This window comes from Paenibacillus sp. OK076 (assembly GCF_900110055.1).
Lineage (GTDB): Bacteria > Bacillota > Bacilli > Paenibacillales > Paenibacillaceae > Paenibacillus.
Window position 1 is genome coordinate 230,687 of sequence record NZ_FOCH01000005.1, and the last position, 57,671, is coordinate 288,357.

The following is a 57,671-nucleotide window of genomic DNA, read 5'->3' on the forward strand; positions in this document are numbered from 1 at the left end:
TCTCTTGTCGTGAACGGAAGTCTAAATGCGGACAATTTCCTTCGTCTGTACAAGACGGATCTGTCGATCAACGCCCAATCCAAACTGGAACTCACCTATAACAAACCGTCTGTCAACGACGCTTCCTCCATGTATATCGGACTGATCTTCGAGGATGAACCGACCAAAGTGGTCAAAGTCAAAGTGCCCAATTCAGGTCAGCACACGTCAGGCTGGAAGACCACCTCACTCGATCTGAGTGCATACCAAGGGAAGACTGTTGCAGCTTTTGGTCTATCCTTCGACCCTAACGGCACTACGATTGAAAAATATCAGATGAACATTGGTGAGATTCGTATATCCGACGGTTCTGCCGCCAAACCGAATGCTCCAACGGGATTCCATATTACCAAAGCACTGACCAACACCGATGAGTTGGTTGTCGAATGGGATATCGAGGACTATTCGAAGGTTAAGCAATATAATCTGTATGAGAACGGCGCTTATGTCGGCGGCGTGTATGACTCCACATTTTATATTAAAACGCTCAAACATCCCGCTGGCGAACTGTCCATTCGTGCTGTAGGCTCAGATGGTACCGAGAGTGAAGCAACCGTCCTGTCCTATGATCTGAATGCAGCTGTTCAGGACATTGATGTGAAATTCAAGAACAATGGCGATGCTATTGTCCGTTGGAAAAACCCGAAGAAGAACCAAGGTAAAGATCCGATTCAGCTTACACTCCAAACGGAGTACACGAAGGAACCTTTCACCAAGACACTTCAGGTCAAAAAAGGAAAACAGTCTGCCATTCTGACAGGCCTTCCGACCAATGGTGAACATTACGTCCTGGATATTGCCATTGGCAAACAGAATCCAGTCACAACGACCGGACAACTGGCAGATACTCAGATTACACCATATGCCAAGGAAAAGGTGACGGTAAAGGATGGAAAGTACACCCTCGCATTGCCTGATTTGGAGGATTGGTACAAAATCTATGTCTATGAAAATGAGGTGGCACGCGAATTCGGAGTAACTTACGTTTCACAGAAGTTCCCTTATATCATTCGGGGCAGAACGAAGCTGAGCGAACTGACATTCACGCCTGCGTCCAGCACCAGCTCCCTGAAGCTCGTTATCGAAGATTATGCCGGCAATAAAGCAACGACGATTCTGCGATAAAAGGTCACAAGGTTAACCGACTTCTAGGCGCCGAGAAAACAATAGAAAAATCCAGCCCTTTCGCTTCCCTACAGGAAGTCGGAAGGGCCTAATTTATGTTTGGCACTTTTAATTAAAGTCTACAATACGCCATTCATCCCACCAAATATTCGACCTAAAACATTAAAATAGATCATAATAAATGACAATATAAGTGCTATCGATAGAATGGGTAAAAATTGTTTTTTATTTATGGGTATGATCAGCACCAACACAACAATCATGATTAGATATATTATCATAAGGACTGGAATTAAATAGTAATGAGTGTGAATGGGTAAGTAAGCGTGACGTAATTGAAACCCTTCTGACAGTAATAATGTAATGGGGAGAGCTGTAACAACATTAGATAACATCCCACTCCCACGTGCATACCACATAATATAAGCACAGATCGGAGATACCACCGCGCATATCCCCCAAAAAACCATAGCCCTTTCTGGAGAAAAATGTAGAAATAACAAGGTGTAAACATAATACACGGTCAGCATCGATCCGAAAAAGATGAATATTTTTACTGCCGCCAAATGGGGAGAATAGCTAAAAACCGATAGAAGCACTGCAACAAATACCCATACACCTAGACGTCCCCCTACACTGTCAAATATAGGGTTGATCCCCGGAACATCAACAAGTTTGGCTGCCACCCCCATGATAACTCCGATCAGCATGGCATACCCTATCGATACAACTTTTTGTTTTGTGGTCGACTCGCTCTTCACTCTTATCCGATTCATTTTACCCTTGAACTTTCTGCTGTTCCAACAAATAAAATATATAATCGGTTGGCACACCGCTATAACCTTGCTGTCTCAACATCGCGGTCACATTGCCCCGGTGATACGTCCCGTGGTTGACAACATGCTGTAGAATGTCGGAAAAACGTGTTTCCATTTTACCGTATTTCGGATGCTCGATTGTCATTTTTTTGTCCGGGTCAGGCGTATGCCGCAGTAAATCGCGGAAACGTTCGGCAACGCTGCCAAACAGTTCCCGCATCTCATTCATGGCTTTACCCTGCGCTTCCTCTGTCCAGCCCGAGATTTTCGGGAAGATCTCCTCGTTCGGAACTTCCGCGAGCACGAGCATATAGAGCTGTTCGAACAAGTACATATGTGCACATGTTTGTGATACGGATGGGAACACGCTCGTTACTTCCGCATGGAATACCTCCTTCGGGAGTTGCTCCAGGTGTGCAAACAATCGATCGTTTGCCCAAACATGATAGTCATACAGTCGGTATGATTGTTGAAGCATCAATGAATTCACCTTTCCCTTCTTCGCATGGTTTGGCTGCCTTAGCCTTGACTCAATCGTATAATAAGTTCGCTGACAGCTGTTGTCAGCGAACTTCCATCCAGAAATTCAATCCGCATCGTTTTCATAATGTTTGGCGATACCGTATGCCATTTCCTGAATCCGCTGCTTCAACTCCAGTGGTTCGCGGATGCGAATGCCCGTGCCGAAGGTCATGAGATATGTCGGAAGGTACTTGTTCATCGTCGGAGCATCGATCAGAAACCGTGCCTCCCGATCGGTTCGTTCCGTCAAATAGTGGCGCAGATGCCAGTGGTTGCAAACCGCATTAAGCGTGTCAGGCTGTCCCTCAATACGGATTACCGTCAACGGTCCATCTGCCTCCCGTCTCTGGTTGGACTGCTCACAGAAAAACGCGGACGCAGAGAAAGTCTCCGGCTTGTCAAACCTTGCTTCGGTTGTCTCCAGTCGTTCGATTCGTTCGACGCGAAACGTCCGCATTGCCTGCGACCGATGGCAGAACGCGACAGCGTACCATTCGTTTCGGTCATACGCTAGCCCATATGGATCGACTTCACGTTCGTAAGCCTGCTCCGCATTCGCTTTCCGATAGAAGATACGGACCGTTCGCCCGTCATTCGTCGCTTGTTCCAACTCCCGCAACAACGGAACGACTGAAGGCGGACGCGCTGAAGAGACCACGTCCAAGCTGCTCTGCTTGCGTGACAGATCGTGGCGCTGCTCCTCGTGCAGTCCATTCTCCACCTTCTTCAGCGCGTACTCCAGCTCTTGCACATAAGGATAGCCAGCACCTTGGGCAAATTTAAACGCATCCACAAGCGCCTTCAACTCTACAGCGTTAAAGAACAATGGCGTTTCCTTGAAATTTTCCAGAATATGAATACCACCATCATGGCCCGATTCCGCAACGACCGGCACGCCACTTGCGCATAATGCGTCGATATATCGATACACAGTGCGGACGCTAATCTCCAAACTGTCCGCGATCTGAGCGGCGGTGAGCTTTCTTCCGGATCTCAGCATCCAAAGCATGGACAGCATGTTATCCCATTTTGCCATCGGGAGTCCCTCTTTTCTTTGAAAGAATAAAAGGCAAGTCTCCTTTGATTTAGGTGACTCGCCTTTTAGGTGTATATTATGAATTGTTATGAAGTTCCCTTTTGTTTGCTTGCTTGCATCTGCTGGGCAAACCTCATCATCTCTTCGAACTCTTCTTCGGATACGGCATCGCCGTCGGCACCTATGTCTTGTACAATCGGAATTTCGGGTTTGGCTTTGGTTCCTTTGCCGTATGTACGGGAACGGGTTCCAGCTGCACCAGCAGCCTGTTTGCCTTTGACCTTGGCTTGGTCTCGAATGTATTGTACCGCCTTCTCATAGGAATTCACCTGCTTGAGCAGCATGTTGGAGGCAATAGCCTCAACGAAGTTACGGTTAATTCTTTGCTCGCCGCCGGATACAAGCAATGCCATCAAGTAATGAATCAGTACATTGATTACTTCACCTGGCAGCTTGTAGCTGAGGTCGATCTTCTCAAAAATGTCCACCAGGTTGTCCGGCACGGCACCAGGGAAGAACGTCTGAAGCAATCGTGTGTAGGGCTCATTACGCAGCATCATATTATATTGATGAATATCACACTTGGTCGAAAATTGCGGAGGCACTTCGACGTAATATTCCATCTGTACCACATGTTCAACAGGCGGTTCACCGGAATCCTCTTTCCGTTCAGGCTCCTCCATATGCTGTCTGAGAGCAACAACCTTCGCTGCCTGTACCGTCTGCTGCTCATGTCGCTTCTTGGTCTGTCTGAACTGCAGGCTTGCCTTGTGTTGAAGGTCATCCAGCACAAGCTGGCCTTGTGAGTTAAAGATATCATCTTCATCCAGCAAACGACATACATCCTGTACGCTGAGATTGAATTTGTTCACGACATAATTCACAATGCCGAGCTGTTCGTGATCGAACCGCAATTGCTCCACATGACGGCGATTGACCGACTCACGCGGAAAACGCAATATAATGTCGGCATAATTCAGACTGTTCTCTTCAACTGCTCCATTGATCCCGCTGCGCTGAGCCGAAGTCGACACTTCCGACAACGCCTGCTCCAGTTCATAATCGATGACATGCGTATTCAATTCAAATATATCGTAAAAAGGAACGGAAATATTCTCTTTATTCGCTGCCGGGTAAGGCGCATCACCGCTCTCTATCGCCGAAAAACCGGAACGCAGTGAGAGTACGGCGAACTTGCCGATTTTGTCACGAAGCAGCAGTGTCAAATGCTGTGTACGGAAAAATTCTGCCGGAGAGAGCGGAGGCTGCAGCTCATATTCATAAATGTAGTCGTCATTTTCCGGAATATACAGCCGTGAAGTCTGAAGCAAACCAACGGCTTCAAGCTTGGATGCCTGCTCCACCAAATACTTGCGCCCTTTCTCGCTGGGCTCAAGTCCCAGCGTCATGAACAGCCTCCGTTGCTGTTCAAGCGGCGAGTAACCGACCTGTTCACCGGGAAGATGCTGAAACAGCAATCGATACAAGCCTATCGCAAAGGCACCTACCATTGGCTGATACGCTCCGGTGAGCATGCGGTCATCCAGGGCACTAAGTCCAAACTCCCTGTATACGCAATAGCGATGATGTTCAGTATAATGGTGCAAATTCTTCATGCGCATAGCTTGATCTCCTTCTCCCCAAAAGTATGTTTATCTATTCTATCATAAATGTCCGATCCTCAAATGCTCAAAAACAGGTAAAAAACGGACCTGTTCTCGCTCCGTTTCGTCCTAGGTCGACAGCATTCACGTTTTCGTAGAGTTGCTAGATTACTATAAAAGCTACAGCCATAGAACACAAGTGAACATATGGAGAAAATGTTATACACATATATATGAGACATGTCCGAATGATCATGCACATTTTTGGGATGCATGCCAAAAAGCCTTCCCTTTGCACTCGTAAGCGTTTACGACAAAGGCAAGACCTTTATGGAAAATGCAGTACAGCGTTTGCTGCCATTTGGGTAGCTGATTAAAACATTTTGTACCCACCCAGGCGAAGTTTGCGAATGGCCCAGCCACTGATGACCGCTCCAGCAAGTCCAGCTACGCCCGTCATATAGTCTACAATATGGAAAGAACCCAGATGCGACATCAGCGATGCCGTATGATCCCATAAGGAATACACGACGACAGGCAGAATGACAATAATGAACAGATAGGAAGGAAACCAGGTTGTCTTCATCAGCATATTCAGAATGAAACCGATACCAAACATCATAACGAAAAATAACACCATCAATACCAGCACAGGTATAAACTGCATCGGGTGACGTTCACCTCTTCTTTCACTGAATCGGTTTCTCTTACTACGGATAGTAGATAGTGTACCGCAAAAAATGTGGCGAAGCAACGAACTTTCTGGACAAATTTCCCTATATTCACCTTCTCTTCATTTGCCCTTCTGCTTCCTGTTGGGATACAATGAAGACGATAAAGTACTCAACCGTCCCTTACCGGGATTTGGAAATATAACCTGCAGGAGGAATCAATTCAATGAACGAAGCCGCATCAACATTGGAGGGCTGGTACGCCCTGCATGACTTCCGCTCGATTAACTGGGCCGCCTGGAAAGCAGCCGATGATGAGGAACGCGCCGTAGCCCTGGACGAGCTTCAGGCGTTCTGGAAGGAATGGAAAGCAGTAGAGGATTCATCCAAAGGAAGCACTGTCGTATATACCGTTGTGGGACAGAAGGCTGACCTTGTCATGATGCACTTGCGTGAAACGCTGGAAGATCTGAAGGCTGTTGAGAACGCGTTCAACAAAACGATGTTTGCCCAATACACCACCAAATCATATTCTTATGTCAGTGTAGTGGAACTGAGCAATTATCTTGGCAAAGAGGGCGAAGACCCTATGCAGAACCCGGAAATCATCGCTCGTCTCAAACCGGTCCTGCCACAGCGACAATATATCTGCTTCTACCCAATGAACAAAAAACGTGAACTGAACGATAACTGGTACATGCTGTCGATGGACGAACGCCGTACGATGATGCGCAGCCACGGCATGATTGGCCGCAGTTACGCTGGCAAAGTGAAACAAATCATTACCGGTTCCGTTGGTTTCGATGACTGGGAATGGGGCGTTACGTTGTTTGCGGATGATGCACTTCAGTTCAAGAAGCTCGTTTACGAGATGCGCTTTGACGAAGTCAGTGCCCGTTATGGCGAATTCGGCTCGTTCTATGTGGGAAGTCTGCTGAACGAAGCAACATTGGAAGATATGCTCAAGCTGTAAATTGGATAAATCACAAAAAGCACCGCGACACCTCCATTAAGGATAGGGTCAGTGGTGCTTTTACTTTTTCGAATGAATATGAAATGTTCAATCATAAATGGATGACTCGGGTTCTTTTGAATAAACGTGATTGCTTAATCCTGATCCTCTTCATCAACCGCTTTCAGAGACTCCAAAAACTCAGCTGTTGCCCGGTCACGGTCACGTCCCTTCTCCTTAAGCCGCTCAATAGCAGGCAAAATGAGAATATCCACTTCCTTCTGAACGATATAAGCCAGATCATACTGATCCTGTTCCTCCAGATAACCGCCAACCTGCATCAGGGCGTTGTACCGATCCAGTTCTTCGCGTGTGAGTAGTCCTCTGACCTGAACACTGCAATGTCTCATCCAAAAAACCGCCCTTTCTTCAGTACCAAGGGAATGCCACCGATGATAAACAAGTACCGGAGATCCACCAGCTTTTTCAGCTGAGCCGCCTTCCATCCCTTGTATTTCTTGCCGCCTACGACAGCGATAGCTTCGCCTTTCCCCAGTGACGCAACTGTACCTTTACTTGTAAACACAAAAGGCTGTGGCTGCTTTTTACGGATGGCAGCGACAACGTTTTTGGCGCAGTTAACACCTTGCTGCATCGCGATCTGAGCTGTAGGTGGATATGGGCGCCCTTCGTTGTTGAACACCAGTGAATTGTCACCGATGACATAGACATGCTCATGCCCTGGGGCACGAAGGAATTCATCAACCTTCACCCGCCCACGCATCACTTCAAGGCCTGCCTGCTCAAGCAGAGCATTCCCCCGAATACCGCCGGTCCATACGACCGTTGCTGCATCGATTTTTTCTCCTTCGCCCACAATGACTCCGTCTGGCAGACATTGCTTGATCGGAACACCGATTTTGAAAGTAACACCTTTTTTCTTCAGCACGTTCATTGCATGCTCAACCAGTTCCGGATCAAAGCCCGGCAGAGCTGAAGGCGCTGCTTCCACATTATAGATGTGCACATTTTTGGGATTCACGTCGAATTCCTTGCATAGCTGAGGAATGCGATCCGCAAGTTCAGCCACGAATTCGACACCACTGAAGCCAGCCCCACCCACAACAAAACGAATTCGGTTACGTTTATTATCGTTTTTGTACATGGCAAACTGATATTCGATATGCTCGCGAATCATTCTGACCGAGTTAATGCTGCGAATGGTCATGGCATGATCGAGCATGCCTGGAATACCGAAGGTCTCCGGTTCTCCACCCAATCCAATAATCAGATAATCATAAGATAACGTGCCATCCTCCAGAATAATCTTCCGATCCTGCAGGCGGATCTCCTTCACCGAAGATTTGACCAGATCAATCTTGAACTCGTCAATCAGCTTCGAAATCGGGACCCTTGCATGTTCAATGGTATCTGTGCCGGCAGCCGGCATATGTAGATGTGTAGTGATATAATGATAATCATGCCGGTTCACCAATGTGACATCGGCCTCGTTATAGTTCAATTCCTTCTGCAGCCGCTGGGCTGTCAGAATCCCGCCATAGCCCGCGCCGAGGATGACGATTTTGGGAATACTGCTCATGTCTATACCCCTTCCGGTTTCATTGCATCAGCCATTCGATAGTTTTGTTGTAAAAAGGCTCTTACTTACCCATATTGATGAGGTCTTATCCATTATGACGACAAATGTTAACTTCGCGAATTTATTTGAACTTTTTGCATGCAAGTTATCGATTAAAATTGTGAAATTATACACAAGATTCAACAAAACGCGGGTATTGTCTTCACATTACAAATTGAGGCTAAATTAGACAAAAAAACACATAGTACAGGTCAAGGATATCTGTATTTCTGGCAAAGATCAAGGTTTTTTTTGTTATTTTTCATAACCTTTCATTTCCAATTTCATCCTATTCTCACCTGATCTTCATCTATTGTTCCCAGATTCATCAAACTGCCAACTTTGCAACCCAGTTTACACCGTTTATAATGAGAAAGACAGTTCAGCAACAAACGCTGGTTACCATACGTACCCGGCTTTATTATTTCTGTTACCTACCTATTAAAAATAAGAAAGGTGTTGTTGATTCTTGACTGCACAAACTGCCGGTCATGACATGACCGATTTACTTATTATTGGTGGCGGCCCTGCGGGTCTGTTCGCCGCGTTTTACGGAGGGATGCGTCAGGCATCTGTTACGCTGGTTGAAAGTATGCCACAACTTGGTGGACAACTTGCCGCCCTCTATCCCGAAAAATTCATCTATGATGTAGCCGGGTTCCCAAAAGTTACTGCTCAGGAGCTGGTGAATAATCTGGTGGAGCAAATGAGCCATTTTAACCCGAACATCCGTCTTGAGGAAAAGGTTGTATCGGTTGAGAAATTAGAAGAACGTCACTTCGTCGTTAAAACTGATGTGAATGAATATCACGCCAAAGCCGTAATTATCACTGCAGGTGTGGGTGCATTTGAACCCCGTCGTCTGGAGCTTGAGGGTGCGGCCAAATTCGAAAAAACCAATCTGCACTACTTCATCAGTGACCTGAACGCCTTTGCCGGCAAAAAAGTACTGATCAGCGGTGGCGGTGACTCCGCTGTAGACTGGGCGCTTATGCTCGAGCCGATCGCTGAGCAAGTAACCCTGATCCATCGCCGCGACAAATTCCGCGCGCATGAGCACAGTGTCGAAAACCTGATGAATTCCAAGGTAAACATCGTTACACCTACCGAAATTACGGAACTTCACGGTGAAGACAGCATTACCAAGGTTACTTTGGCTCACGTCAAAACGAAGGAAACACAGGAAATTGAAGTCGATGATGTAATCGTCAATTTCGGCTTTGTCTCTTCCCTGGGACCTATCGCAGAATGGGGCATCGAAATTGATAGCAATTCCATCGTAGTCGATTCCCGCATGGAAACTTCCATTCCGGGTATCTATGCTGCCGGAGATATTACAACTTATCCAGGCAAGCTGAAGCTGATTGCTGTCGGATTTGGTGAAGCACCAACCGCAGTTAACAATGCCAAGGTTTACTTCGACCCAGACGCCAAGTTGTCCCCGGGACACAGCAGTAACATGAAGCGCTAATTCCTTATGGAATGATATAGAACATAAAAGACACAAAAAAGGGTATCTTACTCCTGAATGAATTCAATATCAGGAGGGATACCCTTGTCTTATATATGCCCGCTGTGTAACGGTCTGGTTGTACCGGAGCAGGCTTGTCCCCACTGCCTTCAGGGACTGTCAGAATGCGGCAAATTGGACGATTACACCGGACCGTACAGCCCCTACGTCATTCACACTTCCTCTGACATGGCAGACGAAGCCGAAAACGTTTGCAATCATATGATGTACTGTCACCAATGTCAGACAAGCACGCTATGGCCTGTCAATCTATGGGACATGTCCGGAAACCTGTAACATTGCCTGCAATGAGGATCTCTAGTGAAGAATGGCAGATACGTCGGTACCCAGTTTGCGCTTATGGATTTCTGCCAACAGCAGTGCGATGAAATCTCGTTCGAGATTCAACTCAATCGCCTTATGGTAGGAATCCAACAACATCTCATCGGATAACATAGCCATTTCCCGCCACAACCTTTCCTTTTTTTTCCTCAAAACTATCATATCAGAGATTTATAAAGAGAACAAGCGTTCTTGTTATCCACAATGTCATGTGGAAATCCTGTGTATAGTTTGTTGATAAATGGTAAAAATGTTGATTGATCAACGTGGATAGTGTGGACAGTATTTATACACAGGACCGCAGCCTATCGAACAGAACGATTATCAGAGCATTTTTTTTAGAATAAATTCATAGTTTCAAGAGTTGATGCGAGTAAATTACCCTTAATTGTTAAAATTCAAACGTTTTTCATTCTAGTTTCCTACTATATTAGTATCGGATTTTCTTTGGATTTTTTTAGATTTTTGAACCATTTTCATTGCGGTCTGGTGTTCACTTCCAAAATCCATATTTTCCCTGAATAATCCAGTCCATAATCGAAACCAAGCTGCCCCACACCCGGGAACTGACGTTCCATGATATTCGTACAGGTGAGTGTCAGTGAACGCATCTCGCGACGTTTATGTTTTCCTGAAATATGAGGTAGGGACAGAGCGAGCGCTCTCCTACCGGACAGCATCGTTCCTCCTTTGCTAAGATTGGTCACGACCAGCCCTGGACGAGCGAGCCGTCCCACCATAGAACGGAATACCCAGCCTCTTTCCGTCTTGACGACTTTGACTCTGTAATCGACAGGTCTGCCTTGAATGGTCGCCAAATGAATGCCTTGCTGAATCAGGTATCTCCGTCTGGCTTTTACACGGATTAGGGAGCGGTACATCTGATTAAACTGAGTAAAAGAACGGGTTATTTTCATATGGGTGTACCGATAGGTTCCTCCGCTTGCTGATACTCTAATGACACCGTAACCACCACCACCGACAACAGGTTTGATATACACCATTCCATGATGACTAAGCATGTTTAGCAGATTCCCCGAGTTGAACGCCTTCGTCTGTGGAATGTGGACAGCAGCTACCGGGTATTTCAACAGCGCCGCTGTCTTCAGCCATTTGCTTGCAAGCTGTCTCGACATGGGTTGATCTCCTTTCGTGAACAATAGTCCTTCCTTATACATACTCAACAGAAGCCGTGCTTTCTTGGATGTCTGTCCAAGGCTGGGGCCCCTTTTCCGTTGATATAGTCCATCAGCTTGGTTCAAGGCCGGAACAGGCGCCTGGTTTGCTTTTCAAACGCATCAATCTATCGTATGCTACTAAGGAATGGTTTGGAGAGGCTTAAATATGAGGATCTAAGGAGCGTTCAGAAGACATGGAATCATTTTTTAAATCACTGTACGGCGTAGCCTATTTTGCAATTTCTATCGTTCTGGTAGCCATTACGGTACTTCTATTCGTTACAGGTATTCGACTGTTTATGAAGAAAAGCAATCGCGGTTTTGCTGTAAGTTGTATTCTGTTTGCTTGTTTTATCGTCTTCATCATTGTGGTCATGCTGACCACGCCCTTCTCCTCGACGCCTCCGGGTTCACCGGAAGCCATGGCTGCCTTGCTGAAAATCGGGTAGATTAACCTCTGTAGAAGGAGATTCTTATGACACATAACGAAATACTCGGAATTATCGATATCGGCTCCAATTCCATTCGTCTGGTTATTTATGAACTCGATCAGGATGGAGCCTACCGTATCATTCATGAAGACAAATATGCCGCTCGTCTAAGCAATGTGGTTGAACAAGACGGAACCATCCTGCGACATTCACTGGACAAGGCCATTACGATTTTGCGACAATTCAGGGCTACTTGCGAAGCTTATCAAACCAAGCTTATCCGCGCTGCAGCGACGGCTGCCATTCGGAATGCAGGCAATGCTCCAGAAATTATAGGTTGGTTGGAAGCTGAAACGGGACTTACTATCGAATGTGTATCCGGTGATCAGGAAGCCTATTACGGTTTCCTTGGTGTCACCCAATCGATTGATCTCGCGGATGGTTATGTCGTGGATATTGGCGGCGGCAGTACCGAGATCACTGTATTCCGTAATCGAACAAGACTGCACAGCATCTCTCTGCCTATCGGTGCGGTTAACTCACATGCCCGTTATGGTGGGGAAGATCAGTGGACTGAAGCAAATGCGGCTGCGCTATGTAATGAAGTTATACAGGCATTGAGCGGTCTGGATTGGATCAGACAACATCCCGGACTACCTCTTATTGGACTTGGGGGCACCATGCGTACACTGGCCAAAATTGAGCAGAAGAGAACGCAATACTCATTACCGGTTACGCATCATTATGAAATCGGTGCAGAAGAGATGGAAAATATTGCTCGTTCTTTGCCACATCTAACCTCGGCACAGCGCAAGAAAGTACCCGGACTGGCTAAGGATCGTGCCGACATTATTGTTCCAGGTGTACTCATATTGCGGACGGTCTTCCGAATCATCCAGGGGGATCGTTATGTCGTGAGCGGAGCGGGATTACGGGATGGTTTGCTAAGGGATCTCCTGGCTGAAGGTAAGCCGGTCGTGCCAGATGCGCTGCGGGACAGCATTCGCAACTTCATTCATTTTGGCCCACCCATTCCGGAGAAACGCCTGAATCGGATTCACCATGATGCGCTCACCCTGTATACTGCCCTGCAAGGTAGTGCTCCCGATCCAGCAGATGCCCGGATTCTGTACACGGTCTCCATGCTGCACATGGCTGGAAAACAGATTAACTACTTCCGGTATCCCCAGCACTCGGCCTATTGGATCATGAATGCAAGCATCTACGGACTATCTCACCGGGAGACCATCCTGAGTGCCATTGCAGCCGATTATCATCCCAAAAAAAGAACGCCCCAGCTGCTGCATAAGCACAGGGACATTCTCAAGGATTCGGACGAACGGCATGCCCATCGCTTAGGCTCTCTGCTGCGCGTGACTGAAGCGATTAATCGTTCTGAAAGTATTACCGCTATAAAGGCAACAAAAGAAAACGACTCGCTGCAGATGCAATTCATCTGTACAGCCGAGCCGTTACTGGAACTCAGTGGCCTTGACGATGCCGTCAAGGATTTACAGGAAGCTTGGGGAGTTACGTTAACGCACTCCATTCAGCAGGCTTCCAAGGGATAATGCCCATCGCCTCCGTCTGACTTCTCAGCGGGGGCTTTTCATTTTGTACAAAAACATAATTGCCGCCAGGCATGAGCTCTCTGGCCTTCACATTATCCATGAGCGACAGATTCAATATGTCGACCAGCATCTTTTTCAGCTCCGGATCAAACACGGGACACATCAGTTCTATTCTTCGCTTCAAATTCCGGGTCATCCAGTCTGCGCTGGACAGATACACATCCGGGTTCCCGCTATTTTCAAAATAAAACAGTCTGGAGTGTTCCAGAAACCGATCCACGATGCTGATCACCCGAATATTCTCACTAAGTCCCTCTACCCCCGGACGCAAGCAGCATACACCGCGCACGATCAGATCGATCTGCACTCCAGCTTGAGATGCCAGATACAATTCATCAATGATATCCTGATGGGATAAGGAATTGATTTTGGCAATAATTCTGGACGGTCTTCCCTTGAAGGCATGTTCCCTTTCCCGACGAATGAGCGCGAACAGTTCATCCTTCATGCCGTCAGGGGCGACGCGGAATGCCTGCAACGCTTTGGGTCCTGAATATCCGGTAATCTCATTAAACAATTCCGATGCGTCCTCACCAATGATGGGATTGGAGGTAAACAGTCCTACATCGGTGTACACTTTGGCTGTACTTTCATTATAGTTACCTGTTCCAACATGCACGTACCTTCTCAGACCACTCTGTTCCCTGCGTACGACGAGAATAATCTTGGCATGGGTCTTTAAGCCGACCAATCCATATACGACATGACAACCTGCCTTCTCCAGCGTGCGGGCCCATGCAATATTCCGCTCTTCATCAAATCTGGCTTTTAATTCAACAACAACCGTTACCTGTTTGCCGCTCTCGGCTGCATGAGCCAGTGCAGGGATCAGACGGGAATCCCCATTCACCCGATATAACGTCATTTTGATCGCCATCACGCGTGGATCTTCCGAAGCTTCCACAATAAAGTCCGTTACCGGTTCGAACGATTCGTATGGATGATGCACGAGCACGTCCCGTTTACGCAGCAGTTCGAAGTGACTTTCCCGAGGAAGAAACTCCAGTGGATACACAGGCTGCACCGGACTATATTTCAGATGAGAGAAGCCATCCAAACTATCTACAAACCCGGCCAGAAAGCTCAAATCCAGCGGTCCATCGATCTCGTACACAGGGTCTTGAATATCGAACTCTTCCTGCAGCTCCAGCAACGCATCCGGGCGAAAATCCTTGCAAATTTCCAGTCGTACTGGTGCTCCCCGGCGTCTGCGCCGCAGCTCCTTCTCGATCGCCTCAAGTAAATCCTCGGCTTCTTCTTCATTAATGGAAAGATCCGCATTGCGGGTCACCCTGAATTCCTGAACAGCCAGCGGCACATATCCGCTGAATAAGGTATGAATATGATGTTTGATGAGATCTTCGATCAAAATGAACGTTTTCTTTTTACTATTCGCCCTTAAAGGCACCTGAACCACGCGCGGCAGATTAGAGGGAACCTGAACAATAGCCAAAAATGGCTCGCCCTCCTGCTCTTCTTCCTTCTGCAGCATCACGGAAAGATATACAGACTTATTGTGTACCAGTGGGAATGGCCGGCTCGAATCGATCGCCATCGGTGTTAATACCGGAAAAATGATATCATGAAAATACTGGTCCATTGCTCGCTGTTGCGTCATATTCAGATCGGTATATTCCTGAAAATGCACGCCTTTCTTGGCGAGAAGACGAATGAGCTCCCGATAGGTTTTATATTGCTCGGCGACCATGGTCCCCGTTCGTTTAATCAATCTGCGGTACAACCCGGAAGGGGTGTAGCCCGTAAAATCCTTTTGCGTAAATCCAGCCTTGATCTTCTCTTTCGTCTCCGCTACCCTTACACTTACGAACTCGTCCAGATTACTGGCAACAATACCAAGAAACCTCATGCGTTCCAGCAGAGGTGTCGTTGGATCTTGAGCCTCCTGGAGCACACGACGATTGAATTCCACCCAACTTAAATCACGGTTAACGTAGTTACCTGTTTTGACATCTCTATGCATGTATGGCCTCCGAATTTGTTACATATCTATTCTTGGTTAGATAAATTGAACTAAAGAGTATTTACACTTTCCACTCCGATGACAGAACAACCTTCCGATCGCTGTTATCCCCAGATTTTTTTATTTCCTTTTTCAATGGAGAAAATCCGGGGATAAAGGCGAACGCTTTGCTTCTACAGGTTTTTTCTGTCCTCTCCGTTCTCGTGTAAATGTTTAGTTCAATTTTTTATAGATGCTAATATAATTGTACTATTCGTGATTGGCTACAAGCGTCAGCGTAGTGTAAACGCTATGTAAAATTTATGTAAATGATACCTCATGCCGATAACTTTTTCCATCCCTTTACAAAGAGCAGGAGACAGAGTAAAGTGATCTACAGTGTAAAATGTCCGGTTACTGTCCACATTCTAAAATTGTTTTTGTTAAAGGAGTATATAATGAAATCGAACAAACCTAGAACGTTACAAAAAAATATAGAGTTTTTCACAGCTGCACTATCCCAATGCACAGTAACTGCATGGCAGGAAGATCCGGCTGGCGTATATTGTGAAGTGGGTCGTGGCATCGTAGAGCAGATCAGCGAAGACAGCGTGAGAATTCGCAACGATAACGGTACGAAGAGCCATTATGACCGGGATATCACGATGTTCCAAACCGAAAAATAATTTTGCGTAAATATAAAAAAAAGACTAGCTTTCCGGAAAAGAGTGTTGTATACTCTTGCCACAAGGAAAGGAGGTGCGTCAACATATCTAATCACATGTTGAACGTGTCCCTTACCCGATCCACTAGCTCAAAATAAACTGATTCTGGTGGAGGCGCGGGATACGGATCAAGGTTTCAAAAAGCGCCACGGGTAGAAAAGCCGTCTTCGGACGGCTTTTTGTTTTGTCTTTTTTCGGGAGAGGTTGAAAAAACAACCAAAATATTGGAAATGAACCCTGTAGCTGTGCAAACAATACTCGCTATAATTAGGTTGCAACTCAACCCATATTCGAGGAGGCATATTGTAATGTTCAAAAATGTAAGGGGTTTCAAAACATCCATCGCTCTGGTCTTTGTTTTGTTATTCACCTCCATTATGCTGCCCGCAGGTCAGCATGCCAGTGCAGCACCGAGCTTCGCCAAAGGAGCCGATATCAGTTGGGTGCCCGGGATGGAAGCGCAAGGCTACAAATGGAAAGACAAAAACGGCGTGCAGCGTGATATTATTGATATTTTGAAAAATGATTACCAGATCAATTCCGTTCGTATTCGTGTCTTTGTTAATCCTTCGAATGATTATGGAAACGGTTACATGAACAAAGATCGTGCAGCTGCTCTGGCCCTGCGTGCCAAAAATGCAGGCATGAGTGTCATGCTGACCCTGCACTACAGCGATTCCTGGGCTGACCCGGGTCAACAAACGAAACCTGCGGCCTGGAAAAACTACACGTTCCAGCAGCTGATGGACGCTGTATGGAATCACACGCGTGAAGTTATGATGGCCATGCAGAGCAAAGGTGTAACCCCGGACTGGGTACAAATCGGTAACGAAACAAGCAACGGTATGTTATGGGAAGACGGAAAAGCATCCACCAACATGAAAAATTATGCATGGCTGGTGAACACGGGCCACAATGCCGTGAAGTCCATCAGCACCAACACCAAAACAATCGTTCACTTGGCGGGCGGAGATGATAATGCCCTCTTTGTATGGAATATCGGTGGACTGATCAATAACGGTGCCAACTTTGACATGATTGCCATGTCCCTCTATCCTTCCGCTTCCGGCTGGAACACCGCTGTCACCAATGCTGTGAACAACGCCAAGGATCTGATCAACCGGTATGGTAAGGAAATTATCGTTTCTGAAATAGGCATGGATAATAATCAGGCAGCGGCAGGCAAAAGCTTCGTTGCGTCGATGAAAAACCAAATCCGCAACCTGCCTAATGGCAAAGGTAAAGGTGTATTCTACTGGGAGCCTCAGGCTACACCAGGTTATAACGGCGGGTACGGCAAAGGCGCATGGCAGTCGAATATGATGCCAACGGCAGTAATGGAAGGATTTATCGACTAAACACGGGAATAAGTGACTGGTGAGCAGCAGGTGGCCGTTACGGTTACGGATCGTTCTTTCGATCACTGTTATCCCCCGATTTTTTGAATGTCCTATTCCATAGGACAAAATCCGGGGATAAAGGCGAACGCTACCGCTTCTTCAGAATCGATTCCGTTCCCTTCACTACGTTGGCTGCTTATGAGACACTTCTAAAATGTGTTAAGTAGGAATTTGGGGTAGTAAAAAGAAAAAGCGCTACTTCCGTTGGGGAGTAGCGCCTTTTTTTGATAGTTGTAGTGAGTTTGTATGGGTAGTTGCGTTAAGCTAGTTCAGTTCGGCTAGATAGGTTAGATCGAATTCGTTGGATTGGTTTCTGTTAACTAGGAACGCTTGATGAATCTGAACGTAAATAGTCTTATCGCTCATATACTTATATAATTAAGATAAAAGATTCAGACAGCACATGTGCAACCTTATTTCAAAGGTGGGGAATATATGGGATTTTTAAAAGAATTGGGTCAGTTTGCTGGAGAAGTTACCGGAAAAGTACTTGGCGGCACCGTACGAGTGGCCGGAGAACTTACTGGGAGTCCATTCATTAAAAAAATTGGTAATGGTGTAGAAAAAGCTACGATTAATACAGGGAAAACGGTAGGACAACTTGCTAGCGGTACATATGATATGGCGAGTGGTGTGATCAGAAAAGACAATACAACGTTAGATGCGGGACTTGCCGATATTGGAGGAGCTGTTTCTAATACAGCTAAAGGCGTAGTTTTATCAGCTAAGTATGTGTATAACGGTGGCAAAGATGTGGTTGTTGGCATGAAAGATGAGGATATGGAGAGAGTAAAGCTCGGGGCCAAGAATCTAATTGCCGCTGCCGCAGTCACTACATTGGCTGTAGGACTCGTTGAGGTTGTAGAAGGTGTTGAAAGTATCGAGTCGGCAGAGTCCGTAGAATTGATAGCAAATCCAAATATAGATGATGTTACACCTCACTAGCTTCGAAAATTATTGAACTACAACTTCATAAGAAAAAATGGACGCTAATCATCATTATGATTGGCGTCCATTTTTCATCTTTCAGTTCAATTCAATTACTTCACTTCGCCTACAACCGTAAAGCGTTCGTTCTGATGCTGCGGGTTCTCGATCTCATCAATCAAAGCGATGGCATAGTCAGCATAGCTGATGTAGCTGTTGCCTTCACTGTTCATCAGAATCTGATCTTTACCCGATTGATATTTGCCTGTGCGTACACCCTCTGGATTAAAAAATCCCGCCGGGCTAAGGAACGTCCACTGGATACCTGAAGAAGCTTGCAGATCCTGCAAGTTTTTACCCTGGTTGGTTGCTGTTGCTTTGTATGCATCAGGGAATCCTGGAGAATCGACTACTCGCAATGTTTTTGTTTCATCCGTGAACAGACTGCCTGCACCACCAACAACGATCAGACGAGTATTCGGCGCCTCTTTCAGAATGTTAATCAAGGCTTGTCCTGCCTCTACATGCAGATTCTCTTTCCCGGCAGGTGCACCGAATGCATTAACGATCACGTCGAATGATTTGGCATCCTCTGCCGTGAGGTCGAATACATCCTTTTCAAGTACATTCAGACTTTTATCTTCTACCTTAGATGCATTACGAACGATTGCTGTCACTTCATGCCCTCTATCCAACGCTTCTTTCAAAATCAAATTACCTGCTTTGCCTGTCGCGCCAATGATTCCAATCTTCATCATAATCTCTCCTTTGTGATTAGGCTCTGTTAAATTTCATAATGTAACTATATTAGTTACAACATAAATTGTCAACTTCACCTCTCTATAAAAAGCGTCCAGGTTCCCCCTTAATATGAACAACCAAAGTACATACCAAACCACCACGCAAAAAAAGACCTCCATAACGTAATTAGTACAAGACTAATCCGCTATAGAGGTCGCGATTCACAACTATTAACAATCTTTATCCGGTACGCCTGCTTCTTCTCTCGTACGGAAGGATGAACCACAGCCGCATGTTGCTACTGCGTTCGGGTTATGAATGGTGAAACCGCCGGACATACCGGATTCTTCAAAATCAATTTCCAGTCCATTCAAATACTTCAGGTTTTCCTTCTCTACAACAACCTTCATATTCTGAATATCCATATAGAGGTCCTCATCGGACTCTTTATCGTCAAAGCCCATGGCGTACGAAAATCCGGTACAACCGCCCGGTGCTACGCCCAGACGCAAGAACATACCAGGTGTCTCTTGCTGTGCAAGCATTTCTTTCAATCTGTCTGCAGCTGTTTCGCTGATGCTAATCATGCCAGGTCACTCTCCTTTTTCATATAAAATCATGTTCAAAAAGGGCGCTTTTCAGTACCAAGAAGATGGGATGAAGATAGAAATGGAGTAGCGGAGCGTAGGCAAAACTACGTGAGCAACGGACATTTCGGCTGAATCCCATATTCGACGCTGAGATGCCGCTAGGCATCCTTCGTAATCAAAAGCGTATTTTTGAACAACCTTTCGTTAACTCTTCTTTAAATTATACTCCACCCCGTCAAGGGGCTCAAGTCATCTTTGCCTGTTTCCGCGTTCCCCCTTAACTCCTTTTTCTTCCCAGTGTATTGAACCCCCGGGACACGAGGTTTATAATGAGTAGGTGATCGCTTTGAAATGTCGATATTTTGTCATGACTTATTCGAGTGTTGATCATATATAGAGTTGTAATTTTTTTCACATTTCGAGACTGTTCGCAGTCCCCAATGCATATAGAGTCACAAGACTCATTTTGATGAAAAATTTGCTTTACGTACGCAGCGAAGGCTGCACCGGGTAAATAAGAGTTAGTCCATAATAAGAAGCGGCAGATGACCGCATCTTTTCTATGTAGTTCTGTAAGTAAGTCCTACACACAACTCGATTCCGGTTAAGAATAGGAGGATACAACATGTCTACATTGGTAACACCGTTCACAGACAAAAGAATGGCTGAAATCATTGAGAAAGTGCAGAACGGCGTAAGGCTGACCGTAGAAGACGGCGTTTATCTGTATGAATCGGATGATCTGCTGACTTTGGGCCAACTGGCCAATGAGGCCAACCTGCGTAAGAATGGCAAGAAAGTTTATTTTATTGAAAACATGAGCCTTTATTTTACTAACGTATGTGAAGCTCACTGCGCTTTCTGTAACTTCCGCAAAGATCAGGGCGAAGAAGGCTCTTACACGTTGTCCGGTCAGGAAATGATTGATTACGTAGAACAGCATATTCACCCAGGTGTACGCGAGTTCCATATTGTAGGCGGACATAACAACCATGTTCCTTTTCAATATTATGTCGATTCCTTGCGTGCTTTAAACGAGAAATATCCGGACGTTACGCTGAAAGCCTACACAGCGGCCGAGATTGATTTCTTCACTCGCATCAGCGGACTGAGCATCAAGGAAGTACTACAAGAACTGCAAAAAGCAGGTCTGAAATCACTGACTGGTGGCGGCGCTGAGATCCTGTCCGATGAATACCGCAAAAAAATGCGCGTAAACAAAGCGAACGTTGACCGTTATCTGGAAGTGCACCGTACTGCTCATCATCTGGGCATGCGCACCCATACCACGATGCTTTATGGATCCATTGAGTCCTATGAAGATCGTGTCAACCATATGGTACAGATTCGTGAATTGCAAGATGAAACCAACGGATTTATGGTCTTTATCCCGCTTTCCATGCAGCCGAAAAGCAAAAACGCCAGCATCATGCGTCGTAACTCTGCATACGAGGATCTCAAAACGATTGCGATCAGCCGTCTGATGCTGGATAACATTGATCATATCAAAGCCTACTTCATCAACATTGGTCCACAGCTGACTCAAGTCGCTCTGGGATTCGGCGCTTCGGATGCACACGGCACAATCGTTCGCGAACGGATTAGTCATGCAGCAGGTGCACTAACGCCTGAAGGACTTACCCGCAAAGAGCTTATTTGGTTAATTAAGGGTGCTGGACGCATTCCGGTAGAACGTGATACGTTCTACAATGAAATTCAAGTGTACGAATAACATGTAGCATGAGCATCATTCCCATAAGCGACTTTCATTCTACCCGGGAGCGTTTGGCATGGAGTGGTGCAGATTGCTGAAGCATATCTGTAATTTTAAATGCCTATTTTCAATTATTTCAAATCCAGATTAAAAAAACAGGAGCAGCTATGTTATTGCATAGCTGCTCCACAGGTTACAGCCCCGTTCACACGGGACTGATGCAGAAAGGAAGCCGAGTCATGAAAAATTTCGTCATTCTCGGAGGCGGCTACGGTGGCCTCACGATCATCAAGGAACTTCTGGAAGGCAAGATCCCGTCAGATACACAAATCGTGTTGGTGGACCGCAGTCCCTTCCAAGGATTGAAAACTGAATATTACGCACTCGCCGCAGGGACCGTATCCGATTATGACCTGCGTATCCAATTTCCAGTTAGTGACAAAGTCACTTATCGTTACGGAGAAGTAACTTCGATCGACTTGGAACAGCGTCAGATTGAATTTGAAGGCCAGGACCCGTTGGAGTATGACAAGCTCGTAATTGGACTTGGATGTACAGACCGATTCCACAATACGCCGGGAGCCGAGGAATATAGCTGTACAATTCAAAGCTTCAGCAAAACACGGGAAACCTACCTTCGTCTTAACGAAGTTAAAGCTTATGGTAATGTGCATATCGTCGGCGGTGGATTGAGCGGCGTCGAGATGGCTGCCGAGCTTCGTGAGAGCAGACCGGACCTGAACATCAGCATCCTGGACCGTGGTGAACGTGTATTATCCGCTTTTCCGCAGCGCTTGTCTGCTTATGTTCATGAATGGTTCGGCGAACATCAGGTCGAGACACGTGGGCATATTGCCATTTCCCGACTTGAACCAAACGCCATTTTCAACCGAGATGAAGAAATTCTAACGGATGCGGTAGTCTGGACTGCCGGAATTCAGCCCGTAAAAGTCGTACAGGATCTCGATGTGACCAAGGATCCACAAGGTCGTGTCGTACTGAACGAATATTATCAAATTCCGGAATATACCGATGTCTATGTAGTAGGTGATTGCGCCAGCGTGCCTTATGCACCAAGCGGTCAGGCTGCCGAAGTACAGGGTGAACAAATCGCCCATATTCAGCATGCCCTCTGGAAAGGCGAAAAGCCCAATCCGCAGCCGCTCAAGCTTCGTGGCACACTCGGTGCACTCGGCAAGAAGGCTGGATTTGGGCTGATGGGCAAGACGTCCATGATGGGACGTGTGCCACGTATTTTAAAAAGCGGCGTGCTCTGGATGTCCAAGCGTCATCTCGGTTAATCGAGATCCAACTCATCCCAGGCATCGGCTTCGGCAATTTTGGCCAAAATGGCGTTATATAAATCCTCCACTTTATCAGTGATGACTAACTCGCCATTCACCAGTGCAAATGGAGTCATGTAACATTGGCCGCAATTGCTGAGGCAGCCGTATTCTATCACATCATAGTCTGGATTTTCTTCCAGTTGATCCATGACTTCATCTGTGCCAAAATGCATATTATTGGCACAAAATTCAATAATCGGTCTCATGTAGGTTCACCTGCTTTGTTTGACCATTTTAATTTATGGCCATTTGTAATATAATATAGTGAGGAAAGGAGTTGAAAAAAAATGAGCGAAAACGCACAAAGCACCATGTATGATGAGGTATCTGACGTGCTTGACAAACTTCGTCCGTTCCTGCAACGCGATGGCGGTGACGTGGAACTGGTCGACGTAGAGGATGGCATCGTTAAGCTGAAACTGGTCGGTGCCTGCGGCAGCTGCCCAAGCTCCACCATTACCTTAAAAGCCGGGATTGAACGTGCCCTTCTTGAAGAAGTTGACGGTGTCGAAGAAGTCGTACAAGTATTCTAATCAATCCTTCACGAAATAAACCTCAAGAGCCTTTCGCTTCACCTGAAGCGGAGGGCTCTTTTTTTGTGCTATGCATCCTCACGCTGTATGTTAGGACGAATCGGATCAAGTCCTCCAGATACATCCATAATGTTACCGGTTATAAAATCGGAATGATCCAGACACAGATAAGTAATCACCCGCGCAATATCTTCACCGCTTCCAGGACGTCCTCTCGGCGTTTCCTCGTCGGTTATACCTGCCATCTCATCAATCGTTTTCTCTTTGTTAGCACCGCGAATATCACCTGGACAGACCATATTAACCGTAATGCCGTAGGGAGCTTCCTCCACAGCAAGTGTCTTTGTAAATGAAACCAGACCTACCTTCGCAGCTGCATAAACCGCCCGATGAGGCCATGACCTCGCTTCTCCCGCATGACTGAAGCCAAAGTGGATAATTCGTCCCCACTGCTTGCGCCGCATCTCCGGCAATACACGCTGATCCAGCAACATCGGTCCAAGCAGGTTTCCTTGCACAAGCATCTGAACCTCATCTACGGAATACTCGGCAAACAGTCGACGTTCACGGACAAAAGGACCCGCGTTGTTCACGAGAATATCAATGCTGCCCAGTTTCTCTTCAACCGTTGCAACCAGCATGGTGATCTCTTCTGTCTTGGAAATATCGGCCTGGACGGCAATACACCGCACACCCTTGGCTACGATCTGAGCCTCTAACGCCTCAGCTTCCGTACGACTATGTACGTAATTCAGCGCAATATGGCAACCCTGATCCGCCAGACTGAGGGCCGTCATTTTACCAAGACCTTTGGCACTTCCCGTTATGAGGGCAATCTTTCCCTTCACGTTCATCCCCCTCTTCAAAGAGCAGTCACTCATCCAGTATAAAAGATTTATCATCCCCCCACAACTCGCGTTTCCCACCAATCTGTACCATTTGCAAAAGAGTGTAAATTAAGGACTAAATACTCAGCTTTCAAACAACTAAAATAAAATGAATTAGGTCTTTCGGAGTAAAATTTACCCTTTATCTCCAGAATTCCCTTGTCTGGTCCGGATGCCTATGTTAATGTCGATAAGTCCTTATTTTCTTATGAATATAACGACACAATACATATGTTCATGTAAATGACAACATTGCATGACACCTTCGAAAGGAATATAGCGTAAATGAAAAGATGGTTAGCCTCTCTACTCACAATTTTGCTTATCGCCTCATTTCAAGGTCCATTCTCGACCACAGTATCTGCAGAAAGTGAAAGCAATAGCTCCACCGAAGATTATCAATGGATTGACGGGCCTTCAAACGTAGTACTTGATAACAAAGCAACATTAACCGTAGCCGAAAACCTATCCTATCTCGATGCAGCTAACACCCAAAGGTTTCTGGAGGACACCGACTCCTTCCCCAATGGAACGGAAATTGGAAGTATCTATGGCGCCGGCGAAAACTCTAACTGGTATGTGATCTTTGAATATAACGATACCGGTCATGTCGACGACAGTGAGAAAGACGATCTGGACGCCGATGAACTGCTCGATAGCTACAAAAGAGGAACAGAAGAACAAAATGAGAAAACATCACCCGAAAATCAGCTGTTTATCACTGGGTGGGAGATTGAGCCCGCCTATGACAGCACCAAACATCAATTGATCTATTCTCTTGGCCTTGAGGATGCAGAGCGGGAAAAACTCGTCAATTACAATGTGAATGTACTCACCCGCGAGGGATACATCGGTGTTATCCTTGTTACGGATAGTGCCAATTTTGAAGAAAACCGTAAACAGTTTGAAAGCTCCGTGCTTAACCAACTCAACGTGACCAAAGGAAACACCTATGAAGAGTTTGATGCATCGATAGACAAAAAATCAGAACTCGGCCTGACCAGTCTGATTCTCGGTGGTGCTGGTGTAGCTGTAGCTAAGAAAGTTGGATTATTGCTTTTGCTCAAAAAAGGATGGTTTGTCATCGTGGCCGCTATTGTTGGTGCATTCGGATGGATTCGTCGCAAGCTGACCGGCCGCAAAAAGGATGCTGACCCAGAAGATCAGAGTTCGCTTTCTCCTGCTGAAGAAGCTTACCAACAGCATGCTGCTGGACAGGAGTCCACACATTCTGATAGCCAACAGACAGATGGACGTTCGGATACTGATCCGAATCCGAATAAACATTAAAGCTTATAAGTAACGTACTTAAAGTGCTCTTACATCGAAGCACTCTTTAATATGATGTACACAACAAAAAGCCCCGTATTCTCCATAAAGAGAATGCAGGGCTTTCTTTAGTAGTTCCATAACATGTGGAGCCGAGTATACAATGTATTTTCAGCTTAATCGTTCAGCTTAAAACGCAGGTTCTACAGCACCTTGATAACGATCTTTGATGAATGTTTTAACTTCTTCGGAATGCAGAGCTGCAGCCAGTTTTTGGATAGCATCTGCATCTTTGTTATCTTCACGAGATACGAGGATGTTTGCATAAGGGTTACCTTGCAGGTCCTCAATCAACAGCGCATCCTTCTCTGGGTTCAGATTGGCTTCCAGCGCGTAGTTGGCGTTGATGAATACCAGGTCTGCTTCATCCAGTTGACGAGGCATCATGGCTGCATCCAGCTCGATGATATTCAGGTTTTTCGGATTAGCTGTAATATCCTGAATCGTAGAAGTGATATTTGTGTTGTCTTTCAGCGTGATAAGTCCTTCTTTTGCAAGCAACAACAGTCCACGACCGCCGTTTGATGGGTCATTAGGAATGGCTACTTTTGCGCCGTCTTTCAACTCATCCAATGATTTAATTTTTTTGGAATAGCCAGCAAATGGCTCAACATGCACAGGTGTTACAGCAACGAGGTGGAAACCACGTTCTTTGTTCTCTGTATCCAGGTAAGGCTGGTGTTGGAAAAAGTTCGCATCCAGTTGTTTATCTTCAAGCTGTTGGTTAGGTTGAACATAATCATTGAAAGTCACGATTTGCAAGCGAATGCCTTCAGCTTCAAGTTCAGGCTTGATGCTTTCCAAAATTTCAGCATGTGGTGTTGGTGATGCTCCCACTTTCAATTCTACGGTGCGCGGTGCGCCTCCAGCATTGTCAGCGCCGCTGTCGGAATCCTTGTTGTTTCCGCAAGCCGCAAGAACCGCGATCAGCATAATGCTAAGTAGAGCAAAAGACCATTTTTTCATGTGTAAAACCCCTTCTCCAATAAATTTTTTTGCATTTTGCACCAAGTCGATACCGAATCAGGCAAATGCTATATATGTGTTATTTCCTGGTGAACCATTTAACCAAACGATCGCCAGCCATCTGAAGCACTTGCACCAGAATGACCATAAATACAACGGATATAATCATAATTTCATACTGATAACGGAAGTATCCATAGTTGATTGCCAATGTTCCCAGACCTCCACCACCAACCATTCCCGCCATCGCCGTGTAGGAAACAAGGGTAACGATTGTAATGGTGATCCCGGCTAACAGACCCGGCAATGCCTCTGGCAGAAGTACGCGCCGTACAATCTGTCCGGTTGAAGCGCCCATCGCCTGTGCCGCTTCAATGACGCCACGATCCACTTCACGCAGTGTAGTTTCCACCAATCGGGCAAAGTATGGAGCTGCGGCAATGACGAGCGGTGGTATGACACCCAGCACTCCTGTAGCTGTGCCGACCAGTGAACGCGTAAACGGAATGAGTGCAACAATCAAAATGATAAATGGCACTGAGCGCAGAATGTTTACAATGAACGATAATATCGTGTACACCACTTGGGACTGGATCGAAGCCGACCTTGCCGTCATAAACAGCAATACGCCTAGCGGCAGACCAATGATGATCGTGAACAAGCCCGATGCTCCCAGGATTTGCAGTGTTTCAATCGAAGCCTTACCGATTTCTTCCCAACGTACCGTTGAAAAATCCATTTAACGAAGCACCTCCACATCAAGTCCCTGATCCACTAACTCTTTAATGGTGAGATTAATCTCATCTGACTGTCCCTCGAACCGAACGGTCAGCTGTCCATAGGGAACTTGTTTGATGGTTGAAATGGTGCCTTGCAAAATGGCGAAATCCACTCCTGTTTTACGAACCGTTCTGGACAAAATCGCCTCATAGGTTTTATTGCCCAGGAAGGATATTTTCACAAGCTTAGAAGCTCCGTTCGTCTGTAATGAGACATCTGCACTCGCCAGAGCGGTCTCTTCCAATGCAATTCCAACCTCATGGTCCCGCATCATAAAGTCACGCGTAATGGCATGCTGTGGCTTGAGGAATACTTCCGTTACCGGCCCTTGCTCCACGATGCCTCCCTGATGGATAACCGCCACCTGATCACAGATATTCTGGATCACGTGCATCTCATGGGTGATTAGCACAATCGTGAGGTTGTACTTTTCATTGATATCCAGCAATAACTTCAGAATCGAATCGGTTGTCTGGGGATCAAGTGCCGATGTGGCCTCATCACACAACAGCACGTTCGGATCACTCGCGAGTGCTCTCGCAATACCGACCCTTTGCTTCTGTCCGCCTGACAGCTGGGCCGGATATTTATTGCTGTGGTCCTCCAGCCCAACCAATGCGAGCATTTCCTTCACTTTCCGATCAATGGCAGCCTTGGGCGTATTAACGAGCTTCAAAGGAAAAGCCACATTATCATATACCGTAGCTGAGGATAACAGATTAAAGTGTTGAAAAATCATGCCGATCTTACGCCGTTGTTGTTGCAAATCGGACTTATTGAGATCGGTTAGGTTGATACCATCAACCCAAACCTCGCCTGCCGTGGGGCGTTCGAGCAAATTGATACAACGGATCAATGTACTCTTGCCTGCACCGGAATGACCGATAACTCCAAATATTTCACCCTTGCGGATATTCAAATTTAGTTCCGATAAGGCCGTCGTACTTTTTGAACCTTTACCGTACGTCTTGGTTAAACCTTTTAATTCAATCAAAATTACTGCTCCTTCCCACTGCCTACATGTATCTTTACCCGAATGAAAGGAAAACTCCCCTTCATCGTACAAAAAAAGAGCCCCTTTTGCAGAAACAAAAAGGGCTCTTCACGTGAAAGATTATACCTTCTCATCTGCCAAAATCGTGCCCTGCACCATTTTGTAGGAATTAGCACCTAACATCTATAAAGTATGACACAGCTGTCATGCCGTTATAAATCGGTTGCCGGGCTTCATCGGGCCTGTCCCTCCGCCGCTCTCGATAAGAAATATTTAATTTATAAGTTCAGTAGTAGTTATAATGTTAATGTCATAAATGTTAATTCCATCTAACTGTCAATCAGGAACTCAGTATAATCCAAGTATTCCGATTTGTCAAAGGCAAATATTACAATTCAAATCACTTTGGCGGTTGAGCCACTCCCTGCTTATGCCACTTCTTGTTGATGTAGCCGTACGCTGCTTTTAACGTCTTACATACCATGTCTACGCCCTCGCGGAGTTCCAAAAGATGCTGATCCAGGTCCTCCAGCTTCACTTTCCCCTGCAAAGTTTGGTGTAGCTGCCACAGATCATCCTGCATTTCGGAATTCATGTAATGAATCTCCATGTTTCGTAGTTTACGTAATTTGCTCATTGGCTCACGGTAGGAATCTTTAATCTGGATGAGTTCGTTGGCAAGAACATAATGCTGCTTGTCATATCCGAACTGTCTTAATACGGTAAAGTAAGAATAATGTGTTTTAACATTGGTTGTGTTCAGCTCAAACATTTCATTCAACACTGTACCTAACTTATCCAGAATGGCAAAACATCGGATGAAGCCATCCTTATAGAAATAGACGTAACGGGCATACTCCGCTTTTTCTGGTAACGTCATATCATCCGTAGAGCCCGCTTTGACTTTCTGACGGAAATGGGAAGCTGCAAAACAACTTTGCTCCAGTTCATCCAGCGAAGAGATCAATCCCTGGGTCCATATATACAGTTTACGAAAATCATGGGTAGGATCATGGTCCACATGCATCTGTCGCTGAAATAGCTCAAGTGTATCCGCCATCGCTTCCATCGCGTCCTTTAGTATGCCTTCGTTCTTACGTGGCTTTTCACCCAGCAACGTTCGCAGCATATATAGCCTCCTCTTTCCACTCTGCAGATCATCAAATTAATAATAATTCATCATATTAAACAAAATCGGAGTCAGAGTAAACGTATGACCGCTGCTTACAATAGGGTGCCCTGACACGCCTGACATCAAACAAAGTTCACCTGTCCAATGATGTACATCATCGGATGGTGAACTTCACTGGATTCATCCCCTGAACTACAATAATTCGGATATAGATTAGAACCGGTTAACGGGCCGATGCAGCTTGTACACCAGGAAACTCATATAAGTTAATACGCCGAACAAAATGGCAATATCCAGCATATGCGCCAGCGCCACGAACATATACACTTCCGGACGGTTCATCGTGAGCATCAGTCCAAAACCAATGACCACTTGCAATAAAACCAGTACAACAGAAATGACGCCGAGCGCTCTTAATTCCGTGTTATCCGGATGTTTGCGATACGCAAAATGGCCGAGAATTGCAATGACGATTACTAATGAAACAGCCGCCACCCGGTGAGCAAAAGCAACAGCTACGCCTCCCGAGAGCTCAGGAATAATCTGCCCGTTACAGAGCGGAAAGCCTGAACAGCCTCCAGCAGAATCCGTATGGCTCACAAATGCTCCAGTATATACCACGAGGTACGTATAGATCGTGGAAAACCATACCAGATTTCGGAACCCTTTGCTGACTCGCGGATATCGATTCAGTCGTTCCAATCCACCATGGCGAGCCTCCTGCCGAATACCAAGCGCCATCATCAAGGAGCTGGCAAAAGCGATTAAGGCAAACCCGAAATGCAGTGCCATGACTGCGGAAGATTGGGAGAATACGACGGCAAAAGCCCCCATGATTCCCTGGACAATCACAAATATCAGCGTTAACAATGAAAACAACTGCAGATCACGGCGTGATTTGCCAAACCGCAAAAATGCTACAAAAGAGGCTATGGACAACAGTCCTGCCAGTGCGCTAACGGCGCGATGGGAAAATTCAATAAGTGAGGCAACAGTGTGTGCAGGCACAAGTTTTCCGTTACATAAAGGCCATTCTGCACCGCAGCCGAGGCCCGATTCCGTTCGGGTTACAACGCCTCCGCCAAATGTGGCCAGAAACATGACAAGACAGGTTAATACGGTTAACCATTTAAACAAGGTTAAGTGCTTCAATTTTTTTCTCACCCGCTGTTGGTTTAAGATGGCGAAGAACTACATCCTCCGCTTGATTCGGTACTTTGACACTTATTTCACAACTAAATTCATTATACCGGATAAATGTGTCATTGACGCCCGCGCTTTGTGACAAAATGTTAACGTCTGTCGAAAAGTTGACCCTCCATTGATCAAGGCTATGTACGTCATTAGCTTCCCCGAAAAATGTTAAAAATACAAACGCCACTTCCCTATTTCAAGAGAAATGGCGTTCCTTTAATTATAACCTTTAACATGGTGAACCTGTCATGCTTTATTTATGAATCGTGTTATACACCTCAACTGCACGCTGCAGGAATTGCTCAATCTCTTCTCTCGACTTGCGCAGTTTGTTCACATAACGAACGAGTTCCCGGCCATCCGTGTAAGCTACAAAGCTGGGGATACCCAGAATATTTTGCTCTTCGCTCACTGTACCCACCTGATCTACGTCGACCTCAATCAACTTCAGCTCACGAGCAAACTTCTCTTCAACTTCAGGCATAAACGGATCGATGTACTTGCAATCACCACACCAATCTGCCTTAAATACAGCTACAGTCAAACGCGGAGATTGGATTGCCACATCAAATTCCGGTTTCGATGTAATCTTTTCCATCACAACATCTTCCTTTCTATACCTTGTCTTATCCTCTTAGTGAAGCAAATTGCGGAGTGGAAGTCAAATATTCGGCGCATACTGATATCAACAGCTTGTTAAACTAAAACAATAATCAGATTATCAGGAAAGGAGGTCATGTCATGACTTCCGTTAAAACGGATTCCTCCGAATCTGCCCATCACGGATCGATATTACAGATGGTCCGGTCCATCCCAGGTGCCGCCCGTGAAGTATGGAGGGGTAAACAGGCGGCTTGGCAGGCCTCTGCACAGCTTCGTCATCCTTTGCGTGATATGGCTTGGGACTCTGACATGGCTGCTAGCTTACAAGCTGATGTGGAGCGCCTATTGCCTGGAAACGAAAGTTCTTTTGCCCGAAATACGCTCAGTGCACTGGTCTGTGAAGAGGACTGCATTATTCTGGAAGAGATCAAAACATTAACGCAGGAAAACAACCGGAGTAACATCACTCGCACAGCAGCATACCTGGAATGTTACGAACAGTATCCAGAGCTGCATTGGGCCCTGCTGGCGCATATGGTATCCCGCAACGGCGGATATCACATGACCGATCTTCAGAGTGACCTTATGCATAATCTGCAAAATCAAACAGACCGTGAGCACATGTATCGACTACTGGAGCGATGCAATGCCCTCATTTTCCAGGATGCTTATCCCCAGCTTCTGTTATATATGAATAGCCGGCGGATCGGCCGGAGCTGTTTCCATTTGTTGTCCCATTTTCATGTATCGGCGTTCATGACGCCATTTTGGGAACGATTTTGGCTGGAGCGATGCAGCTCGCTGCTTAGTGTGGCCTTAATTATTAATGAGCAGAACTATATTGAGAGCCGGGTCGTGCAGCATCCCTATTTTCAAAAACAAGTGCTGTCCAAACCCGCATTTCATCTGCATAATCTGGCTGGGCTGAATCATATCGTATTTCCACTCGGACGGGAAAAAGGTCTTGCAGGCCGGGTTATTGAACATTTTGGCAAGCTGGATGAGCGGATAATGTTTGGCAAGGGCTTATATGCGATGCTGTTTGGCGTGGAACAAGTGTACACACAAGTATTGGAGTTTGCACGCTCGGTTCCCCACCGTGGCTCACGTGCTGAATACTGGCCTGGTCTGTTCACCGCACATAAAGATGAAGCCGGAGAAGCTGAGCTCTACAGCCAGGAGCTGCTGGATCAAGAATGGTTAGCGGAAGGACAACGGTTATATAGTCCTGAATTGCTGGCTGTATGGGGTGATACGCCGTATGAACCAATTACAAGGCAGGACTGGCTGCAAAATCGCGATTGCCTCGGTCATCTCACGATCCCGCGCCGCCCCTGGCTGTTCGAAATGAGTCATGAACATCGGTATGGCATGCTGAAAACTGCATTGGCCCATGATGCCAAAACCTTAACGCATTAAGGATAGAGCCTTACCAGGGAATGTCTAGAAGTCTATAATGGACTACCTTTATATAGATTTTACAAAAAAGCCCTGTCCGCTATGAAAGCAGACAGAGCTTGTACTTATTTTTCAACAAATATAACGAAGTGTGTATTGTGTGTTAAATCGATTATCCACGTTGCCCGGCTCCACGTTGTAGACGCATAAGTGGGCGGAGTATTTTTTGCAAAATACGAGGGTAACTGCCCAGCTCGTCTTGTCGAAGTACACGTAGAACAACCATGAGCACCAGGTACACGACAACCACAAGCGCCCCCACAAACAGACAGGTCACAAGGTAAGATACACGTGCTGGCAGGAATAGATCAAAGATGGAGTTGCCAGCCCAGTTCGCCGCAAAACCAACACCTGCTGCAAGCAGTACGGTAATGATAAATCCTTTCCAGCGATCACCCATGATCGAGAAATCAACAATTTTTCGAAGTACCCGCAGATTGAGGTACGTAATAACCAGGAAACACAATGCTGTCGCAATAATGATGCCGTAGATGCCAAAAATCGGAGCCAGGATTAAACTCGCTATGAGTTTGACCACAATACCCGCAGCTACACTGATCATTGTAATCCGTGGTTTACCTACCCCAAGCAAAATGGAGTTGGTGGTCATCATTGTAATTTGGAAAATGGTACCAAACGTCAGCAATGTAATGATCGGTGTTCCGTCTGGGCTGGTAAACAGCAAACCATTAACGGAATATGCCGCCGCACATAGAGCGATAACGATTGGCATTCCTGTCAGAATCGAAATGCGCAAAGCAAGCGTCACCTGATTTTTCAGATGAACTTCATCCTTGCGTGCAAAAGCTGCCGAAATGACGGGCACAAGCGACTGACTCAGTGCGATAGCCAGAATCGGAGGAATGCCTGCAATACTTTGGGCCTTGGCACCGAGAATGGCAAGTACTCCTGTCGCTTCTTCCAGTCCGATTCGTCCACTAAGCAGCGGAACTACCAGCGATGAATCGATAAAGTTAATCGCCGGAACAGCGAGTGAAGATAATACGATTGGAATCGAAAGTTTAAATATATCACTGTAGATGCCCCGCATGGGCAATTGCTCCGCACGCTCGTAATTCAATTGCGCCGCACGGTCATTTTTGCGAAGCTTCAAGGTGAAGTACAACATGACAGCAAAAGCGCCAATACTTCCGAATACGCCCCCAAATGAAGCCCCTGCCGCAATGGTTTGATCATCATAATTCCATTGCAGCATCACAAACGCCACGATAATCGCTGTACCTACACGTGCAAACTGCTCCACAATCTGTGAAATGCCGCCTGCTGTCATATTGCCGCGACCCTGGAAATATCCACGCATCATTGCGATGGCTGGGAAGAGCAGCAGCGCTGGTGCCAAGGCCCGAATGGCGCTCACCGATTCCGGTACTTTGGATACGTACGTCGCATAATAAGGTGCTGCGAACCACAATAAAGCAGACATGATTACCCCGGCTACAGCCGCAAAGATCAGGGCTGCACGGTAGATTTGTTGTGCTTCACCTGCGCGCCCCAGCGCATATCGTTCTGACACCATTTTACTCAGTGTACTTGGTATGCCTGCTGTAGCTACAGTTAATAGCATTAAATATACCGTATTGGAGATGGTAAACGATGCGTTACCGATATCGCCGAGGATATGCTCCAGCGGCACCCGTTGAACCAATCCGAGTACCCTCGCAATCAGCGCAGCTGCCGCCAAGATGAGCGTACCCCTAATGAATGTTTCCTTCTTAGACAAGCCAATTCCCCTTCTTTCCCCCACACCGACGTGCATCCAGATGAAGCCGTTCCCTAACGTCTATGCGAATCTTACCACCCAGATAATAAACAGAACAATCATGACGATTTGCAAAATAATTTTCATAACGGTGCTAGTAAATAGCCCCACCACGGAACCAAATCCGACTTTAGAAGCTTTCGCAGGTGAAGACCCTCCGATCAGTTCCCCGATAAACGCACCGATAAATGGCCCCAGTACGAGTCCGAAGGCCGGAATGACGAATGGGCCAATGATGACACCAATTGTACTGAGAGTCGTCGATAATTTGGAACCGCCGAATTTTTTCACACCCCAGGCACTGACGACATAATCAGCCACAAACAGCACCACTACGATCAAAATCTGAATAATCCAGAACCATACACCAAACGGATCAAAGCTGAAGAACCAGCCATAGACCAGAAACGCGAAGAAAATCGCTATAGCACCAGGCAGTATGGGATATACCGTTCCAGCCATCCCCACCGCAAACAGCAGTACAATTAAAATCCAGCCAACGGTTGCGAGCAAAGGTTATTCCCCCTTCAAAATATAATCACGGATGACTTCGACAATGCCATCTTCGTTGTTGCTCGCTACGATCAGGTCAGCCGCTTCCTTCACCTGCTCCTGCGCGTTGCCCATGGCAACACCAAGACCCACAGCTTCAATAACAGCCAGATCATTCAAGCTGTCTCCAACAGCAACCACTTCGGACATCTCTATGCCCAGCAGCTTGCAGACTTCAGCTACACCGCTAGCTTTGGATACTCCACCAGGGTTAATCTCAATATTAACAGGTGAGGAGTTCGTCATTTGCAAGCCGCCCATTTGCTGCAGCTCCATCATAATCTGGTGACGCACTTCATCCACTTCAGTATTGAATCCGAATTTCAGCCATTCCAGACCTTCAATATTGTCCGTCCAGCGATCACGGTTGAACAGCTCTTCCACGGAGTATGCCCAGTACCAGCTATTATATTTTTCGCCAATCTCCTGCATTTTGCGGATCAATGCCGGGTCCATCAGATGACGCATGTGCAGATCATGCGGAGCTTTCCAGACTTCACTGCCATTGACCGTTATCATCGGGGTCTCAAGCCCAAGCTGTACCGCATAAGGCATCGCATGAAAAACAGCTCTTCCTGTCGAAAGGCACACATGCACTCCTCGACGAATGGCAATCTGAATCCATTTGGCGGTTTCCTGTGTGATTTCATGATTATCGTTAAGCAGCGTTCCATCCATATCCAATGCAAGCAATTTGTATTTTAGTTCACTCATGCCGTATTTCCTCCTCAGTTGTCTCTCTCCAAGTTGAACTCATGGATATACATCTAGACACTAAGTGGCCAGAAAACCTTTCGATCGCTGTTATCTTTGATTTTATATATTTCCTTTATAGCTACAACATTGGTATTCCTAAGGGTCTGCAGGGTGAACGTTACGGGGACGGATCGTCTTCCGATCGCTGTTGTATCCAAATTTTCTTGAACCAACTTTCTAATAGTTGTAATTTGGATACAAAGGCGAACGCTTCGCTTCTTCAGATCGATTCCGTTCCCTCCACTACGCCTGTTATTTATAAAACCCAATATACCTGTTTGGAAAAACAAAATTTATAAAACCAAGTAATCGCTTCTTCAGGTCCCTTCTGTCCACTCCGTTTTCCAATGTATCTCCAGTTCAACTTATATGCTCTTTATATCTATTCAACATACTCTCACAAAAAGATCGCCCGGCATCCGCGTAGGCGGATGCTCCGGACGTCACAGCTAACGACATTTTACCACAGATCGTCTGCCTGCAACAAAGTAACCCGCGAAGCGGGCGAACCTTTGCAACATAGTAACAGGCGACTGTCCCAATTCGTGTAAAAGTCTGGTATAAGATAAAACTTACCTGTATCCATGAAAAAACCGCCTGCAATGCAGGCGGCTGCTACTTTTTTATCCATTAACGTGCCGCGAATTTGCGACGAGCATAACGGAAGACAATACCATGCTTTGGAGACAGCAGCAGGGCCAGAACAAACAGAATTCCTGCTACGGCTACCATGCAACCTGCAATGGAAGCATCCAGCGCATAAGCCATGATGTAACCTCCAACCGAGGAAGCCGCTCCTACGAGCACGCTGTACAGAATCATTTTGCCCAATCGATCCGTGAGTAAGTACGCCGTCGCTGCAGGTACAATCAGCATGCCTACCACGAGGATGGACCCTACACTTTCAAATGAAGCCACCGATGTCATGGAAACGAGCCCCATAAGCAGATAGTGGAACAGTACCACCGGAATGCCACAAGCCGCAGCCAACGCCGGATCAAAAGCACACAACTTGAACTGCTTGTAGAACAAACCGATGACAAGGAGGATGACCAGCAAGGTGATGCCCAGCATCCAGACCGCCCTTGGGCCTACATCCGTCCCTCCAAGCGTTAGGGTATCCCACTGGACATAGGCGATCTCACCGAACAGCACGCAGTCCAGATCCAGATCGATATGCTGTGCATTCAGACTGATCAGAATGACACCCACTGCGAAGAGTGCCGTAAACACTATTCCGATGGAAGCATCCGATGATAGTCCACCAGCCTGCAAGCTTTGAATGAAGAACACCGTCAGTAATCCAAATACCGTTGCGCCGAGCAGCATCCATAACGAATCACGTGAGCCGCTCCACAGGAAAGCAATCGCAATACCCGGAAGAACGGCATGACTTATCGCATCACCAACCAGAGCCATCCGCCTTAATATGAGAAAACAGCCAAGAATGGCGCAGGCGGAGGATACCAAAATGGCCGTTAATATAATCCAAAACGTTGCCATTATAACTCACCCCGTTCCTGCTGTGCCCGCTGTGCAGAGAGTGTCTGGAGCGTGGCATGCTCTTCTCTCAAATAAGCGGATTTAGCCTGTATACTTCGCAAGCGCCGTGCCAGCAGTCCACGTCGTGGAGCAAGCAATGCGGAACCCGCAAATAGCACTGTCGCTGCCAGTACCGTTACAGGCCCTGTCGGCAGATTAGGCACCAAGGTACTGAAGATTGTACCTGTCGCACCGCTCAGTGCTCCAAATATGCCGGCCAACAGTACCATAAGCGAGAGCGAGTCCGTCCAGCAGCGAGCTGCTGCCGCAGGGGTCACCAGCAAAGCGGCGACAAGCACCACACCTACCGCCTGAATTCCTGCAACAACCGCAATAACGGTCAACAGCAGAATCAGTTGTTCCAGCATGCCAACGGGCAGTCCCATGCCGCGTGCGAATCCCGGGTCAAAACTCACCAGCTTGAATTCCTTGAACCATGCCAGACAAGCGATCAATAATACAACACAGACACCGCCCATAACATACACATCCGTCATCACCATGGATGCGGCCTGACCAAACAAATATTTATCCAGTCCACTCTGACTTCCGCTTGCACCATGCTGAATCCGGGTAAGCATCACTACGCCAATACCGAAAAATACAGTCAGCACAATCCCCATCGCCGCATCCTGCTTGATCCGGGAATACCGTGTGATCCACGAAATACCGAAGGTTGCAATGATTCCAGCCACGAGCGCACCGAACAGAAATAATCCTACTGATTTGGTTTCAGTCAACATAAACGCGATACAAATTCCTGGCAGAGCTGCATGAGCCAGCGTATCTCCCATGAGACTCTGACGACGCAAAAATGTGAAAGAGCCAATAATTCCACTACTGAATCCGAGTAACAAGCAGCCAAGCAATATCCAGCGTGTATTGGGATCGGACAAGATGGCTACTATCCAGTTCCACATGCACTACACCTGGCCTTTCTCCGACCGGCTTCCAATCATCGCGATCCGGCCTCCGTACGTTTCTTGCAAAGTATCTGGTACAAATACTTCATTCGTGGGTCCACCTGCAACCAGCCGTCCATTAAGCAGTAACACATGGTCGAAATATTCCTCCACTGTCGCCAGATCATGGTGAACAACCAGTACGGTCTTTCCTTGCTTCTTCAACTGTTCCAACAGTGAAATGATAGCTTTTTCCGTTGTGGCATCCACACCTGCAAACGGCTCATCCATAAAGTACAATTCCGCATCCTGTACCAGTGCCCGTGCCAGAAAGACACGCTGCTGCTGTCCGCCGGACAGCTGACTGATCTGGCGGTACATATAATCACCCATGCCCACTTGCTCCAGGCAGTGAGCTGCCAGATCCCGTTCTTTTTTGCCTGGACGGCGGAACCAGCCCAGATGTCCATAACGCCCCATCATGACAACATCAAGTGCGTGAGTCGGGAAATCCCAATCAACAGATTCACGCTGTGGTACGTAGCCGATGCGGCGACGCTGTTCTCGGTAGGACTGGCCAAAAATTTTAACCTCGCCGTGCATTTTGGGCACTAGTCCCAGAACGGCTTTAATCAAGGTGGATTTCCCAGCCCCGTTTGGACCAAGGATACCAATCAGCTGACCTTCCGGGATATCAAAAGATACCCCACTGAGCACCGGCTTTTTATGGTAAGCCACCGCCAGATCCCGCACACTAAGCGGAGCTGATGTAGGCTGTGTTCCCTTCAGATGGTTGGCATTGGGCTGTAGTTGAGATTTTTCGGATAAAATGGCATCGCTCATGCTCTTTCCACTCCTCTCTTTTATATCGTTTATCATTTTAATGCTTCTACAATTGTCTGAGTGTTATGGCGGATCATACCGATATACGTTCCTTCTTCTGTTCCCTCAGCACCCATCGCATCCGAGAACAGTTCGCCACCAATGCTTACGGTATGTCCTTTTTCGGCTGCCCCGGCAATAATCGCTTCCATCGCTTTTGCCGGTACGCTGGATTCTACAAATACCGCTTTGATATTGTTTTCTACAAGGTAATCCCGCAACTCACTGACATCCCTCGCACCATACTCTGCTGCTGTACTGATTCCTTGAAGCCCCATTACTTTCATGTCATAAGCTTGGCCGAAGTATCCAAAGGCATCATGCGCCGTGACCAATACACGGCTGGCTTCCGGAATCTCCTGGATTTTTTCCCGCACCTCGGAATCCAATGCCTCCAGTTTCATTAAATATTGCTCTGCCTGGGTCTTGTACTCTTCTGCATGTTCCGGGTCTGCTTCCACGAGTGTATCGCGCACCGCCTCTGCGGCATGCATCCAGTGGCTGACGTCAAACCAGACATGTGGATCGTATTCCGTTCCGCCTGTATCTTTTCCTGAACGCAATTCCTCCACCGGAATGTTCTCCGAGACAGCCGTTACTATTTTGCTCTTGGACATTTTCTCCAAGATGTCTGTCATTTTGCCTTCAAGATGCAATCCGTTATAGAAAATGACCTTTGCTTGCTCCAGCTTCCGAATATCTCCCTGCGAAGCCTTGTACAAGTGAGGATCAACCCCTGGGCCCATCAGCCCGGTCACATCAACATATGCCCCGCCGACCTCACGTGCTACATCCGCAATCATGCCTGTTGTGGCCGTGACTTGTACCTTCCCTTCACTGCCTCCTGTTTCCGCTGCACCTGAGCATGCTGTTAGCACGATAACCAAAACAACAGCTGCCAGCGTCATTAATCCTCTCTGTATGCTCCTCATCTTCACCATCAACAATTCCAATCGCCCCTTTCCCTCTCCTAACATAATTGTCCACGCCTAATTTTGTTGTACAAGGCATCAAAACTTATACTCGTCTAATAATGTTTCCCTTGTGCAAATTTTAGCCGATGAAAAATAAAAAGGCAAGGGATAATTTCCCCTGCCTGTCCAAATGAGTATAAGGTGATTTAATTAGCCTGTTTTCTTTTCCGCTTTCTTCTGTCCTTTTTTCTTTGAGCTGCTTCATCGCTACTCCGTATCTTTCCCCTGATCTTTCTTCCCTTTTGGAGTCCCATCGAGGCCATACACTTCATCGTAAGCATCGAAAATTTTACGTGCAATCGGAGACGCACTGACCGAGCCAAAGCCACCTTCGGGTACAACAACAGCTATAGCCAGCTTGGGATTATCCCGTGGTGCAAATGCGATAAATACACCGTTTTCCTTTTTATTCGGCCCTGTCCCCTGCTCCGAGGTTCCTGTTTTTCTCGCATAATCATAGGGGAAACCGTCAAACGAACTTACTTTGGTGACCATACCCTTATGCACTTCATTCCAGTATGCATCAGCAAAATCAACCTCGTTTAACACTTTTGGTTTGATTTTCTTGACCACATTGCCCTCGGCGTCACGGATTTCCTTCACTAAATGAGGTTCGATCCGTTTGCCCTTATTGGCAAGCATCGTGGTATATTGTGCGAGTTGAAGCGTTGTATACTTTGCTTGCTGTCCAAATGAAGCAAACGCTAACCTCGTCAAGCCTGATTCGTCATTATCACTATTGTATTCTAGTGTACCTAGATACTCTTTCGGCAAATCCACTCCTGTAGACACGCCCAAACCGAACTTTTTCATGTATTTGTCCCACACTTCCACGCCCTCGGTCGCCCCATATTTGTTATAGAGGCCCTTTCCCACCATATCAATCATAAAGGCATTGGAAGATTTCTCAATAGCCCGTCTCGCTGTAATAGAGCCGTTAAATGCCGAGTGTGAATTTCTAACCTTTCTCCCATCTTTCCCTAAAGTAGCATACCCTTGGTCATAGTAGGTTTGCCCTGTACTGAACAGACCCTCTTTCAATCCAATTAGTACACTAAGTGGCTTAATAACGGAACCCAACAAAACAACGGATTCCGTATGTTTTTTCGAATCGTCCGGTGGGAAGGAAGCCATTGTTCCGTTGCGATAAACGTACTTGATCTTGTCATAATCCCAGTCATTCGGATCATAATCAGGCATACTCGCCATAGCCACTACATTGCCTGTATCCACTTCCATGGCTACCGCATATCCCGTAACGGCGTTCGGAAGTTTACGCAATTCATCCGTTATTGCCTGCTGCGCTGCCATCTGAATTTCCTTATTGATTGTGGAGACCAGACTGTATCCCTTCTCCGGCGGAGTCTGTTGCATCGTACCCTCTGGCAAATTACGCAAATTAATATCGATCGATTGGTAGCCGCTACGCCCACGAAGCTCCTCCTGATATTGAAATTCAAGGCCATCAACTCCAACTTTTTCCTGCTGGGTATAGCGCAATCCTGGATCGCGTTCTGTTGCTTCCGATTTGCTGATTTCTCTATACTTGTCCAAGTTGTCCTGTTGGCCCTTGAACTCTCTTGTATATCCGATCACCTGAACTGCGACCCTATCGGGATCATACTTTCTTACATTTTCCTCAAGTACCATAGCACCTGGATATTCAGACTTTTTCTCCATAAAATAAGCAATTTCTTTCATGTTGAGATCCGATTTCACCAGACGAGGAGTATACCCATGTGCCTTCTGAGATTCCAGATCCAGTCGCTTCATAATTTCTTCTGCATCGGGTTGTTCTTTGTCCCCCGGATTAAACTGCTTAAACACAGCCGCCAGTTCATCAGCAAGTTCCTGCGCTTCCTGTTTGCGGTCATCATTTCGATAATCCTCATACAACAATACATAGAGAGACTGCACAGGCTCCGAATAGGCCAGTGCGACTTTACCTGTCGCATCATATATCGGCCCCCGAACAGGGGCTAGCGGAATATCTTTGGTATTACGGCTGGTTTCCATATACGCAAGTTCAGGTCCCTCGACAAATTGAACAAAGGCCAACCTGAAAATGAGGATACTGAATATCACAAACGCAGCGAAAAAAAACATATTCATTCTTACACTAGACGGCTTGTTGTTGACTGGTGTATCTTCATTGGACATTTTCTTTTTCCTCAATCGGTTAAACATGGGATAAGCCTCTCCGTTCTTATGTAAAAGTAGATTCATCTATCACGCATATTGCATCATTCGGTTCAAATAACATACCTTTCCTTCTACAAGTCTATCAAAGGTCAACTGCCATGTCCTCCAGATTTTGGTTACATTTTCGTAAACAGAAAAGATATATGGCGATTCTTTCGAAACGATGTCAATACAGACATATCGTTAATCTCTATACTTTTAAAATAAATTTTCACTCTCTTATATAAACGTGACATGCACAATGTTTGTTACATACAGATTTGCAGCAGTTTGTGGGAAAGTGGCCTCTTAGTCCTGGGCAAACGTAAAAAGGACCCTCGAAAGGGTCCCCTCTTTGAATCAAAGACTCACATTACTGTGTATCTGATTCTTTATTTTTATCTTTTTTCGGTATACCGTCCAGACCAAACTCCTCATCATACGCGTCGAAGATCGCACGTGCTACGGGAGCCGCACTGTTCGAGCCAAAGCCCCCTTCCGGGATGACCACAGCTACAGCCAGCTTCGGATTGTTACGTGGAGCGTAAGCAATAAATACCCCGTTATCCACCAACTTACCTCCGACTAACTGTGTGGATGTACCTGTTTTTCTAGCAAAGTCATAAGGGAATCCACTAAACGCCGTTACTTCGGTTGCCATGCCTCGCTGTACTTCATTCCAGTAAGCATCATTAAAATCGACTGTGCTGAGCACCTTCGGTTTCATTTTCTCAACCACATTGCCCTCTGAATCACGGAACTCACTGACTAATTGTGGCTGCATTCGTTTTCCTTTATTCGCTAGCATCGTAGCATACTGTGCCAGCTGCATCGTTGTATATTTCCCTTGTTGTCCAAAGGATGCATATACGAGCTTAGTAAGTGAGCTCTCTTCACTCTTAATGTATTCCAAGTAACCGGAATATTCATTAGGCAAATCTACTTCAGTAGGTACACCAAGTCCAAACTGCTTCATGTATTCATCCCATACGCCAATTCCCTTGGCGCCATACTTGGAGTACAGCTTCTTGCCGATTTCATCAATCATGAACACGTTGGAAGAATGACGAATCGCATCATGAGGAGTCAGCAGACCGTATACGTGACCGGAAGAGTTCTGTACTCTGCGGTTGTCGCCCCCAAATGTCGTAGATCCTCTGTCCGAATAAACGGAATTGGTCGTGAAGAAACCTTCCTTCAAACCAATTAATACACTAAGCGGTTTGATTGTGGAACCAAGCAATACAACCGATTCCGCTCGTTTATTAGAATCGTCTGGCGGGAATCCACGAATGGTACCATTTTGATAAATATATTTTATTTTATCGTAATCTTCAGTACTTATACCACCAGTTCTCCACACATTCGTGTCGTAATCCGGCATACTGGCAGCAGCAACAATCTTCCCTGTATCCACTTCCATTGCGACTGCAAAACCTGTTTTTGCATTGGGATGCAGCTTACCAGAGACCTGATGTGTATGCAGCCAGCTTAGTTGATCCAGTATCGCTTGTTCCGTTTTCACCTGAACATTTTTGTTAATGGTTGAAATCAGGTCATACCCTTTTTCGGGTGGGGTAGAGCCTGCTACACCTTCAGGCAAGTTCCGTAAATCAACGTCCACGGAGTTATAACCGCTTTTTCCCCGCAGAACATCCTGATATTGCAGTTCCAGTCCATCAAAGCCAACAAACTCATTCTCGGTATATACAAGACCTGGGTCCGTTTGCTTTTTATTGGCCTCATCAATCTCTTTGTATTTATTAAGTGTTTTGGAGCTTTTGAACTTTTTGAGATAACCAATCGTCTGAACGGCTACCGTATCCGGATCATAATAACGCACACTTTCCTCTACAATCTGAATTCCCTTGAATTCATCCTTATGCTGCAAGAAATACGCCACTTCCTCATCGGACAGATCACTCTTGATCAGACGTGGCATGAACCCGTTCGCTTTACGCGAATTGAGGTCCATGGCTTCTAAGATGTTATCGACCGTAAGGGCCTCGGAATCCTTTTTCTTATACTGCTCAAAAACATCATGCAGCCGAGTGGCGATGTCCTCCACTTCCGCTATATTCGGATTAGGATTGCCATCCACATCTCCATAATTTTTGTATAAGGTCAGGTACAAGGATTGAATCGGCTTGGAGTAAGCCAGCTTCACCTCACCCGTGGAATCATAGATGGTTCCTCTCACGGGAGCGAGCGGTACATCTTTGGTAATATTGCTCGCTTCCTCCTGACTGAGCTCAGGCCCTTCCACGAATTGCAAAAACGCCAAGCGTACAATAATAACGCTAAAAATAACAAAGGAAGCGAAGAAAAATACGTTCATCCGGTAACTGAAGCGCCGCTTGTCCGTAAGTTCGTCCTTCTCTTTTGAATGATTGTTCATTCATCCTACCTCTTTCATGACTTGATGCATACCGTCCAGACTTTACAGCCTCGGCATGATAACCTGGCAACGTCGTCATCTCCCGGACCCATGTCCGGCGTAATGTTAAGCTGATTGATCTTTCAGATGGGTATCGGCAAAGTTAGGAGGATTGAACCAATCGCCACTGATTGCCCAAGTAGGGTCAAGCGGAACCCAGCTTTCCGAATCACTCAAATATATTTCATTCCAGGCATGCGGACCATATCCACCCTGCCCGTTATAACCAAGACCTGTAACCACTTTGACTTCCAGCCCCTGTGAACGAGCCATAACCGCATATAGACGAGCGTAATCGATACATACGCCTTGACGTGTATCAAATGTATTCTGTGGCGTCTGCTCGTGCCATATGCCCTTTTGCTCATAGTCATCCACTTTGCCATAGTCATATTGAATGCGAGAACCTACCCAGTCATATAATGCCCTGGCTTTGGCTTCATCTGTCGTTTGACCTTTCACAATTTCTTTTGCCGCAGATTCAATATCCGCCGGAATGTTATGGTCAATGACTTCATATTTGCGTTGCAGGATCGCGCCAAGTTCCTTTTGCACGGCTTGCGTAAATACAGGCAGCTTGTCTTTGATGAAAGTACCTGATAATGGCTCTATAACCGATTTGGCCCCTTGCATATAAATGGGCGAAGCCTCTACATAGCGACTAAACATGCTGCCCGGATAGAGACTGACAATCATGAACAACACGGCAATCACAATCATCCCGCGGACGGAGCCAATAACTGTACCAATCACAGCACCCGTAAAGCGGCTGAAAAATCCTTTTGGTCTGCTCTCTTGCTCTGCTGCACTGTATCTTCTGCTGAAAATAAGGGAAGAGAGCAATCCGAGAACCAATCGGATGAAGCCATAACTAATTACAAACAACACGGCAAACCGCATCAGCGGAAAATCAGCAATGGCCGTAATCAGTGTATAATACATCTGCTCCCATCGGTTCAATTCACGGTTCGGCATGTCTGCCGCATGCACAGACAACCATTGCTGAACATATGGCGCAAGCCATAAGGTTAAACCGATGGATAACAGAATACCAATGACCGCCATAATGCCATCCATGAGGAATCCAAAGAGTCTTCCTGCCGAACGCGAAGCACCTCTGGACCACCCTTGAAGCAATGAAGCGGCCACAATCAGCAGCAGCATAATCGTTATGCCGTTGAATTCTTTCAGACTATCCAGCCAACTTTGCAGCACGTATCTATTCCTCCTTTACTACGAAGACGGTGCTGTTCCGTTCTCCTGTGCCTGTTTGACAAAAGTTCGTATCGTTTCATTGTCGACCTTCCATTCACCCACTGAGATCCCCCGGAATGTAACATCGACTTTATCCGAATTCGTTCTACCCTTAATCTCCACATTGGGGCTTGTGATGGTAAATGCTCCATCCTGTCCCTTGGTGTATGTTGCTTTGGAAGCTTCTTTGAGCATCATACTGGTCGCTTCCTTCTTCAATGTGTCCATCGTACTCGATTGAACGTCTGTAACTGTCTGTTTGATCTGATCAATGGAGATGCCGCTGTATATCAGTAGAGCCGCAATAATGATGATGGCAATCGCCCATTTCAATACGGTTTTGACCACGTTCAGAACAAAGAACAAAATGATCAACGCAACCACAATCACCAGCCAGTTCTGCATCACAAACTCTTTAATTACTTCTATGTTCATGACTACACCTTCCGTATTAGAGTTGATTATTAACACTTCCCGAATATTATACATGATTTCCGAAGCTGCTGTCAGCTAAGCCCTCCTATGTAAAAATAAACGGTCTAAGTTCGTCCCGCCGGGCGTACAAGTAGTACCATGAGGTTCTGTCCAAGGAACGGGGAACACATCATGACCAGTTATTGAACATGCATCGCTTAACAAGGAGGGGCTTATGTGAAAACGGCCATCTGGCTATATCTATTTTTGTTCCTTGCTGTTTTTGATCTGCACGCGCAGTATCCAATCTTGACCCCTTTCGCTATCTCGCTCGGGGCGGCCCCGACCTTCATCGGCTGGATGATGGGCATCTATTCCTTGACTCATCTCCCAGGCAATCTGATTGCCGGAACCCAGATCGACAAACATGGCAGTCGTCGTTACATTGTATTCAGTTTGCTGGGTGCAGGCATCATTTTGCTAATCCAGGCTCAAATCCATACGCCATGGCAGCTGCTCGCCCTGCGCTCCATCAGCGGGTTTGTACTTGCTTTTCTGTCTCCGGCCTGTCTCGCACTGCTTGCGCAATTATCAAATGATCCGATCAAGCAAGGCAAGTATATGTCAGGTCATGGCGTCGTACATACACTGGCATCCGTGGTGTCCCCCGCCGCAGGCGCATTGATCGTCGGAGCTTTAGGGTTTTCCGCCACCTTTGCGAGTCTCGGTTATCTGCTCATTCTGTCAGGTGTTATCGCATGGTTATCCATGCCCAAAGGCCTCGCTGAGGTTCAGCACGAAAAAGTGACCGAGCCCGCCATGCCTAGCAACCTGGTTGGAGAAAAAAGAAAATTCCTGCCCGTATCCTGGCGATACTTTGCTCTGCCCCTTGTCATTGCTTGTGCTCAAGGAATTCTTTTTTTTGAACTACCACTGCGTGGAGGCGGACATTCGTCCATGATGTCTACCGGACTTTTGTTTTCCATTATCAGTGTTGGAGCACTATTTACCCTGAGCATGCTATTTCTCAACCGTTATTCCCCCAAACTGCGGTTGATTGCAGGCGTGCTGCTGATGTCTTTATGTTTCTTTGTTATGGCGGCGATACCACAAATTCCGTTGTCTTCCGTGCTTTTCGTTCTGGGGATGTCCAAAGGCATTATTTTCCCAGCCATGGCAACACTCTTTATTCATTTAAGCGGCGGTAACAAGCTGGGTCGTATCTTCTCATTACAATCCATTGCTACCTCCATCGGTTCTTTCATCGGCCCAATCACAGCAGGACAGCTTCGTGTGGGTTTATCGCCGTATTTCATTGCCTTTGTATTATTGATGATCGGTATTATGCTGCTCCCTTACTTCACAGCCAGACGGGAAGCTTCCCTATCTGATCCCAAAAGCATACTGGGTTAACCGTATCAGAATGATCTACTATCCGTACTCTTTGACAACAGAAAGGCTTGTATTTTTCTTGGCTTTGCATCATTCCCCCATTTACAGCTAAACTATATAAAATGGACTGATGTTTTACACACGAACGAAGTGACTTCTTCATCTACGGATTTCTTCTTAACTATCCTCATTAGGAATGGACGATCCGTAATCGGAACGGCCACTGTTGCTGAAAGTTAGAAATCAAAGATGTTTCTGTCAGTGTAGTCGCTCGTGTCAAAATTAGAAGGTCCATTTTATATAATCCAGTCGATTTTCGCTGCAACATTTCCCGGGGAATGTCGACATAAGCTCTCGATCAAGAGGTGAATATGATGCCTATTCATGTCATTGTGGAAGGTAAAAATGACCGCAGTAAACTCAAACGACTTGTAGGACCCGAAATCAACATTTTGTGCACGTTTGGAACACTGAATTCCCTCAAGCTTGAGTCGCTGCGCAAACAGGTTGGTTACGATGAGGTCTACTTATTTATGGATAATGACAGTTCGGGCAAAAAAATCAGGGGTGTGCTGCGAGATGCCTTCCCGGATGCAGTACAGATGTATACACGACGCGGTTATGCGGGTGTAGAGGGAACTCCCGATGAATACATCATCGCCCAGCTGGAGAAAGCCGGATTGGAATCGTATATCCAATATCCTGAACTCCCATCGTTTTAAACCGTAAGAGGCTGCTCGCCGGGGTATTCATCCAACCCAGGAAGCAGCCTCTTTATTTGGCGAAAATTATTATGAACGCATTTTTATTCCTTGATCAGATTGCGAATGTCTTCTGCAATGACTGCTGGTTCAACATCCTCTGTATTAAACGCATTGTATACCTTACGCAATTGATTATTCCGATCCACCAATCCAATCATGTTCATATGGGCAAAATCGTCCTTGTTCTCACCCTCAATAAGGATCTGGAATGATTCCTTGGCGAGCTGCTTCGTTTGATCCATATCCCCCCGCAGGAAGTACCAGCCATCATAATCCGCGTGGAATCGATCTGCAAATTCCTTAATCTTCTCCTTGGTATCCACTTTCGGATCAAACGAGATGGACACAAACGAGACATCCTTGCCAAAGGTATCGTCCTCTTTCAACAGATCCTGCACCTGGGATAGCGTAAACGTCGTAATTGGGCACACATCCGGACAACTGGTGAAATAAAAGTAGAACAAACGTACCTTGCCTTTGGTATCATCCAGTGATACTGTGCTTCCATCCACATTTTCCATCGAAAAGGATTGAATCTCCCGAATTTCGGGTAACTTTTCCTTGCTGGCAAAAACGGTGCCCCACATTAAATACACCGCCATGATCAGCGCAAGCCCCAGCAGCATCCATGTCCATTTATACTTTTTCAGCATCATTATCGTCCCTTCCGATATCAGATCATATGAATACGCATACATTAAGGTTTTAACGATTTTCGATAAAATTCATGACTCTGAATCGTGTTTTTAATGACATTTCCTCATTCCCATACCACTGTGATGCATATGTATACGTAGAACCCAACCTGTAATGGGCTGCCTTGTTATTGTAGCCGTTCCATGGACCCGTGCCTATCTAATGTTTATTACAGCATTTCATGCTGCTTACTTGTGTACTGTATCCAGAATCATCAATATAAAACTCAAGGATAGATAGTTAATGGAGTAAAGGAATACCTTTTTAGCCCAGGCATCTGTATCTTGTGCACGAAAGCCTTTCAGTGCGTAGTACAGCCACAGTACGGAAAGTATCAGTGAAACGGTAAGATAGAAAATTCCTGCGTACCCGTAAGAATACATGAGGACCGGGACAAAGATTTGCAAAACCAGATAAGGAATCATCTGAAGCTTGGTCCGTTCAATGCCCTTCACAACCGGTAATAGCGGAAATCCGCCAGCCCGATAATCTTCAACCCTGCGGATTGCGAGCGCCCAGAAGTGTGGAGGCTGCCATAGAAACAACATGGCCAGAAGCAGCCATGCACCAAGATCCATACGTCCGGTTACTGCGACATACCCGATGACTGGCGGCATTGCACCAGACAGACCGCCAATGGAGGTGCTCCATGTCGACGAACGCTTTAACCAAAGGGTGTACATAATCACATAGACAAACATGCCAAAAATGCCGCATAATCCGGAAAGTACTCCGGAGAAGGAAAAGAGTATGAATAATCCAAGCACACCCAAAATAATGGCATAGGATAGAACAACTTTGGGTGTTAAACGTCCTGTAGGTAAGGACCTGTTGCGGGTACGTTCCATTTTGAGATCAAGTTCACGGTCAAAGTAATTGTTAAATACACAAGAAGAAGCCATAATCAGTACCGTTCCAAGCAGGGTCAGCAGCATTTTGCCATAGTTGACGTCCCACTGGGATGCAAGCCAAAAGCCACCAAAAACCGCAATAAGATTAGTTCGAAGAATGCCCGGTTTCGTAATATGGATAAAATCTTTCCACGTCCCTGATTTCATCGGAGGCGCAGATCGTGTTGCCGATTCGGAAGAAGCCTGGTATCTCAATGGATTGTCCACGCTTGCGAATCCCCCTTCTTCTTGATCTCATGGAGTTTTCTCTCTCTGCCTCCGATATAAAGTTTATCACAGGAAAAGGAAAAAGAGTTTGACAATGCTCGTACAATTGCTGTCAATTGAGCAGGTTCTTGTCATATCTTTGGAATTTAGGGTGTTTTGCTTCTCGCTAGACGGATAATATACACTATATATGGGTATCACCTAGATAGAGAAGCAACTCGCATTAACGATACACCACACAAAGGAGACGTTTATGGATACTTCTACACATTTTGTCATGGGGATTGGTTTGGCCGGTCTGGCTTATGTCGATCCTGTTGTCGCGACGAGTCCCATGATCGCAGCTGCGGTCATGGTTGGCACCATTGCAGGCTCGCAGGCTCCTGACATCGATACTGCGTTACGTCTCAAAAGTAACTCGCTTTACATCCGGAATCACCGGGGCATGTCCCACTCACTGCCATTTCTTCTGTTATGGGTTCTCCTCATTACTGGAGTCATTGCATTGATCTTCCCAGGTGTCGCTATTGGACACGTGGCAGCCTGGACTGCTGTCGCCGTAGGCGTTCACGTTTTTACCGATTTGTTCAATACCTATGGAACCCAGGCAGCACGACCTTTTACAGAACGCTGGATTGCCTGGAACATCATTCATATTTTTGATCCGTTTCTGTTTACCACACATGTGCTGGCCATTTTGTTATGGGCTTTCGATCTGATCGCTCCTGCTCCACTCTTTGTTACACTGTATATTTTGATTGGCTTGTATTATGTATGGCGGACCATAGCACGTGCTATGGCTGTTAGACAGGTGAAGCGACTGGACAAAAATAATTCTGAGGCTCATTACATGGTGATCCCCACGATATCCTGGAATCGATGGCATGTGGTGAAAAGACATGAAGATGGCAGTTATGAAATTGGCAAAATGGATCATTCCGTCCTAACCTGGAATCTCCATGCTTCATCGTCCACTCACGCGGCTGTTGCCGCCTCGCGCAAATCTCCTGAAGTCACTGCATTTCTGTACTTCACCTCCTATGCTGTCGCTGAGGTCGAAGAACTACCAGCAGGGTACAAGGTTCGCTGGGCCGATGTACGTTATCGACACCGCAAACAGTATCCATTTGTCGCTGTAGTTGTTATGGATCGAAATTTTGAAACGATTGATACCTATGTCGGCTGGTTGAGCGATGAGAAAATGGATAAAAAACTTTTATCCGCACGCTCTTGACGAAAGGTGCATGGAAGGGCACAATCAGACATAGGAACGCATGCGCGAGAAAGCCCGGAGCGTTTCCGCTCCGGGCTTTCTGCTTGTTGCTCTTTGGTTATGATAAATTATTTGCCAGACCCAGCCAGAGACTGCTCAGCGATTTGTACCAGACGTTTGGTGATGTACCCACCCAGAGATCCTGTCTCACGGGAAGTGTAGTTACCGTAGTAACCGTCTTGTGGGATAGTTACACCCAGTTCTTGTGCAGCTTCAATTTTCAGTTGTTGCAATGCTGAGTTTGCTTGAGGTACCACCAAGTTGTTAGAACGAGATCCTTGAGCCATATTTAAAATCTCCCTTCAATCTGTGTCTGTAATGTAATTGCAAGCTTGCAAGATTATTATGGCTCGTGCGCTTCAGGTTATACGGAATTTTATCTAATTTCTATATGGAGGTTTTTCCCAATGAGCAAAGGTTTATCGCTATGGTTTGCATTCTCTTCGATTATGTTGTTAGCGGTTACGGCGATCATGATCTCATACTCCGGCTGGTTGGCCACGCTGCTGTTTGTCGTGTCCATTGCCAACATCGGCTGGGGATTTGTTATTCGCGCAAAGAAAGAGCGTCGTGAAGCACGTACCACCTCGGAAACAGCCTCTTGACCCGGTAAACTTTACTTCATAGGTAGTACGAAATAAAGAGGAGCCACAGGGCTCCTCTTTATGATGTGAACAATTCATCTACTTTAAGCTATTTGCCTCGCCCTATTTCAACGTACGTCTAGGAACAAACCCCATACGTTCTTTAACCGCATTAAGGGTCTGGGAAGCCACCGCTTCTGCCCGACGAGCTGAAGTTTCCAGGATGTCAGCTAATTCGCCAGACTCACGAATCTCACGATACCGTTCCTGTAAAGGTTCAATAACGGATACGACCACTTCAGCCAGTTCTTTTTTGAACGGACCGTACATTTTGCCTTCATAACGTTCCGCGACTTCGTTCAATGTCAGACCTGCACATTCAGCGTAGATACTCATCAGGTTGCTGACTTCAGGTTTGTTTGCCGGATCATATACAACTTCACGACCGGAGTCGGTTGTGGCACGGCTGATTTTTTTGCGGATGACATCTGGCGGATCAAGCAAGGCAATGTAGCTGCCCGCATTGGGATTACTTTTGCTCATTTTGGAAGATGCATCGTCCAGTGACATTACACGAGCACCCACCTGTGGAATATAAGGGTCTGGAATCGTGAAATACTCACCGTAACGGTGGTTAAAGCGTCCTGCCAGATCGCGTGTGAGTTCCAGATGCTGCTTTTGGTCCTCGCCTACAGGCACAAGATCAGCATTATACAGCAAAATATCAGCAGCCATTAATGAAGGATAGACAAACAGTCCGGCGCCAACGGAATCTTTACCGGATGATTTGTCCTTGAACTGAGTCATGCGTTCGAGCTCACCCATCGAAGTCAGTGTAGTCATCAACCAGCCCAATTCAGCATGCTGCGGTACATGGGATTGCAGAAACACATTGGATTTCGTAGGATCGATTCCAGCTGCGATGAACAATGCAGCTACCGCTTCAGACTGCTCACGCAGCGCAGCTGGCTCTTGAGCTACCGTTACAGCGTGAAGATCAACCACCATGAAGTGACATTGGTAGTCATGCTGCAATTTCACAAAGTTTTTAATTGCTCCGATGTAGTTGCCCAATGTGAGCTTGCCACTCGGCTGAATTCCCGAAAGTACTGTTTTCATCTTACATAACGCCTCCCTATTGGTTTGTTCCTATTCTCAGCGAACGCAAAAAGGCCCCACATCCGCAAGGGACGTGAGACCGTGGTGCCACCCTTATTCGCATTTCTTCATTCCTGTCGACCTCATTAGATCATGTAGAAGAAATGCCTTCATTTCTCCGTAACGTGGAGTATACGTCCGATTCTACTAAGGGTTGCCCAAGCTTCAGACACCGCCCGTTCAAATCAGCACTCAAGGGTCCATTCGGTAAAGAGTTCACACCGGTTCACATCACCCACCGGCTTTCTGGGGAGAGTTCTCTTGGCTTACTTGTCCCTGTCATCGCTTTGATTATCATTCAGTGGATAAAACCATCGTTCAGAATACCATCTTAATCCGCATGGAGCAGAATGTCAAAATGGGAATAGCTTTTTTTACCCACTTCACAGAAATCTGTTATGATGGAATTGCTTATCCTAATCAACAGCATTCATTCAGCATGTTAATGGGATAAGTGGCATGTACACAATGACACGCCTGCAACGGCAGATAGGAATGGCCGTTTGCAGACAGATTTCAAGTGGGAAAAGGAGCATCGATATGAAACAAGTGACCAAAGGCCAATGGAATGGTTACGACACGTATATCCTACATAGCCGTGAATTGGAGATTACCCTGCTGCCGCGTCTTGGAAATAACATTATCTCGATTCGCGATCTGGTGCAGGGCCGCGATGTCGTTCGCAGTCCGGAAGAAGATGAACTTGCCTTTTATTTGCAGAAGCCGTATCACTTCGGCGTTCCGCTTCTTGTTCCGCCAGGCCGCATTCATCGAGGACAATTCGAATATGAGGGAGTTCATTACCAATTCGATCAGAATACGGCCAATGACAACCATATTCACGGCCTCCACCGCAGCCAGTCCTGGTGTGTCAGCGACATCGAAGAAGATGAAGATGGCTGTGCAATTACAACGGAATTATTAACTGAAAATGAAGAGCATTGGATGGCTCAATTTCCAATTCCTTTGAAGCTTGAGATGACGTTCAGATTACAAAACGCGGTGTTAAGCCAGCGTCTGCGTGTGACCAATCTGAGCTCCACTCCTGCTCCTTTTGGAATGGGATATCATACATGGTTTCTGCTTGACGGCAAACCTGCCGAATGGACGCTTCAACTTCCTGTGTCCGGGATCTACGCTCAGAACGAGGAACAACTGCCTACAGGTGAGATTGAATCTCTCGGAGAATGGTCCTCTTTGAACGAAGGCATGAACATGCAAGGACGCAACTGGGATACCATTTTGAAAGCTGCCGAAGGTCAACCAGCTGTAGCTCATTTGCGCAGACAGGATGGATATTTGCTGAAATATTCAGCAGATGAAGCATATTTCAAACATTGGGTCCTCTTTACCAAGGGCGAATCCGATCAATTTCTATGCATTGAACCCTACACATGGCTTCCTGATGCACCTAATTTGAATTTAACAGACGAGCAAACGGGACTAATCCGTCTAGAACCTGAACAGCCCGTTGAACTTTTTACACGTATTGAGATTGTTCCGCCAACCGAGTAGTAATCTTGTACTCTCAGACGCCTTCTATGGGATATAGCCCCTATTGTTTTCCTTTTATTTTACGTAGTCGATCCATACTGGGTCGGCTTTTTTCATGTTATATCTCTTCTCTTTTGTCCAAATTTTACCTTACGCCATATCATGCATATTTCCTCATTCTCTAACCATACTAACATCACCAAGCCATAAGGAGGTGACACACATGTACGGAGGTCAAAACCAAGGAAGCAGAAATTCTTCAAACAATCTGGTTGTTCCTCAAGCAACTGCAGCTTTGCAACAATTGAAAATTGAAGCTGCACAAGAGCTGGGTGTAACAATTCCCCAAGACGGTTACTACGGTAACTACACTTCCCGTGAGACAGGTTCTCTGGGTGGTTACATCACTAAACGTCTGGTCCAAATCGCTGAGCAGCAATTATCGGGTCGTTCGTAAGCTCGTAATTTGTGCTCGTATATGCAAGAGCAAAAAGCGGCCTTCTTCGGAAGTGCCGCTTTCCTGTGTGCTCATCGCAATTATGAAGACGACTCCATGCCTGAATCCATGTATGTATTGGTTCTTGGATAACGAATCATCAGGTTCGCCATATTATAGTTGGACTCCATCGTGGCATCAACCAGAATCATGCCTTGTCTTACTGTAAAATCATATGCAATTTCTCCATGAGTCCAATTTCGCTTGAATTTCAAAGTCTCCAGTGCCATTGCGCGGAAAGAAGAGCGCTGGTTTTCGTTTAATCCACCGTCCTCCACTTCCATTTGACCATCACGTCCGGTTATCGGATTATGTCGAATCCCAAACTTCCCAATTACATTATTTCGTATTTGCACAAAAACTACACCTGAATCTAACCCTGATAATTCATGATCAAGCTCTTTGAACACCAGATCCAACTGTCGTGCTAATGAAAGCTGGTCAATTTTTACCATAACGCTCCTCCTTTATGCACTTCATCCTACAAAACAAGGACTTATGACTCATTATATGACAACATATGTGGTCATTCAACAAAGAAAAACAAACTTGGGTAATTATAACTATAATTTGCACAATTAATTGCCATTTTGCGTCCTTTTAGCGAGTTATTTCTCTCAATTGCGACAAATTATTTAGCGGGTGTCTAACTTTTAGAAACACAAAAAAAGGCCGCAACCCCGTGTGCATTTACACAGGATTGCAGCCACATTTCATATATAGGAATACTATTTTGCGGATTCTGTCATCTCAAGAAATTGATCAATATCGGCAATGACCAGGTTCGCAGCATTTTGCCAGAAATCCGGTTGTGTGAGATCTGTACCCAGATGTTTCTGAGCCAGTTCCTCTACCGTCATTCGGCCCGTATCCCGCAGCAAATCATCGTATTTATCGGCAAATGCCGTGCCTTCCTCCTGCGCTCTGGCGTAGATGCCTGCACTGAACATATATCCGAACGTATACGGGAAGTTGTAGAATGGTACACCTGTCAGATAGAAATGCAGCTTGGATGCCCAGAAATGCGGATGATCCGATGCAAGCGCACCACAGAACGCTTCTTGCTGTGCTTCCACCATCAGTTTGGACAACTCATCTGCATTCACCAAACCTTGTTTGCGTTGCTCATAAAATCGATTTTCGAACAGGAAACGGGCGTGAATATTCATGAAGAACGCAACGCTTCGTTGAATCTTGTCTTCAAGCAGAGCAAGCTTCTCCTGCTCATCCGTTGCTCCCTGAACCAATGCATCCGCTACAATCAGCTCGGCAAAGGTAGATGCCGTCTCCGCTACATTCATGGCATAGCGTTGATTCAAGGCCGGCAGTTCTTCCATAATGTGCTGATGATATCCGTGACCAAGTTCATGGGCAAGTGTCGACACATTCGACGGCGTCCCAGAGAAGGTCATGAAAATACGTGTTGCTTTGCTGAGTGGCAAGGACGTACAGAATCCCCCTGGACGCTTGCCAGGACGGTCCTCTGCTTCGATCCAACGTTTCTCAAAAGCCATCTCTGCAAACTTGGAAAGTTTGGGACTGAACTTGGCGAATTGATCAACAATATTGATGGCTGCCTCGTCATAGGTGACTTTTCCACCCGACTTGCCTACGGGTGCATCAACGTCACTCCAGCTGAGTTTCTCTACACCAAGCAGTTTCGCCTTGCGCTCCAAATATAGAACCAACGCAGGTTTGGCACCGTTAATTACGTCCCACATCGTATCAAGCGTCTGACGCGACATCCGGTTGATCGCCAAAGGTTCCTTAAGAATGTCATCCCAGCCGCGCTTCTCATACAATTTGAGACGGAAACCGGCAAGATGGTTTAATGTATCTGCGCAGAAGTCTTCAACATCCGTCCAAGCCTGTTCCCAATTAGCGAATACAGTCTCGCGGACATTCCGGTCACTGTCGCTCAGCTTATTGGCAGCCTGACCTGCGGACAACATTACCGTTTCACCATTTTGTTCAAATGGAATGTTAACCTTGCTTACAATGGTGTTATAGAATTTGCCCCACCCATGGTAACCATCTACGCCGAGATCCAGCGCAAGACCTTCAAGCTCAGGTGACAGTTTCTCACGAGCCTGTGTGCGGCTCTCGTTCAGTACAAAGGCAAGCGGCTGAATATCTTCCCGAGCAATCCATGCTTCCCATACAGAGTCTGTCGTCTGGCTAAGCGTATTATCGAATTGGGACTTGCTGCTGTTCAACATCGCGCCAAGAGAACTAATGGTGCCCT

The 57,671-nt window shown here is 46.3% G+C and carries 57 protein-coding genes, 1 riboswitch and 1 other annotated feature (2 of these 59 running past the window's edge); of the genes, 20 read left to right on the forward strand and 37 right to left on the reverse strand.

The features are described from left to right. Positions 1-1,164, forward strand: partial view of an endo-beta-N-acetylglucosaminidase gene (locus BMY78_RS27740; protein WP_090904506.1) — the 3' end only. 1,593 nt of this gene lie to the left of the window's left edge; only the last 1,164 of its 2,757 coding nucleotides appear in the window; the start codon falls outside the window, past its left edge; it ends in the stop codon at positions 1,162-1,164. A 119-nt stretch (positions 1,165-1,283) separates the two neighbouring features. On the opposite strand, the gene BMY78_RS27745 is transcribed toward BMY78_RS27740, so the two are convergent. The 5 genes from BMY78_RS27745 to BMY78_RS27765 all read right to left on the reverse strand — a co-directional run bounded on the left by BMY78_RS27745 (position 1,284) and on the right by BMY78_RS27765 (position 5,811). Then, a complete protein-coding gene (locus tag BMY78_RS27745; RefSeq protein WP_143067091.1) occupies positions 1,284-1,850 on the reverse strand; it encodes a hypothetical protein in 567 nt (188 codons plus the stop codon). Between the two features lie 91 nt (positions 1,851-1,941). Next, on the reverse strand, positions 1,942-2,460 hold the full coding sequence (locus tag BMY78_RS27750) for a DinB family protein (protein ID WP_090904508.1): 519 nt from the start codon (positions 2,458-2,460) through the stop codon (positions 1,942-1,944). Between the two features lie 108 nt (positions 2,461-2,568). After that, complete coding sequence (locus BMY78_RS27755; RefSeq protein ID WP_090904509.1) at positions 2,569-3,540, reverse strand: helix-turn-helix transcriptional regulator; 972 nt, start codon at positions 3,538-3,540, stop codon at positions 2,569-2,571. 86 nt (positions 3,541-3,626) lie between these two features. Next, positions 3,627-5,162, reverse strand: coding sequence for a replication initiation and membrane attachment family protein (locus tag BMY78_RS27760; RefSeq protein ID WP_090904510.1), 1,536 nt, complete (start codon positions 5,160-5,162; stop codon positions 3,627-3,629). A gap of 355 nt (positions 5,163-5,517) precedes the next feature. Next, a complete protein-coding gene (locus BMY78_RS27765) occupies positions 5,518-5,811 on the reverse strand; it encodes a YuiB family protein (RefSeq protein ID WP_053783239.1) in 294 nt (97 codons plus the stop codon). Positions 5,812-6,041: 230 nt separating this feature from the next. On the opposite strand from BMY78_RS27765, the gene hemQ reads away from it, so the two are divergent. Continuing rightward, entirely contained in the window at positions 6,042-6,788 is a 747-nt protein-coding gene (gene hemQ, locus BMY78_RS27770; RefSeq protein ID WP_090904511.1) for a hydrogen peroxide-dependent heme synthase, read from the forward strand. 134 nt (positions 6,789-6,922) lie between these two features. On the opposite strand, the gene BMY78_RS27775 is transcribed toward hemQ, so the two are convergent. Together BMY78_RS27775 and BMY78_RS27780 are read right to left on the reverse strand one after the other, a co-directional pair. Further along, positions 6,923-7,177, reverse strand: a complete 255-nt coding sequence (locus tag BMY78_RS27775) for a hypothetical protein (protein ID WP_024632648.1) — start codon at positions 7,175-7,177, stop codon at positions 6,923-6,925. Further along, positions 7,174-8,367, reverse strand: coding sequence for an NAD(P)/FAD-dependent oxidoreductase (locus BMY78_RS27780; RefSeq protein ID WP_090904512.1), 1,194 nt, complete (start codon positions 8,365-8,367; stop codon positions 7,174-7,176). The genes BMY78_RS27775 and BMY78_RS27780 overlap by 4 nt, the downstream gene beginning before the upstream one ends. Before the next feature lie 535 nt (positions 8,368-8,902). Here BMY78_RS27780 and BMY78_RS27785 point away from each other — a divergent pair. Then, complete coding sequence (locus tag BMY78_RS27785; RefSeq protein WP_211754064.1) at positions 8,903-9,877, forward strand: NAD(P)/FAD-dependent oxidoreductase; 975 nt, start codon at positions 8,903-8,905, stop codon at positions 9,875-9,877. 84 nt (positions 9,878-9,961) lie between these two features. Continuing rightward, positions 9,962-10,213 (forward strand): hypothetical protein, encoded by a 252-nt coding sequence (locus BMY78_RS32670; protein ID WP_143067092.1) that lies wholly within the window; start codon positions 9,962-9,964, stop codon positions 10,211-10,213. Positions 10,214-10,234: 21 nt separating this feature from the next. Here the strand turns inward: BMY78_RS32670 and BMY78_RS27790 are convergent, their stop codons facing one another. Further along, the gene (locus BMY78_RS27790; RefSeq protein WP_017692430.1) at positions 10,235-10,378 is read right to left on the reverse strand and encodes a sporulation histidine kinase inhibitor Sda; all 144 of its coding nucleotides are present in this window, start codon (positions 10,376-10,378) and stop codon (positions 10,235-10,237) included. A 356-nt stretch (positions 10,379-10,734) separates the two neighbouring features. Continuing rightward, a complete protein-coding gene (locus BMY78_RS27795) occupies positions 10,735-11,394 on the reverse strand; it encodes a YheC/YheD family protein (protein WP_090904513.1) in 660 nt (219 codons plus the stop codon). Positions 11,395-11,630: 236 nt separating this feature from the next. Here BMY78_RS27795 and BMY78_RS27800 point away from each other — a divergent pair, with 236 nt between their 5' ends. Together BMY78_RS27800 and BMY78_RS27805 are read left to right on the forward strand one after the other, a co-directional pair. Continuing rightward, positions 11,631-11,885: a hypothetical protein gene (locus BMY78_RS27800; protein WP_090904514.1), complete on the forward strand. Its 255-nt coding sequence runs from the start codon at positions 11,631-11,633 to the stop codon at positions 11,883-11,885. Positions 11,886-11,911: 26 nt separating this feature from the next. Further along, positions 11,912-13,438, forward strand: a complete 1,527-nt coding sequence (locus BMY78_RS27805; protein WP_090904515.1) for a Ppx/GppA phosphatase family protein — start codon at positions 11,912-11,914, stop codon at positions 13,436-13,438. Here BMY78_RS27805 and ppk1 read toward each other — a convergent pair. Beyond that, the gene (ppk1, locus tag BMY78_RS27810; protein ID WP_090904516.1) at positions 13,398-15,479 is read right to left on the reverse strand and encodes a polyphosphate kinase 1; all 2,082 of its coding nucleotides are present in this window, start codon (positions 15,477-15,479) and stop codon (positions 13,398-13,400) included. The two genes, BMY78_RS27805 and ppk1, sit on opposite strands and share 41 nt — an antisense overlap. A 437-nt stretch (positions 15,480-15,916) precedes the next feature. Between ppk1 and BMY78_RS27815 the strand changes: the two genes are divergently transcribed. The 3 genes from BMY78_RS27815 (at position 15,917) to BMY78_RS27825 (ending at position 18,528) form a co-directional block, all read left to right on the forward strand. Then, on the forward strand, positions 15,917-16,144 hold the full coding sequence (locus BMY78_RS27815; RefSeq protein WP_072735535.1) for a hypothetical protein: 228 nt from the start codon (positions 15,917-15,919) through the stop codon (positions 16,142-16,144). 347 nt (positions 16,145-16,491) lie between these two features. Beyond that, a complete protein-coding gene (locus tag BMY78_RS27820) occupies positions 16,492-17,541 on the forward strand; it encodes a glycoside hydrolase family 53 protein (protein ID WP_090904517.1) in 1,050 nt (349 codons plus the stop codon). 477 nt (positions 17,542-18,018) lie between these two features. Beyond that, the gene (locus BMY78_RS27825) at positions 18,019-18,528 is read left to right on the forward strand and encodes a hypothetical protein (RefSeq protein ID WP_090904518.1); all 510 of its coding nucleotides are present in this window, start codon (positions 18,019-18,021) and stop codon (positions 18,526-18,528) included. Between the two features lie 95 nt (positions 18,529-18,623). On the opposite strand, the gene BMY78_RS27830 is transcribed toward BMY78_RS27825, so the two are convergent. Next, a complete protein-coding gene (locus tag BMY78_RS27830; protein WP_090904519.1) occupies positions 18,624-19,265 on the reverse strand; it encodes an NAD(P)-dependent oxidoreductase in 642 nt (213 codons plus the stop codon). Positions 19,266-19,481: 216 nt separating this feature from the next. Next, positions 19,482-19,838, reverse strand: coding sequence for a HesB/IscA family protein (locus BMY78_RS27835; RefSeq protein ID WP_064635713.1), 357 nt, complete (start codon positions 19,836-19,838; stop codon positions 19,482-19,484). Between the two features lie 628 nt (positions 19,839-20,466). Between BMY78_RS27835 and mqnE the strand changes: the two genes are divergently transcribed. After that, positions 20,467-21,573: an aminofutalosine synthase MqnE gene (gene mqnE, locus BMY78_RS27840; RefSeq protein WP_090904520.1), complete on the forward strand. Its 1,107-nt coding sequence runs from the start codon at positions 20,467-20,469 to the stop codon at positions 21,571-21,573. Positions 21,574-21,794: 221 nt separating this feature from the next. Continuing rightward, complete coding sequence (locus BMY78_RS27845; RefSeq protein ID WP_076290910.1) at positions 21,795-22,856, forward strand: NAD(P)/FAD-dependent oxidoreductase; 1,062 nt, start codon at positions 21,795-21,797, stop codon at positions 22,854-22,856. Here the strand turns inward: BMY78_RS27845 and BMY78_RS27850 are convergent. Next, positions 22,853-23,107 carry a YuzB family protein gene (locus tag BMY78_RS27850; protein WP_063566116.1) on the reverse strand — a complete coding sequence of 85 codons (255 nt, stop codon included), beginning with the start codon at positions 23,105-23,107 and terminating at the stop codon, positions 22,853-22,855. The two genes, BMY78_RS27845 and BMY78_RS27850, sit on opposite strands and share 4 nt — an antisense overlap. An 81-nt stretch (positions 23,108-23,188) precedes the next feature. On the opposite strand from BMY78_RS27850, the gene BMY78_RS27855 reads away from it, so the two are divergent. Next, positions 23,189-23,434: a NifU family protein gene (locus tag BMY78_RS27855; protein ID WP_062324083.1), complete on the forward strand. Its 246-nt coding sequence runs from the start codon at positions 23,189-23,191 to the stop codon at positions 23,432-23,434. Between the two features lie 68 nt (positions 23,435-23,502). On the opposite strand, the gene BMY78_RS27860 is transcribed toward BMY78_RS27855, so the two are convergent. Then, positions 23,503-24,282: an SDR family oxidoreductase gene (locus BMY78_RS27860; RefSeq protein ID WP_090904521.1), complete on the reverse strand. Its 780-nt coding sequence runs from the start codon at positions 24,280-24,282 to the stop codon at positions 23,503-23,505. Positions 24,283-24,606: 324 nt separating this feature from the next. Between BMY78_RS27860 and BMY78_RS27865 the strand changes: the two genes are divergently transcribed. Further along, entirely contained in the window at positions 24,607-25,611 is a 1,005-nt protein-coding gene (locus BMY78_RS27865; protein WP_090904522.1) for a DUF2167 domain-containing protein, read from the forward strand. 168 nt (positions 25,612-25,779) lie between these two features. On the opposite strand, the gene BMY78_RS27870 is transcribed toward BMY78_RS27865, so the two are convergent. The 6 genes from BMY78_RS27870 to BMY78_RS27895 all read right to left on the reverse strand — a co-directional run bounded on the left by BMY78_RS27870 (position 25,780) and on the right by BMY78_RS27895 (position 31,314). Beyond that, entirely contained in the window at positions 25,780-26,616 is an 837-nt protein-coding gene (locus BMY78_RS27870) for a MetQ/NlpA family ABC transporter substrate-binding protein (RefSeq protein ID WP_072735490.1), read from the reverse strand. A 79-nt stretch (positions 26,617-26,695) separates the two neighbouring features. Further along, complete coding sequence (locus tag BMY78_RS27875; RefSeq protein ID WP_090904523.1) at positions 26,696-27,355, reverse strand: methionine ABC transporter permease; 660 nt, start codon at positions 27,353-27,355, stop codon at positions 26,696-26,698. Next, positions 27,356-28,390: a methionine ABC transporter ATP-binding protein gene (locus BMY78_RS27880; RefSeq protein ID WP_090904524.1), complete on the reverse strand. Its 1,035-nt coding sequence runs from the start codon at positions 28,388-28,390 to the stop codon at positions 27,356-27,358. A 127-nt stretch (positions 28,391-28,517) separates the two neighbouring features. Further along, a riboswitch (SAM riboswitch) is annotated at positions 28,518-28,659 on the reverse strand. A 131-nt stretch (positions 28,660-28,790) separates the two neighbouring features. Continuing rightward, positions 28,791-29,519: a Cthe_2314 family HEPN domain-containing protein gene (locus tag BMY78_RS27885; protein WP_090904525.1), complete on the reverse strand. Its 729-nt coding sequence runs from the start codon at positions 29,517-29,519 to the stop codon at positions 28,791-28,793. Positions 29,520-29,735: 216 nt separating this feature from the next. Then, positions 29,736-30,674 carry a COX15/CtaA family protein gene (locus BMY78_RS27890; RefSeq protein ID WP_063566122.1) on the reverse strand — a complete coding sequence of 313 codons (939 nt, stop codon included), beginning with the start codon at positions 30,672-30,674 and terminating at the stop codon, positions 29,736-29,738. A 295-nt stretch (positions 30,675-30,969) separates the two neighbouring features. After that, entirely contained in the window at positions 30,970-31,314 is a 345-nt protein-coding gene (locus tag BMY78_RS27895; protein ID WP_076290917.1) for a thioredoxin family protein, read from the reverse strand. 143 nt (positions 31,315-31,457) lie between these two features. Here BMY78_RS27895 and BMY78_RS27900 point away from each other — a divergent pair, with 143 nt between their 5' ends. Next, positions 31,458-32,738, forward strand: coding sequence for a DUF2515 family protein (locus tag BMY78_RS27900; protein WP_090904526.1), 1,281 nt, complete (start codon positions 31,458-31,460; stop codon positions 32,736-32,738). 151 nt (positions 32,739-32,889) lie between these two features. Here BMY78_RS27900 and BMY78_RS27905 read toward each other — a convergent pair whose 3' ends face one another. The 11 genes from BMY78_RS27905 to BMY78_RS27960 form a co-directional block, all read right to left on the reverse strand. Continuing rightward, a complete protein-coding gene (locus tag BMY78_RS27905) occupies positions 32,890-34,518 on the reverse strand; it encodes a putative polysaccharide biosynthesis protein (protein WP_090904527.1) in 1,629 nt (542 codons plus the stop codon). A gap of 60 nt (positions 34,519-34,578) precedes the next feature. Next, a complete protein-coding gene (locus tag BMY78_RS27910; protein WP_090904586.1) occupies positions 34,579-35,019 on the reverse strand; it encodes a DUF456 domain-containing protein in 441 nt (146 codons plus the stop codon). A 54-nt stretch (positions 35,020-35,073) separates the two neighbouring features. Next, the gene (locus BMY78_RS27915; RefSeq protein ID WP_090904528.1) at positions 35,074-35,823 is read right to left on the reverse strand and encodes a Cof-type HAD-IIB family hydrolase; all 750 of its coding nucleotides are present in this window, start codon (positions 35,821-35,823) and stop codon (positions 35,074-35,076) included. A gap of 672 nt (positions 35,824-36,495) precedes the next feature. Beyond that, positions 36,496-37,368 carry a metal ABC transporter permease gene (locus BMY78_RS27925; RefSeq protein WP_090904530.1) on the reverse strand — a complete coding sequence of 291 codons (873 nt, stop codon included), beginning with the start codon at positions 37,366-37,368 and terminating at the stop codon, positions 36,496-36,498. After that, positions 37,368-38,327 carry a metal ABC transporter permease gene (locus BMY78_RS27930; protein ID WP_090904531.1) on the reverse strand — a complete coding sequence of 320 codons (960 nt, stop codon included), beginning with the start codon at positions 38,325-38,327 and terminating at the stop codon, positions 37,368-37,370. The genes BMY78_RS27925 and BMY78_RS27930 overlap by 1 nt, the downstream gene beginning before the upstream one ends. Before the next feature lie 3 nt (positions 38,328-38,330). Then, entirely contained in the window at positions 38,331-39,152 is an 822-nt protein-coding gene (locus BMY78_RS27935; protein ID WP_256222487.1) for a metal ABC transporter ATP-binding protein, read from the reverse strand. 32 nt (positions 39,153-39,184) lie between these two features. Further along, positions 39,185-40,168: a metal ABC transporter solute-binding protein, Zn/Mn family gene (locus BMY78_RS27940; RefSeq protein WP_371129199.1), complete on the reverse strand. Its 984-nt coding sequence runs from the start codon at positions 40,166-40,168 to the stop codon at positions 39,185-39,187. Positions 40,169-40,372: 204 nt separating this feature from the next. Next, positions 40,373-42,352 (reverse strand): peptidoglycan D,D-transpeptidase FtsI family protein, encoded by a 1,980-nt coding sequence (locus tag BMY78_RS27945; RefSeq protein WP_090904532.1) that lies wholly within the window; start codon positions 42,350-42,352, stop codon positions 40,373-40,375. A gap of 367 nt (positions 42,353-42,719) precedes the next feature. Then, entirely contained in the window at positions 42,720-44,744 is a 2,025-nt protein-coding gene (locus BMY78_RS27950; protein WP_090904533.1) for a peptidoglycan D,D-transpeptidase FtsI family protein, read from the reverse strand. A 105-nt stretch (positions 44,745-44,849) separates the two neighbouring features. Beyond that, positions 44,850-45,947 (reverse strand): transglutaminase domain-containing protein, encoded by a 1,098-nt coding sequence (locus BMY78_RS27955; protein ID WP_371129201.1) that lies wholly within the window; start codon positions 45,945-45,947, stop codon positions 44,850-44,852. Between the two features lie 69 nt (positions 45,948-46,016). Then, positions 46,017-46,472, reverse strand: coding sequence for an ATPase (locus BMY78_RS27960; RefSeq protein ID WP_090904588.1), 456 nt, complete (start codon positions 46,470-46,472; stop codon positions 46,017-46,019). Between the two features lie 216 nt (positions 46,473-46,688). Here BMY78_RS27960 and BMY78_RS27965 point away from each other — a divergent pair, with 216 nt between their 5' ends. Together BMY78_RS27965 and BMY78_RS27970 are read left to right on the forward strand one after the other, a co-directional pair. Further along, positions 46,689-47,864, forward strand: a complete 1,176-nt coding sequence (locus tag BMY78_RS27965; protein WP_090904535.1) for an MFS transporter — start codon at positions 46,689-46,691, stop codon at positions 47,862-47,864. Between the two features lie 353 nt (positions 47,865-48,217). Next, a complete protein-coding gene (locus BMY78_RS27970; RefSeq protein WP_090904536.1) occupies positions 48,218-48,565 on the forward strand; it encodes a toprim domain-containing protein in 348 nt (115 codons plus the stop codon). Positions 48,566-48,648: 83 nt separating this feature from the next. Here BMY78_RS27970 and BMY78_RS27975 read toward each other — a convergent pair whose 3' ends face one another. Together BMY78_RS27975 and cyoE are read right to left on the reverse strand one after the other, a co-directional pair. Further along, positions 48,649-49,260 carry an SCO family protein gene (locus tag BMY78_RS27975; RefSeq protein ID WP_177185902.1) on the reverse strand — a complete coding sequence of 204 codons (612 nt, stop codon included), beginning with the start codon at positions 49,258-49,260 and terminating at the stop codon, positions 48,649-48,651. 231 nt (positions 49,261-49,491) lie between these two features. Then, on the reverse strand, positions 49,492-50,421 hold the full coding sequence (cyoE, locus tag BMY78_RS27980; protein WP_090904537.1) for a heme o synthase: 930 nt from the start codon (positions 50,419-50,421) through the stop codon (positions 49,492-49,494). A gap of 253 nt (positions 50,422-50,674) precedes the next feature. On the opposite strand from cyoE, the gene BMY78_RS27985 reads away from it, so the two are divergent. After that, positions 50,675-51,655 (forward strand): metal-dependent hydrolase, encoded by a 981-nt coding sequence (locus BMY78_RS27985; protein WP_090904538.1) that lies wholly within the window; start codon positions 50,675-50,677, stop codon positions 51,653-51,655. A gap of 107 nt (positions 51,656-51,762) precedes the next feature. Here the strand turns inward: BMY78_RS27985 and BMY78_RS27990 are convergent, their stop codons facing one another. Next, on the reverse strand, positions 51,763-51,981 hold the full coding sequence (locus BMY78_RS27990) for an alpha/beta-type small acid-soluble spore protein (protein ID WP_017692386.1): 219 nt from the start codon (positions 51,979-51,981) through the stop codon (positions 51,763-51,765). A gap of 120 nt (positions 51,982-52,101) precedes the next feature. On the opposite strand from BMY78_RS27990, the gene BMY78_RS27995 reads away from it, so the two are divergent. Next, a complete protein-coding gene (locus tag BMY78_RS27995) occupies positions 52,102-52,299 on the forward strand; it encodes a hypothetical protein (RefSeq protein ID WP_090904539.1) in 198 nt (65 codons plus the stop codon). 102 nt (positions 52,300-52,401) lie between these two features. On the opposite strand, the gene trpS is transcribed toward BMY78_RS27995, so the two are convergent. Continuing rightward, positions 52,402-53,397, reverse strand: a complete 996-nt coding sequence (trpS, locus tag BMY78_RS28000) for a tryptophan--tRNA ligase (protein ID WP_090904540.1) — start codon at positions 53,395-53,397, stop codon at positions 52,402-52,404. 64 nt (positions 53,398-53,461) lie between these two features. Next, positions 53,462-53,728, reverse strand: a binding site (T-box leader). 248 nt (positions 53,729-53,976) lie between these two features. Here trpS and BMY78_RS28005 point away from each other — a divergent pair. Both BMY78_RS28005 and BMY78_RS28010 read left to right on the forward strand, forming a co-directional pair. Further along, the gene (locus tag BMY78_RS28005) at positions 53,977-54,951 is read left to right on the forward strand and encodes an aldose 1-epimerase (RefSeq protein ID WP_090904541.1); all 975 of its coding nucleotides are present in this window, start codon (positions 53,977-53,979) and stop codon (positions 54,949-54,951) included. 202 nt (positions 54,952-55,153) lie between these two features. After that, positions 55,154-55,387, forward strand: coding sequence for an alpha/beta-type small acid-soluble spore protein (locus BMY78_RS28010; protein ID WP_076290933.1), 234 nt, complete (start codon positions 55,154-55,156; stop codon positions 55,385-55,387). Between the two features lie 80 nt (positions 55,388-55,467). On the opposite strand, the gene BMY78_RS28015 is transcribed toward BMY78_RS28010, so the two are convergent. Further along, the gene (locus BMY78_RS28015) at positions 55,468-55,881 is read right to left on the reverse strand and encodes an O-methyltransferase (RefSeq protein ID WP_090904542.1); all 414 of its coding nucleotides are present in this window, start codon (positions 55,879-55,881) and stop codon (positions 55,468-55,470) included. Positions 55,882-56,154: 273 nt separating this feature from the next. After that, positions 56,155-57,671: the 3' portion of a M3 family oligoendopeptidase gene (locus BMY78_RS28020; RefSeq protein WP_090904543.1), read on the reverse strand. The gene runs 283 nt beyond the window's last position; only the last 1,517 of its 1,800 coding nucleotides appear in the window; the start codon falls outside the window, past its right edge — the gene reads right to left on this strand; it ends in the stop codon at positions 56,155-56,157.

What these genes read in the sequence shown, in the direction of transcription:
- BMY78_RS28010 (WP_076290933.1), top strand. Translation starts at nt 55,154, where the DNA reads ATGTACGGAGGTCAAAACCAAGGAAGCAGAAATTCTTCAAACAATCTG.
- BMY78_RS27785 (WP_211754064.1), top strand. Translation starts at nt 8,903, where the DNA reads ATGACCGATTTACTTATTATTGGTGGCGGCCCTGCGGGTCTGTTCGCC.
- BMY78_RS27995 (WP_090904539.1), top strand. Translation starts at nt 52,102, where the DNA reads ATGAGCAAAGGTTTATCGCTATGGTTTGCATTCTCTTCGATTATGTTG.
- BMY78_RS27960 (WP_090904588.1), bottom strand. Translation starts at nt 46,472, where the DNA reads ATGAACATAGAAGTAATTAAAGAGTTTGTGATGCAGAACTGGCTGGTG.
- BMY78_RS27945 (WP_090904532.1), bottom strand. Translation starts at nt 42,352, where the DNA reads ATGTTTAACCGATTGAGGAAAAAGAAAATGTCCAATGAAGATACACCA.
- BMY78_RS27795 (WP_090904513.1), bottom strand. Translation starts at nt 11,394, where the DNA reads ATGTCGAGACAGCTTGCAAGCAAATGGCTGAAGACAGCGGCGCTGTTG.
- BMY78_RS27910 (WP_090904586.1), bottom strand. Translation starts at nt 35,019, where the DNA reads ATGGCTGGAACGGTATATCCCATACTGCCTGGTGCTATAGCGATTTTC.
- BMY78_RS27820 (WP_090904517.1), top strand. Translation starts at nt 16,492, where the DNA reads ATGTTCAAAAATGTAAGGGGTTTCAAAACATCCATCGCTCTGGTCTTT.
- BMY78_RS27755 (WP_090904509.1), bottom strand. Translation starts at nt 3,540, where the DNA reads ATGGCAAAATGGGATAACATGCTGTCCATGCTTTGGATGCTGAGATCC.
- BMY78_RS27865 (WP_090904522.1), top strand. Translation starts at nt 24,607, where the DNA reads ATGAAAAGATGGTTAGCCTCTCTACTCACAATTTTGCTTATCGCCTCA.
- BMY78_RS27850 (WP_063566116.1), bottom strand. Translation starts at nt 23,107, where the DNA reads ATGAGACCGATTATTGAATTTTGTGCCAATAATATGCATTTTGGCACA.
- BMY78_RS27875 (WP_090904523.1), bottom strand. Translation starts at nt 27,355, where the DNA reads ATGGATTTTTCAACGGTACGTTGGGAAGAAATCGGTAAGGCTTCGATT.
- BMY78_RS28005 (WP_090904541.1), top strand. Translation starts at nt 53,977, where the DNA reads ATGAAACAAGTGACCAAAGGCCAATGGAATGGTTACGACACGTATATC.
- mqnE (WP_090904520.1), top strand. Translation starts at nt 20,467, where the DNA reads ATGTCTACATTGGTAACACCGTTCACAGACAAAAGAATGGCTGAAATC.
- BMY78_RS27930 (WP_090904531.1), bottom strand. Translation starts at nt 38,327, where the DNA reads ATGTGGAACTGGATAGTAGCCATCTTGTCCGATCCCAATACACGCTGG.
- BMY78_RS27800 (WP_090904514.1), top strand. Translation starts at nt 11,631, where the DNA reads ATGGAATCATTTTTTAAATCACTGTACGGCGTAGCCTATTTTGCAATT.
- ppk1 (WP_090904516.1), bottom strand. Translation starts at nt 15,479, where the DNA reads ATGCATAGAGATGTCAAAACAGGTAACTACGTTAACCGTGATTTAAGT.
- BMY78_RS27825 (WP_090904518.1), top strand. Translation starts at nt 18,019, where the DNA reads ATGGGATTTTTAAAAGAATTGGGTCAGTTTGCTGGAGAAGTTACCGGA.
- BMY78_RS27925 (WP_090904530.1), bottom strand. Translation starts at nt 37,368, where the DNA reads ATGGCAACGTTTTGGATTATATTAACGGCCATTTTGGTATCCTCCGCC.
- BMY78_RS27775 (WP_024632648.1), bottom strand. Translation starts at nt 7,177, where the DNA reads ATGAGACATTGCAGTGTTCAGGTCAGAGGACTACTCACACGCGAAGAA.
- BMY78_RS27780 (WP_090904512.1), bottom strand. Translation starts at nt 8,367, where the DNA reads ATGAGCAGTATTCCCAAAATCGTCATCCTCGGCGCGGGCTATGGCGGG.
- BMY78_RS27790 (WP_017692430.1), bottom strand. Translation starts at nt 10,378, where the DNA reads ATGGCTATGTTATCCGATGAGATGTTGTTGGATTCCTACCATAAGGCG.
- BMY78_RS27900 (WP_090904526.1), top strand. Translation starts at nt 31,458, where the DNA reads ATGACTTCCGTTAAAACGGATTCCTCCGAATCTGCCCATCACGGATCG.
- BMY78_RS28015 (WP_090904542.1), bottom strand. Translation starts at nt 55,881, where the DNA reads ATGGTAAAAATTGACCAGCTTTCATTAGCACGACAGTTGGATCTGGTG.
- BMY78_RS27750 (WP_090904508.1), bottom strand. Translation starts at nt 2,460, where the DNA reads ATGCTTCAACAATCATACCGACTGTATGACTATCATGTTTGGGCAAAC.
- BMY78_RS27970 (WP_090904536.1), top strand. Translation starts at nt 48,218, where the DNA reads ATGCCTATTCATGTCATTGTGGAAGGTAAAAATGACCGCAGTAAACTC.
- BMY78_RS27975 (WP_177185902.1), bottom strand. Translation starts at nt 49,260, where the DNA reads ATGCTGAAAAAGTATAAATGGACATGGATGCTGCTGGGGCTTGCGCTG.
- BMY78_RS27830 (WP_090904519.1), bottom strand. Translation starts at nt 19,265, where the DNA reads ATGAAGATTGGAATCATTGGCGCGACAGGCAAAGCAGGTAATTTGATT.
- BMY78_RS27845 (WP_076290910.1), top strand. Translation starts at nt 21,795, where the DNA reads ATGAAAAATTTCGTCATTCTCGGAGGCGGCTACGGTGGCCTCACGATC.
- BMY78_RS27805 (WP_090904515.1), top strand. Translation starts at nt 11,912, where the DNA reads ATGACACATAACGAAATACTCGGAATTATCGATATCGGCTCCAATTCC.
- BMY78_RS27940 (WP_371129199.1), bottom strand. Translation starts at nt 40,168, where the DNA reads ATGTTAGGAGAGGGAAAGGGGCGATTGGAATTGTTGATGGTGAAGATG.
- BMY78_RS27855 (WP_062324083.1), top strand. Translation starts at nt 23,189, where the DNA reads ATGAGCGAAAACGCACAAAGCACCATGTATGATGAGGTATCTGACGTG.
- BMY78_RS27760 (WP_090904510.1), bottom strand. Translation starts at nt 5,162, where the DNA reads ATGCGCATGAAGAATTTGCACCATTATACTGAACATCATCGCTATTGC.
- BMY78_RS27870 (WP_072735490.1), bottom strand. Translation starts at nt 26,616, where the DNA reads ATGAAAAAATGGTCTTTTGCTCTACTTAGCATTATGCTGATCGCGGTT.
- BMY78_RS27985 (WP_090904538.1), top strand. Translation starts at nt 50,675, where the DNA reads ATGGATACTTCTACACATTTTGTCATGGGGATTGGTTTGGCCGGTCTG.
- BMY78_RS27990 (WP_017692386.1), bottom strand. Translation starts at nt 51,981, where the DNA reads ATGGCTCAAGGATCTCGTTCTAACAACTTGGTGGTACCTCAAGCAAAC.
- trpS (WP_090904540.1), bottom strand. Translation starts at nt 53,397, where the DNA reads ATGAAAACAGTACTTTCGGGAATTCAGCCGAGTGGCAAGCTCACATTG.
- BMY78_RS27950 (WP_090904533.1), bottom strand. Translation starts at nt 44,744, where the DNA reads ATGAACAATCATTCAAAAGAGAAGGACGAACTTACGGACAAGCGGCGC.
- BMY78_RS27895 (WP_076290917.1), bottom strand. Translation starts at nt 31,314, where the DNA reads ATGGAAAAGATTACATCGAAACCGGAATTTGATGTGGCAATCCAATCT.
- BMY78_RS27835 (WP_064635713.1), bottom strand. Translation starts at nt 19,838, where the DNA reads ATGATTAGCATCAGCGAAACAGCTGCAGACAGATTGAAAGAAATGCTT.
- BMY78_RS27955 (WP_371129201.1), bottom strand. Translation starts at nt 45,947, where the DNA reads ATGCTGCTGCTGATTGTGGCCGCTTCATTGCTTCAAGGGTGGTCCAGA.
- BMY78_RS27765 (WP_053783239.1), bottom strand. Translation starts at nt 5,811, where the DNA reads ATGCAGTTTATACCTGTGCTGGTATTGATGGTGTTATTTTTCGTTATG.
- BMY78_RS27815 (WP_072735535.1), top strand. Translation starts at nt 15,917, where the DNA reads ATGAAATCGAACAAACCTAGAACGTTACAAAAAAATATAGAGTTTTTC.
- BMY78_RS27915 (WP_090904528.1), bottom strand. Translation starts at nt 35,823, where the DNA reads ATGAGTGAACTAAAATACAAATTGCTTGCATTGGATATGGATGGAACG.
- BMY78_RS27885 (WP_090904525.1), bottom strand. Translation starts at nt 29,519, where the DNA reads ATGCTGCGAACGTTGCTGGGTGAAAAGCCACGTAAGAACGAAGGCATA.
- BMY78_RS27935 (WP_256222487.1), bottom strand. Translation starts at nt 39,152, where the DNA reads ATGAGCGATGCCATTTTATCCGAAAAATCTCAACTACAGCCCAATGCC.
- hemQ (WP_090904511.1), top strand. Translation starts at nt 6,042, where the DNA reads ATGAACGAAGCCGCATCAACATTGGAGGGCTGGTACGCCCTGCATGAC.